Origin of the sequence: Janthinobacterium sp. 17J80-10, assembly GCF_004114795.1 — a bacterium.
GTDB lineage: Bacteria > Pseudomonadota > Gammaproteobacteria > Burkholderiales > Burkholderiaceae_D > Paucimonas.
The window spans coordinates 1,422,882-1,480,141 of record NZ_CP035311.1; the positions used below are offsets into that span (position 1 = coordinate 1,422,882).

Genomic DNA, 57,260 nt, shown 5'->3' on the forward strand with positions numbered 1-57,260 from the left:
GCCGCAGTATCCCGCGCGCCGCCGCGACGATCTGGCTGGACATGGCTTCCATGCGCGGGGACTGGACCTTCCAGGCATGCCAGTAGAGCGCGACATCGGTTGGATGCCGGGGCGCCAGGTCGACCAGGGGATCTTTCTCTGCGCCTGCGGCGGCAAGCAGCCATTCCGGTACCATCGCATAGCCCAGGCCGTGGCGCACGGCAGCGAAATGGGCTTCGATGCCGGGCACATAATGGCAGGGATAGGCGCCTTCGGGCAAGCCCAGGCGCGACAGCAGAAAGCTGGACTGCAGGGTATCCTTGCGCGTATAAGCCACTACCGGCGCGCGCCGCGCAGCGTCGCGCGTCAATCCCTTGGGCAGCCAGCGCTGGCGAAACGATGCGCTCGCCATCAGCCGGTAGCGCATCGTGCCGAGCAGTTCGGCGCCGCAGCCGCGCATCGGCCGCGCCACGGTGCTGACGCACCCGGCCACCATCCCTGTTTCCAGCAATTCATAGGTATGGTCCTGGTCTTCGACGATCAGTTCGAGGATGAGCTGTTCCTTCACCAGCAAGCCTGCCAGCGCCGGAAAAAACCAGGTCCCCAGGCTGTCTGCGTTCAACGCCACCGACACGGTGATTGCGCCGCTTTCCGAATTGAGCAGCTCTGCTTCCAGGTCCGCCTTCAGCAGCATCGCGCGCCGCAAGTATTGCAGCAGGCGCTGGCCAACCGGTGTGGTGCGGCAAGGGCGGGTGCGCAAGATGAGCGCGGCGCCGATGGCCGTCTCCAGGGCGCGCACGCGTTGCGATACCGCCGAAGGTGTCAGATTCAGCTTGACTGCGGCACGCTCAAAATTGCCTGACTCGGCAACCGCCTGAAACGCATCTGTCTGCTTGGGATCGAGGTGCATTTTATAAGATTAAAAAATTTAATCTAAATGAAGAAATGCTTAATCTTATTTCAAAATGGCGGGAAGGCAAGCAAAATCGTGAAGTTCTCCCAAGCCCATATGCGTTGATTCCCGTATGACATCTGTCATATTTGCCGCCCCGAGCAATGAACCTTACCGCTACCAGTCCATCGCGCTTGCGCACCATGCTGAAGCTTGCCGCCGGCCTGCTGATCGGGCTGTCCCTCGGTGCTGCCATTGGCGGCGCCTATGTGATTCGCCAGCTATGGCGTGAACTGCCGGCGGTCGACCATCTGGCCACCTACGAGCCGGTGCTGCCGCTGCGCATTTATGACAGGGATGGCAACCTGCTCGGCGAATATGGCGAAGAGCGTCGCGACTTTGTGCCGCTTGAACGCATTCCCCTCAAGGTGCGCCAGGCGCTGCTGGCCATCGAGGACGCGCGCTACTATGAACACGGGCCGGTCGATTTCATCGGACTGGCCCGCTCGGCCGTCAGCAATTTCAAGGCCGGCGGCCATGCGCAGGGCGCCAGCACCATCACGATGCAGGTGGCCCGCGTCTTTTTCCTGAGCCGGCAAAAGACTTACCACCGCAAGATCATGGAAGTCCTGCTGGCCTACAAGCTCGAATCGGTCTACAGCAAGGATAAGATTCTCGAGCTGTACATGAACCAGGTCTACCTCGGCGAGCGCGCCTACGGCTACGCCGCGGCCGCAGCGGTGTATTTCGACAAGACGCTCGACCAGTTGAGCGCGGCCGAAGCCGCAATGCTCGCAGGTCTGCCAAAGGCGCCCTCGGCCTACAATCCGGTTGCCAATCGCGAGCGGGCCATCATTCGCCAGCAATATATTCTCAAGCGCATGCGCGAGCTGGACTATCTCGACGAGCAGGCATACCGGCAGGCCCTTGCCGAGGAACTGGTCCTGCGGCCGCAGTATCGCTCGGTCGTGCGGGCCGCTGCCTATGCCGTCGAACAGGCCAGGCAAATGGTGGTCGCGCAGTACGGCGAGGATGCCTATTCGCTTGGGCTGGATGTGACCACCACGATCGGCGTGCGCGAACAGCTCGCTGCCACCGACGCCTTGCGGCGCGGCTTGCTGGAGGCCCAGGAAAGCCGGGGTTACACGGGGCCGGAGGGGCGCGTCCAGCCGGTGCCCGCCAGCGACCGGCCAGCCGAGATACGTGCCGCGCTCCGGAATTATCGCGACAGCGGCAACCTGCATGCGGCCCTGGTGCTGGAGGTTGCCGATCCGGCTGGCATCGCCGCCGCGCTGCGCGATGGCACCATCGTCCGGGTTTCCCGCAAGTCGCTCGGACGCGGCGTCCTTGCGGCGCTAGAGCCTGGCGCTCCCGCACGCAAGCGTATCGAGCCCGGCGCCGTGATCCGCATCATGCATGACGGCGCCAAAGGCTGGCGTCTGAAAGACTTGCCGCGGATGGAAGGCGCGCTTGTCTCCATGGATGCGCATTCCGGCGAGATCCTGGCCTTGACCGGCGGCTTCGATTTTGCGCTGAACAAATTCGATCACGCGGTCCAGGCAGTGCGGCAGCCCGGCTCCACTTTCAAGCCTTTCGTCTATTCCGCGGCGCTGGAAAAAGGTTACTTCCCGGGCACCCTGGTCGACGATACGCAGCGCGTGGTCACGCCACAGGCGCGGGGCAGCAAGGCCTGGCGCCCGCGCAATTACGGCAACAACTATGAAGGCTTCATTTCGGCCCGGCGCGGCCTGGCGCGCTCAAAAAACCTGGTCGCCGTCAATCTGATGCAGGCGGCCGGCGTCGAGTACGTGCAGCAATTCGCCACGCGCTTCGGCTTTATCGCAGAACTCAATCCGCCCAGGCTGCCGCTTGCGCTGGGCGCCGGCGCGGTCACGCCGCTGCAACTGACCCAGGCCTACGCGGTTTTCGCCAACGGCGGCGCACTGGTCCAGCCGCGCCTGATTACCGCGGTGCGCGAACGGGATGGCGGTGTGCTCTACCAGGCCGAACAGGCATCGCCGCGCGATCAGGCGATTTCCGCACGCAACGCCTACGTGATGGACAGCATGTTGCGCGACGTGGTGCAGCACGGCACGGGGCGCCGCGCGACCGCGCTCGGGCGCGAGGACATCGCCGGCAAGACCGGCACTTCCAATGATGCCCGGGATGTCTGGTTCGCCGGCTATTCCTCGGGGGTGGCTTCGGTCGTCTGGATGGGATACGACCAGCCGCGCAGCCTTGGCAAATCCACCGGGGGCACCCTGGCATTGCCGGTCTGGACGGAATACATGAAGGTAGCCATCGCCGGGCGGCCCGAGTCGGAACGCGCCATGCCGCCGGATCTGGCGCAACGCGCGGATGACTACGTTTATCAGGAATTCCTGGAGAAGTACCTGGCGGGCCACTGCACCAGTGATGGCAATGCATTTACGCGGAGTCCATTCGAATGCGCCGCTGTGAAAGGCCCCGCCAGCCAGTCCGCTTCGGGAGCGACGGCTGAGGAGATCATCGATTTTCCGAATCTCGAAGCGCAGTCGGATTTAGGACAAGCAATAGGAAAAAGCTGAATGACCTTGCTACATATCATTTATTTGATTGCGATCACCGCCGAAGCCGCAACCGGCGCGCTCATGGGCATGCGCCGGCGATTCGACCTGTTCGGCCTTGCGGTGGTCGGGACCGTGACGGCGCTGGGTGGCGGGTCGATCCGCGACATGATCCTGGGTCACTACCCATTAGGCTGGGTAGCGCATCCGGAGTATCTGCTCTTTACGATCGGTGCGGCGGTCTGTGCCGCCTTGCTCGCACGTCGGCTGCAGAGCCTGAAATCCGCTTTTCTGATTCTGGATGCCATGGGGCTGGTGGCATTTACCGTCATCGGTTGCGATATTGCCGCCACCACCGGCGCGCACGTCGCCGTCGTCGTTTTGATGGGCATGGTGACCGGCGTCTTTGGCGGCCTGCTGCGCGACGTCCTGTGCAACCAGGTGCCGCTGGTATTGCAGCGCGACCTGTATGCCACGGTTTCCCTGGCCACCGGCGTGCTGTATGTGGGCATGCTGCATTTCGATGTCGACCGCGACCTTGCCACCGCCATTGCCATCGGCGCCGGCTTTGCATTTCGCCTGATCGCCATCCGGTATGCGCTCGGGCTGCCGGTGTTCGACGCAGCGACCCATTCCGGCGGCGAGGAAGGCGATCCGGTTTAGGTTGCCGGACATCGAAATCAATGTCCTGGCGGTAATTTTCTACGCCCTGCGATAAACTGAAGTTTTTAACCGGGAGAAAAATATGGCAGCCAAAAAAACCAAGATTCCAGCGATCGATATCGGCATCAAGGCCGGCGACCGCGAAAAAATCGTGCAGGGCCTGTCGTCCTTGCTGGCAGACAGCTATACCCTGTACCTGATGACCCACAATTTCCACTGGAATGTCACCGGCCCGCAATTCAACAGCCTGCACCAGATGTTCATGGTCCAGTACACCGAGCAATGGAATGCCCTGGACCTGATCGCCGAGCGGATTCGCGCCCTGGGCTATCCGGCGCCTGGCACCTACAAGGAATTCGTCAAGCTGGCTTCCATCAAGGAAGTCGAGGGCGTGCCCAAGGCAGAAGAGATGGTCCGTTTGCTGGTCTCTGCGCAGGAAGCAACTGCCCGCACGGCCCGCAAGCTGTTCCCCGTGGTCGATGCCGCCAATGACCAGCCGACTGCGGATTTACTGACGCAGCGCCTGGAAGTGCATGAAAAAACAGCGTGGATGCTGCGCAGCGTGCTGGAAGACTGATACCAGGACGGAAGTTTTCTGCGGACGAAAAAACAAAAACCCCTTGAGTAATCAAGGGGTTTTTGCATTGTTCTGGTGCCCGGGGCCGGACTCGAACCGGCACGCCTTGCGGCGGGGGATTTTGAGTCCCCTACGTCTACCAATTTCATCACCCGGGCATAAGAGCAACATTATCGCCGATTTGCCTTCCCATAGCAACAGGCGGGCGTTTCGCCTTACCTGAAAGAGGGCTATTGCCGCACCAGAAATTCGTCCACTTCGGCGCGACTGGGGATGCCAGCCCGGCCACCCTGGCGCGTGCATTTGAGCGCGGCTACCGCGCTGGCAAAGCGCATGGCTTGCGCCACGCTCTGGCCTTCGCCCATCGCCAGCGCATAGGCGCCATGAAAGACATCGCCGGCGCCGGTCGTATCCACCACGGTCACGGCGAATGACGCCTGTTGATGAAAACCCTCGCCGTCCAGCCACAGGGTGCCCCTGCTGCCGCGCGTAACGGCGGCAACACGGCAGCCGAGCGCGCGTGCCTTTGCCAGCGCGGCGCGGCGATTGGCATCGTTATGCAGGCTGTCTGCACCGGCAAAGGAACGCAGTCCCGGCTCTGAAAAAATCGCATGGTCGGTCCAGGGCAGCACTGCTGCGAATGCCGCTTCGGTGGCAGTTTCGCCATCCAGTACGGTGGGAATGCCGGCGCTGCGGGCTGCTGCAAAGATGGCAGAGGCGCCTTCGACCCAGCGGATGTCGGCGTGGATGGCGGCAGCTTCCATCACGCGTTGCAGCGGCAGCCAGGACGTGTCGTCGGGGATGTTTGCGCCACGGTAGTTGACGATCATGCGCTCGCCATCCTGCGACACGATCACGGCCGAAATCGATGAGCGGGCGCCGGCAATCAGGCGAAATTGCTTCACGTCGACGCCGTAGTCCACTAGTTGCCGCTGCATCGCCAGGCCAGCCTCGTCATCGCCGGCCCGGCCCCAGTAAGCGCAGTCGGCGCCCAGCCTGGCGGCGGCAACGGCGGCGTTGGCTGCCATGCCGCCGCCAACTTCGAGGTAATCGCTGGCGCGATACTTGCCGCCGCCAGCGGGCAAGTCACGCACAGGCCAGACCTTGTCCAAGGTCGTATTACCAAGGCATATAACGCGTATTCCCATGCTTTATCCTTTTCTTCACGCTGCGGCTGGCATGCGACCGGCTTTACCGCATTCTATTCTGCGCGCTGCGCAGATGCCACAGCAGGAAAATCGCCGCCAGCAACACGCTGGCGGTATTGCCCAGCCAAAAGCCGGCAGCACCCGCAGGCAAGAGCGGCGCCAGGCCCGCCAAGTCGAAGCCCAGCAGATAGCCGCCACCCAGGCCGACGCCCCAGAGCATCACCGCATAGATGGCGGTTGGCACCAGGGTGATCTTGTAAGCGCGCAGGACATAGCCGGCGCTGACCTGGAGCGCGTCAAAAAAGTGGTAAAAGCCGACAAAGGCAAAGAGCGGCATGGCGGCGGCGATGATGACAGGATCCGGCGTGTAGGCGCGTACGATCGCACCCTTGGCCAGCCAGACGGCGAAGGCGGCGGCCCCGGCGATGCCTGCCGCCAGCAGGATGCCGGTATTGCCGATGCGCCTGGCAGCCGCAGTATCCCGCGCGCCCAGCGCATGGGCAACCAGCGTGCCGGTGGCGCTGGCAATCGACAGGGGCACCATGTACAGCACGGTGGTGAAGTTGGCGGTGACCTGGTGGCCGGCGACGGCGGTTTCACCCAGGCGGGCGATGAACAATGCCATGAAAGTGAAGGCCGAGACTTCAATCAGGTAGCTCAGGCCCATCGGAATGCCGAGGCGCAGCAGGGTGCGCTGGGCATCCCAGCGCGGCGCGCCGAAGCCGGCGCCAAAGAGGCCGAATGCCCGGTAGGCGGGTGACCAGCGCAGCATGGCGCAGCCCGCCACCAGCGCCATCCAGGCGGTGATTGCGGTGGCCAGCGCACAGCCCGGGCCGCCCATTGCCGGCAAACCCAGCCCGCCGAAAATGAACAGGGCATTGAGCGGCACTTTCAGCGCCAGCGCGGCAACCTGGATCACCATGACCGCGCGCGGGCGGGCAATGGCATTATTGAAGGCGCCGTAGACCCGAAAACCGAGCGAGGCCGGCAGCGCCAGTGCCAGTATCTGGAGGTAGTTGCTGGCCTTGGCATTGAGTTCGGGCGAGGCTTGCGCCAGCCCCAGCAGCGGCTGGGGAAAGGCCAGGATCAGGCAGCCGCCGACAGTCAGAAACAGGGCCAGCCACACGCCCTGGCGGATTTCGGCGCCGATTGCCTCGAAGCGGCCGCCGCCATACAGCTGGCCGACGATCGGCGCCAGCGCGTACAGCACGCCATTGGCGCCGACGAACACGCTGATGTAAATGGAAACGGCAATCGACAGCGCCGCCAGGTCGGTTGCCGAGTAGCGCGATGTCATGGCAGTGTCGAGGACGCCATTGGCGATCACGGCCAGCTGGCCGACCAGGATCGGCCAGGCCAGCGCGGCGATCTGCGTTGCCGGACGCCGCGACACTTGCGTGTTCATTTTTTAGTCGCTACGTCGGTACAGGCGGAAACGTTCGTTGCGGTCGGCGGCGCGGTGGCCTTCCCAGACCAGCCGCCACTTTTGTCCGGCGCGTTCGATCTGCGCTTCGGCATTGCCGCGCACGCTACCAGGGAGCAGGAGGTAAGCACAGGGCGTGCGGTCCAGGCGATCGAAGGGAACCTTGCTGAAGTAGGCAAAGGAGGCGCGCTGGGCGGGCGTCACCGTGCTGGCGATGCAGCTTTGGGTGGGCAGCGCGGCAGCCATTTCGTGGGCGACGCCTGCATAGCTGCGCATATAGTTGCCCCAGGGAAGCCACAGCGTCATCAACAGCAGCCAGCACAGGATCACGCCACCGGAAGAGAGCACGACGGCGCGCCACAATACCGAGGGGCGGCGCGAAATGCGCCAGTGCACCAGCAGGATCCAGCCGATCGTGGCCAGCACCGCGATCAGCATGGCGAGCAGGTTGAATTCCGGCTTGAAGCCCGGCGCCAGCTTGAAGGCATTTTTGGCGAGCTGCGCGGGCCAGCCGGTCTGCTTGGCGATCCAGCCCAGCCAGATGAAGCCGGCGCAGGAAGTGAGGATCATCACCGAGAACCAGTCGACCGCATTGATGGCGCCGCGCTTCATGGTTGGCAGGCCGAAGGCCGCCAGCACTGCAAGCGGCGGCAAGAGCGGCAGCAGGGCGCCTTCGTCCGAACGCGGATACAGCAAGGCCAGGCCTGCCAGCATGATGCAAAAAACCAGCGGCAGGGCGATATGCAGCGGCAGCGATTGCTTGCGCCAGGCATAGACTGCCCATGCGGCATACGGCCATGCCGGCCAGGAAAACCAGATGCCGTTGGACAGCAGGTATTTCAAGGCGGGCCATTGCGGCAGGTTCAGGTGTTCGAGGTTCCAGGCGGTCCAGTCGGCGACGGGCGAGCTATCGAAGGGTTGCAGCCATTGCGCGGCGGCGGCCCAGGAGCCGCCCAGCAGGAGGGCAACAGGCAGGGTCAGGCCGAGCAGCTGCAAGGGTATTTTACGGCTGCGGGCGAGGTCGAGGACGACCAGTCCCAGCCATAGGGCCAGCGGCACCAGCCAGCCGCGTGTCAGCGCCAGCAGGCCCAGCACCGCACCCAGCAAAAGCGCCGCGCGGCTGGAACGGCTGTCGAAGTAACGCGCTGTCGCATACAGCGCCAGCGCCACCATCGCTACCTGCAAGGCATTGGCGCTGGAGGAATGGCTGTGCACCAGCAAGCCCAGGCAGCCGAGGTAGATCAGCAGCGCGCCATCGGCCAGGGTGCGGCCATAATCTTTCGGTTCCGGCTGGCCGCCAAAGGCCAGGCGCAACGGTTGCGCCTCGCTGCGGCGTCCCAGCAGGTAACCGCCATACCAGACTGCGGACGAGCCGAGCAGGAAGAACAGCACGGTGGCGATGCGCGCGGCCAGCGCGTCGCCAAACAGCCAGCCGAACAGTTGTATGCACACGGCGCCAATCCAGTAGGCCAGCGGGCCTTCCTGCGGCATCGGCAGGCCGGCGATGTGCGGCGAAAGCCAGTCTTGCCAGCCGCCATGGGCCATGGTCCACATGATGCCGAAGCCGGCGGCGTCCTCGTTTTTCCAGGGGTCGCGCCCGATCAGGCCGGACAGGATGTACAGCAGGCAAAGCAGGAACAAGCCCCAGCGCGGCAGCGCGTTGGTTGCAGAGGCAGGCAGGCGGACGGGCTTCATGGGGCGTGGGCGATTTACTTGTTGTTATGCAGCGCGCAATCGGCGCAGAATCAGGCGTATTGTGCCGCAAAGTACTGGCGGGTCGCCATGGCGGCATAAAAAAAGGCAGCCGCAGCTGCCTTTTTTGCTGGAAGCGGCTTGATCAGCCAGCGACCTGGGTCTTGGAACCGACCGAACCGAATTTCTTGCGGAACTTGTCGACGCGACCGGCGGTGTCGACGATCTTGTGCTTGCCGGTGTAGAACGGGTGCGATTCTGCCGAGACTTCAATCTTCACCAGGGGATAGTCCTTGCCTTCGAAATTGATGGTTTCGCGGGTGTGGATGGTCGAACGGGTGACGAACTTGAAATCGCAGGAGAGGTCGTGGAAAACGACTTCGCGGTAATCCGGGTGAATGCCTTGTTTCATGGTTTTTCTCTCTGAATGTTTGGTAGCCAATCGCCACTTCGGCGGTCGTACTGCTTCTTGACCCGATTGTCGATCACTTGCCAGTTGGTAAAGCACAAAATTATACAATGAAATCAGCGGCTTGCGCCAGAACCGCAAAAAGCGCAAGCCGAATGCGGGTTTAGCTGCCGCCGCGACGCATCATGTCGAAGAATTCGGCATTGTTCTTGGTCGCCTTCATCTTGTCGAGGATGAATTCCATCGCTTCGATTTCATCCATGCCGTACAGCAACTTGCGCAAAATCCAGATTTTTTGCAGCTGGTCCGGCTTGATGAGCAATTCCTCGCGGCGGGTGCCGGACTTGTTCAGGTTGATGGCCGGATAGACACGCTTTTCGGCCAGGCGACGCTCCAGGTGCACTTCCATGTTGCCGGTGCCCTTGAATTCTTCGTAGATCACGTCATCCATGCGGCTGCCGGTTTCGATCAGGGCAGTGGCGATGATGGTCAGCGAGCCGCCTTCCTCGATATTGCGCGCGGCGCCGAAGAAGCGCTTCGGGCGCTGCAATGCATTGGCGTCGACGCCGCCGGTCAGCACCTTGCCGGAGGCAGGGATCACGGTATTGTAGGCGCGCGCCAGGCGGGTGATCGAGTCCAGCAGGATCACCACGTCTTTTTTCATTTCCACCAGGCGCTTGGCTTTTTCCAGCACCATTTCGGCAACCTGCACGTGGCGCGTGGCGGGCTCGTCAAACGTCGATGCCACGACTTCGCCGCGCACCGAGCGCTGCATTTCAGTGACTTCTTCCGGGCGCTCGTCGATGAGCAGCACGATCAGCGTGGTGTCCGGATGGTTGGTGGTGATGGCATGCGCGATATGCTGCAGCATCACCGATTTGCCGGACTTCGGCGACGCCACCAGCAGGCCGCGCTGGCCGCGGCCGATCGGCGCGATCATGTCGATGATGCGGCCAGTCGTGTTTTCCTCGCCGCGCATGTCGCGTTCGAGATTCATCACCCGGTTCGGGTGCAGCGGCGTCAGGTTTTCAAACAGAATCTTGTGTTTCGAGGCTTCGGGCGATTCGCCGTTGACCTTGTCCACCTTCACCAGGGCGAAGTAGCGTTCGCCATCCTTCGGGGTGCGCACTTCGCCTTCGATCGAGTCGCCGGTGTGCAGGTTGAAGCGGCGGATCTGCGACGGCGAGATGTAGATGTCGTCGGTGGAGGCCATGTAGCTGGCGTCGGGCGAGCGCAGGAAGCCGAAGCCGTCGGGCAAGACTTCAAGTACGCCGTCGCCGAAAATCTGTTCGCCGGTCTTGGCGCGTTTTTTCAGAATGGCGAACATCAGTTCCTGCTTGCGCAGGCGCGCCGCATTGTCGATTTCCAGGCCGATGGCCATATCGAGAAGGGCGGAAACGTGTAACGCCTTGAGTTCAGATAAATGCATAGTGTGTATCCCGGGATGGGAAGGTGATGGGTGGGGGAGGGGACTGCGTGGTGTGATTCGGTTTGTTAAATCAGCAGCGATGCGGGCGCATCGCTGCCGGGTATCACTGGCTATTAAATATTACTATCGAGGAATGCGGTCAACTGGCCTTTGGCCAGGGCGCCAACCTTTTGCGCTGCCGGTTCGCCGTTCTTGAACAGGATCAGCGTCGGGATGCCGCGAATGCCGAACTTGGCAGGCACTGCCTGGTTGGCATCGACGTCCATCTTGGCGATCTGCACCTTGCCGGCGTATTCATTGGCGACTTCCTCCAGGATCGGCGCGATCATCTTGCAGGGACCACACCATTCGGCCCAGAAATCGACCAGCACGGGTTTGTCGGACTTCAGGACGTCCGCTTCGAAGGAGGCATCGGAAATGTATTTGATATTGTCGCTCATGGTTTCCTCGATATGAGGGGAAAAAAGAATTATTTTGCGCCCGGCAACCAGATTTCGCCGGAGTGTGCCTGCAACGCAGCCGGATTACAACAACGAAATGGGGACGTCTTGCGAGAATTCAAACCGTTTGGAGATCCAGCAAGAGGTAATGCGGCGGGAGATTCAATAAATCATAACCTATTTTCATGGGATGTGTGCACTTGCACTGCATTTTTCACAATGTTAAGCATAAAAGACGGGATGCAACAGGAGAAATCCCAAAAAATCGCGCGATAAGCGCTGTTACAGCTCGTTACAGCAAACGCGGAGCGCAGGAATAGAATAAGAATACAATAATAAAAAAACAATCAATTCCACGGGGGAGCCACCTGCCCGACGGTGTCGGCGCGAATGACAAGGCCAGAATCCAGACATGTACGTTCGCAACAACTTTTTTACGATACGTTTTCGCCTGGCGCTGATTATCCTTTTGGCGGCCTTGCCGGCCGCCGGCTTGTTCATTTTTGAAAGCTGGAATGCGTACAAGCGCGGCTATGCCGAAGCAGGCAAGAACCTGCTCGAGCTGGCGCAGCTTGCCGCCGGAAACGAACGCAATATCGTGCAGGGGGTCCAGGATTTGCTGACAGCCATCAGCGAAGCGCCGTTCATCAAGAGTCATGACATGCTCGCGTGTAACAACTACCTGGGAAAAATAGGGCGGCGCTACCCGCATTACCAGGCCTTTTCCATCATCGACATGAAAGGCAATATCGTTTGCACCGGCAAACCTGGCAAGGCGCTGATCAGCGTGGTCGACCGTCCGTATTTTGAGCTGGTAACGCAGGAAAAAAGGTTTGTCGCCGCCGGCTACCTGACCAATCGTGTCACGAATATTCCGTCGGTTGCCTTCATCATGCCGATTCTTGAAGCGGGCGGGGCGCGCGACCGCGTCGTCGGCATGGTGGCGACCGCCGTGCGCATGGAAGCGTTCGCCTCGCTCACGCATGGGCTCGGGGTGCCCATGGGCGCCAGGGTTTCCATCGTCGACCACCAGGGTATCGTGCTGGCGACCGAGTCGGGAAGGCAAGCCGAAATCGGCAAGCAGATTGCATCCGATACCCTGCGTGCCAGCATGTTTTCCGGCAAGCCGCACCTGATCGAAGCCGATGATACGGATGGCGTTGCGCGCCTGTTTGCCATCGCACCGGCAATACATGAAGGGCGCGCCGTATTCTATGCCATCATCGGACTGGACCGGCATAGCCTGGCAGCGCCTGCGCTCAAGTCCCTGTCGCTCAACCTGGGCGCCCTGTTTTCACTGGCGCTGCTCTCGCTGATCGGCACCTGGGTTGCCAGCAAGCGGCTGTTGATCCGGCCGGTCAACCAGCTCATCGATGCGGCGCAGGAAGTCGCCAAGGGCAACCTGCAGGCGCGCACCCGCCTGGAAGACACCTCTGGCGAGATTGGCGAACTGGCGCATCACTTCGATAACATGACCGAGGCGCTGGCACGGCGCGACAGGGAAATGCGCGCCAGCAGCCAATATATCGACTATCTTGCACATCACGATGAGCTAACCAAATTGCCCAACCGGCGATTCTTGCACAAGCGCCTGGCACAATGCCTGGAAGAATCCAGGAAGGCAGGCACGCTCCTTGCCGTCCTGTTCATCGATCTCGACCGCTTTCGCATCATCAACGATTCGCTGGGCCACGCGGCCGGCGACATGCTGCTGATGGATGTGGCGCATCGCCTGAAGGAATGCGTGGAAGTCAAGGACATGGTGGCGCACCTGGGCAGCGATGAATTCGTTTGCGTGCTGACGCGACTGGGTTCTTCCCAGCAGGCGGCCGCAATCGCAGACAATATCCGGGCGCATCTTTGCCAGGAATACATGGTGGCGAACCAGAAGGTGACGCTGGGCGCAAGTATTGGCGCCTGCCTGTGCCCGCCCGACTGCCAGGATGCCCCGACCGCAGTCAAGTATGCGGAAGTGGCGATGCGCAGCGCCAAGGAGACCAGCTGCGGCGTGCAGTTTTTTTCGCGCGAAATCAATGCCGGGGCCATCAATCGCCTGACCCTGGAAAACGAATTGCGCAAGGCAATGCACCTGAAGGAATTCACGCTGTATTACCAGCCGCAAATCGAACTTGCCACCAACCGGGTGATCGGTGCCGAAACCCTGATCCGCTGGCAGCATCCGGAAAAAGGCTTGCTCTCGCCGGTCAGCTTCATCGCTTTAGCGGAAGAAACCCGCCTGATCCTGGAAATCGGCGCCTGGACCCTCGATACCGCCTGCATGCAAAGCCGCGCTTGGCAGGATGCAGGTTTGCAGCCCATACAGGTGGCGGTCAATGTCTCGGCACATCAGTTCCGCCAGCCGGGGTTTGCCGGCCTGGTGGCCCAGGCGCTGCAACACAGCAGCTTACCTGCCAGCATGCTGGAGCTCGAAGTCACGGAAAGCGTCTTGCTCAATGATGTCAACAAGAACCTGGGCTTGCTGCGGGAAATGGGCGTCTGCCTTTCCATCGACGATTTTGGTACGGGCTATTCCAGTCTCAGTTATCTGAAGGATTTGCCGATCGATAAGCTCAAGATCGACCAGTCGTTCATTCGCAATATCATGGAAATTCCGGATAACCAGGCAATTACGCGCGCCATCATCGGGCTGGCGAAAATGCTGGACCTCAAGGTGCTGGCAGAAGGCGTGGATAGTGCGCAAGCCTGCGAATTCCTGCGCGAACTCGGGTGCGACCAGATCCAGGGCTATTATTTCGGCCGGCCGATGCCAGCCGAGCAGTTTGCATTATTGTTGAAAAAAAACGCCCAAGTCCTTGAATCTATTGACGGCAATTCGCTTGCACCACTATAGTGGTGGGATGATTTCCGATTTTCAACAACTTTCTGCAAAAGTCAGCGAACTGGCAGCCCAGGCGCAATCCTTGCGCTTGGAAAATACCGTTTTGCGCCAGGCCGCGGTCGTGCTCGCGGCGGAAAATGCCGAGCTGACCCGCAGAATGGAAGAAGCCCACCAGCGACTGGCGACTTTGCTCGAAAGTATTCCTGCGTTGGTGCAAGACGAGGAATCCGCATGACCCAGCTTGATGTTGTCATCATGGGCCAGACCTACAAGCTGGCCTGCAAGGAAGGCGAGGAGGCGACTTTGCTCCAGGCCGTCGCCTACCTGGATGAAAAAATGTGCGTGATCCGCGATGCCGGCAAGATCAAGGGTAATGACCGTATTGCCGTCATGGCGGCGCTGGGCATTGCCGCGGAATTCCTGTCCACCCGCTCGCCGGATGGCCCCTTGTCTGGCATGAGCCTGGCCGAGGTCAAGGCCCAGATTGTCGCCATGCATACCGTGATCGACAGTGCCCTGACTCCACAGGAAAATCTTTTTTAATCTTCCCCAAAAGTGTTTGACAAGCCGCCCAGTTCAGGTAGACTCAAGTCTCCTGCCGTGTTCGCGATTGTCATATATTCCTTGAACCATTTTTGTGCATAGGCTGCGGAATTTCGTTCGATGGGCGTGATCATCGCTAGTCCGATGAACCCGAAATTGAACTAACTGTGGCCAACTTGAACCTCGTGGTTCAGGATGCCGGCAAAGCGGCACAGGCGGGTCTTTATTCCAGAGCGGTTGCATGCAAATGCAACCGTTTTTTTTTATCCTACAAATTGCGGGAAAGAGTTTGCGAGCCAATCTTGGCGAGTTACTCTGTCCCCAACACCATATATCTAATATCGGTAAATGCAGTACTGGTTGATGAAATCCGAGCCGGACGAAGTGAGCGTCGACGATGCGCTTGCCGCGCCGGAAAAAACGATCGCCTGGACCGGCGTGCGCAATTACCAGGCGCGCAATTTCATGCGCGACGCCATGCGTATCGGCGACGGCATCCTTTTCTACCATTCCAGTTGTGCCGAGCCTGGCATTGCCGGCCTTGCCGAAGTGGCCAGCACGCCTTATCCCGATCCCACCCAGTTCGACCCGGCCAGCAAGTATTACGACGCCAAGGCAACGCCGCAAGCGCCGCGCTGGATGCTGGTGGATGTGCGCGCCATTCAAAAGACGCCGCTGATCCCGCTGGCAACCTTGCGGACCGAGGAGGCGTTGGCCGACATGGTCATCTTGCAGCGCGGCAGCCGCCTGTCGATCACGCCGGTCACCCCGGCGCAGTGGCGTTTCATTACCGGGCACCTCATGCCTTCTAGTTTCTAACCTGAATTACGAGAATAATTAATGGATCTTGGATTGATTGTTGCGCTGCTGGCGCTGGGGGCCTTTGTCGGATTCGCGGCCGGCTTGCTGGGGATCGGCGGGGGCATGCTGCAGGTGCCGTTCATGACTTATATCCTGGCAACGCAGGGTTTCGCGCCTGAATATACGGTCCACGTCGCCATTGCCACTTCGCTGGCGACCATCATGTTTACGTCCTTGTCGTCGGTGCGCGCGCACCACAAGCGCGGCGCCGTGCTCTGGCCGGTGGTGGCGCTCTTGGCACCCGGCATCCTGATCGGCTCCTGGATCGGTCCCTGGCTTGGCGCGCAAATGAATTCTGCGGCGCTGGCGGCTTTCTTTGCCGTTTTCGTCGCGCTATCGGCGACCCAGATGCTGATTGACAAGAAGCCGGCTGCGGCGCGCGAATTGCCCAAGGCGCCGGGCATGTTTGCCGCCGGTGGCGTCATCGGCACGCTGGCCGGCCTGGTGGGGGCCGGCGGCGGCTTCATTTCGGTGCCATTCATGACCTGGTGTAACGTGAAGATCCATAACGCCGTCGCCACCAGCGCCGCGCTGGGCTTTCCAATCGCGCTCGCCGGCACACTGTCGAACGTGTTCCATGGCTGGAATGCCCCCGGCTTGCCGGCCGGCTCGCTGGGGTTCGTGTATCTGCCGGCACTGGTGGTGATTGCGGCCGCCAGCGTGATGACCGCGCCGCTGGGCGCCCTGACGGCGCACAGCCTGCCAGTCAAGACCCTGAAGAAAGTCTTTGCAGTGGTGCTGTACGTCTTGGCCGCCTACATGGCCTACCACGCCTTCCGGTAAGCCTTAACCGTCCTTGAACTGTTCGCGCAAGACGTTTTTCTGTACCTTGCCCATGGTATTGCGCGGCAGGTCGGCGACGAAATGCACGCGCTTGGGCACCTTGAAGTTGGCGATCTTCGACTTCAGCGCGGCGACGACTGCCGACTCCTGCAGCTGCGCGCCAGGACGGGTGACGACCACTGCGGTCACGGCTTCGCCAAAATCCGGGTGCGGCACGCCGATCACGGCGGACTCGACCACGCCGTCGATTTCATCGATGAAGGATTCGATTTCCTTGGGATAGACGTTGTACCCGCCGGAAATAATCAGATCCTTGCTGCGGCCGACGATGGACAGGTAGCCGTGGCTGTCGAGCTTGCCGACGTCGCCGGTCTTGAAATAGCCATCGGCGGTAAATTCTTCCGCGGTTTTTTCCGGCATGCGCCAGTAGCCATGGAAAACATTCGGCCCCTTGACCTGGATATCGCCGATCTCGTCGACCGCGCATGGCGCAAGTTCGCCGGCCGGCGAGCCCTTGACCACGCGGATGTCTACCCCTGGCAGCGGCAGGCCGACGGTGCCGCCGACGCGTTCGCCATCGTAGGGGTTGGACGCCTGCATGGTGGTTTCGCTCATGCCGTAGCGTTCCAGGATGGTGTGGCCGGTGCGTTGCGCAAATTCCCTGAAGGTTTCCATCAATAGCGGCGCCGAGCCGGAGATGAACAGGCGCATGTTGGCGCAGGCTTCGCGGTCAAAGCCAGGTTCGGCCAGCAGGCGCACATAATAGGTCGGCACGCCCATGAAGACCGTCGTGCGCTTCAGGTGCCGCAGGATTTCTGCGGCATCGAACTTCGGCAGGAAAATCATCTTGCTGCCGTTGAGCAGGGCGCCGTGCGAAGCCACGAACAGGCCATGCACATGAAACAGCGGCAGCGCATGCAGCAGCACGTCGCCTTCCTGCCAGTGCCAGTACTCGTGCAGCACCAGTGCGTTGGAGGCCAGGTTGTCGTGGCTGAGCATGGCGCCCTTGCTGCGCCCGGTGGTGCCCGAGGTATACAGGATTGCCGCCATGTCGTCAGGCAGCTTGCGCACGGTGGCGAAGCTGTCAGGGAAGTGGTTGGCGCGTTCCAGCAGGGTGCCGTCGCGCGCCTCGCCAAGGGTAAAGACGTGCTTCGTGCCGGACTGGAAGGCGATCTTGGAAACCCAGCCAAAATTGCCCGGCGCGCACACCACCACGGCTGGCTCGGCATCGTCGATGAAATACTCGATTTCGGCGGCGCGGTAAGCGGTGTTAAGCGGCAGATAGACGTACCCTGCCTGCAGCGTTGCCAGATACAGGATCAGCGCCTCCGCCGATTTTTCGACCTGCACCGCGATGCGCGCATCCGGCGGCAATCCGAGGCTTGCCAGCAGGTTGGCCATCTTGGCGGTGGCGCGCTCGACGTCGCGCCAGGAATAGTACAGTCCGTCGTGGGTTTCAATGGCGCAGGCGGATTTGTCTTGCGGGAAGCGCGATTCGAACAGGGCGTAGAGGTTGGCGTTTTGCATGGCTGATAAAAAACGGTGAGTAACTATTTGGGTTTCCTGGTTGGGCGCTTGGCGGCTGTCGCAGCCGCCGGCGCTGGCGGCGGGGCACCTGCCTCGCTGGCCGGTGGCAGCGGCTCGGGCCTGTGAGCCGCCTGGTACAGCGGCAGGACCTTGGGCAGCAGGGCGCTGATTTCGTCGATGCGGGTAGCCGGCGCCGGATGGGTCGAAAGGAATTGCGGCGGGCTCTTTTCTCCGGATTCCGCCGCCATCTTCTTCCACAGGCCGATCGCCGCGGCTGGGTCGTAGCCTGCGCGTGCGGCCAGCTCCAGGCCGACCGCATCGGCCTCGCTTTCATTCTGCCGCGAGTTGGGCAGCGTATACAGGTAGTGGGCGAACTGGTTGGCCAGCGCAATCTGGTTGCTGTTGTTGGTGGCGGCCAGCGCCACGCCAGTCAGCATGTTTTGCGCATAGGCTTGCGAAATCCGCTCGCGGCCGTGCTCGCGCAGGGCATGGGCGATTTCATGCCCCATGATGGCGGCGATTTCATCGTCGGTCAGCGCCAGCTTGCGCACGATGCCGGTGTAGAAGGTGATCTTGCCGCCGGGTGCGCAGGTAGCGTTGATTACCGGCGCATCGATCAGGGTGAGCTGCCATTTCCAGTCGCGCGTGTCTTCGCGGAAGATCTCGACATGCTGGCGCAGGCGCAAGGCAATGCGCTCCAGGCGCTCGTATTCCGGCCCCGAGGTGATCAGCTGGCCGTCGTCCCTGGCCTTCTGGTTTTGCTGCGCATAACTGACCAGCGCCATTTTTTCGACGGTGGCTGCCGGCACCATCAGGAATTGCTGGCGCGTGATGCCGACAACGCCCGGTTTGGTTGAGGAGGCGCAGGCCAGGAGCAGGCAGGCAAGTGCAGCGGCAGACGCGCGAGATAACGTTTTTTTTATTTGCATCGGGCTTTCCATTTTTTCCCTGATGTAAGCGCGATGGCGCACTTTTCTTATTTTCCGGTGAAGGCCGGCGTGCCCTTGTTCAGGAAAGATTGCACGCCTTCGTGATAATCCTGCGAACCCAGGATGGCGAAGGCCGCGCCATATTCCTGCTCGCTCAAGGGGCTTGCCTGCGCTGTCAGCCTGCGTATCAGTTGCTTGTGCAGCCGTGCAGCCAGAGGCGCGCCGCGGGCAATGCGTTGGGCGCTCGCTTGCGCCTCGTCCGGCACATTATCGACGACACGGTGCAGCAAGCCTTTTTGCTGTGCTTCGGCCGCCGCGAATATCCGCCCTTCCAGCAGGATTTCGAGCGCCGTGGCGCCGCCGACGAGTTGCAGCAGGCGGCGCAACTCGTCCGGCGCCAGCGCAAAACCCAGGCGGTTGATCGGGATGCCGAAGCGCGCATCCGGCGCGGCGATGCGCAAGTCGCAGGCGCACGCAATCTCCAGTCCGCCGCCGACGCAAACGCCCTCGATGGCGGCAATGGTCGGGTGCAGGCAGTCACCGATCGCATCCAGCGCGTGCGCAATGGTGTCGCGATGATAGGCAATGCCCTGTTCCATGGTGCCGCGTTGCGCCGGGAATTCCTCGATGTCGGCGCCGGCGGCGAAGTTGCCCTGCTCGCCGCGCACGATCACGCAGCGCAGTTGCTCCTCCTGCGACAGCTGCGTAAAGAGTTTTGCCAGGGCATCCCACATGGCAATGCTGATGGCGTTGAGCTTGCCGGGATTGGATAGCGTCACCGTGGCAATGGCGCCGCTGGTCACGAGGCGAATTTCTGACATGTCAAGTTCCGGCGGTTCAGCCCGGCATTGCCGCTGCGCTGCGCGGATTGCGGTAGGCAAGCACCAGCAGCAGGATGCCCAGTGCAATCATCGGCAGCGATAGCATCTGGCCGGCGGAGATCGACATGCCGGCGAAACCGACTTCATAATCCGGCGTGCGGAAGTATTCCGTAAAAAAGCGCGCGCAGCCATACAGCAGCGAGAACATGCCGGAAACCGCCATGGTCGGGCGCGGTTTGCGGGCGAACAGCCACAGAATGACAAACAGCAGCACGCCATCGACGGCGGCCTGGTAGAGCGGCGAGGGGTGGCGCGGCAGGTTGTCGACGTTCGGCCAGATCATCGCCCAGGGCAGCGTCGCGTCGGCAACGCGCCCCGGCAATTCCGCATTGATGAAATTGCCGATGCGGCCGAAAGCGTATCCCAGCGGGACCATCGGGGCGATGAAGTCCAGCACCTCCCACCAGTTGCGGTGCACCTTGCGGCACCACAGCCACATGGCCACCAGGACGCCGAGAAAACCGCCATGGAAGGACATGCCGCCTTTCCAGACGGCGAAAATTTCCAGCGGATGGGAAAGGTAATAGGCCGGATGGTAAAACAGCACTTCACCCAGGCGGCCACCCAAGACAACCCCGAGCACGCCAAAGAACAGCATGTCGTCCAGGTCTTCCTTTTTCCAGCCGGCGGCAGCGATGTGCGGCTGACGCATGCGCAGGCGGCCCAGAAGGATGAACTGGGCGAACGCGGCCAGGTACATCAGGCCATACCAGCGGATATCCAGCGGGCCGAGCGAAAAGGCGATCGGGTCGGGTAGCGGGTGAGTCAGCATGGTTTCCACTTTCGTTTTCTGAATTGCCACGAATTGTGGCACAACTCCCGATGCTATTCCAACCATGGCAGTGCCGTCGGCGTGCCGGGCAGCGTAAAAGCAAAAAGGCCGGAACCGGCCTTTTTTACTGCATGCTTGTGGAGGATTAGCGCTTTTTTGTGTCGAACGCTTTCTTGACCCGTTCCTGGCGTTGTTTTTCCAGTTGCTCGTGCGCGTTGCGCTTATCCAGGCCGAAGATCCTTTCGAGAAATTCAAACCAGATGAATGCCACCCCAAACAAGCCAATGATCCACCACCAGGACAGATTTTCGACGAAGCTCACTTCGAAATATTTCAGGGCCGATAGCACAACGATAAGAATGATAATGGGCATGATGTTCTCCTTGCCACAAAGCATATAAGGGAAAACCCCCTGCGGTCAATGTCGGTGTCAACCGAGTTGGATTTGTACCGTTGTTACTCGTTGTTACTACAAAGGATGTATAGTTATCCGCCGTACGGATTACAATGTTTGTGTTCTTTAAATGGAGAGAATCATGAAGGTTTCCCTGTTATTGGGTGGCGTTGCGCTGGCGCTGGCATCCAACATGGCCCTGGCCAATGCTGACCTGGCAAAAGCCAAAAACTGCATGGCGTGCCATGCCGTCGCCAACAAGATCATCGGCCCCGGCTTCAAGGAAGTCGCCGCCAAGTACGCCGGCCAGAAAGATGCCGAAGACAAGCTGGTGAAAAAGGTCCAGAAGGGCGGCAGCGGCGTCTGGGGCACGGCAGTCATGCCGGCCAACCCCCAAGTCACCGAGGCGGAAGCCCGCACGCTGGTCAAGTGGGTCCTGGCGCAGAAGTAATCGTCCAGCATGGTTTTGCCAAAAAAAGCGCTCGATCGAGTGCTTTTTTTATATGTTTTTAAAATGACATAAAGACACTCGGCGACGTGTTCATCTTTCCATTCATAAGCGGGGGATTCCCCTCGACCAGGTTCCTTTTTCTGCGGTAAATTTTTCATGTCCATTGTTTCGGCCGAGAGTACCGGTATTGCCCGTCTGTCTTCAGCATCAGATCAAGACAGGGATGTCTTGCCAGACATTGTCGTTGGGCCAGCACGCGCTGACTTGGTCTGCGACGAGGTTCTTGCCAGCCTCTTCGAGGCGACCGCATCCCGTATCCCCGATAAGGTGGCATTGATTTGCAGCGACCGGCAATTGACTTATCAGGCGCTGAACCAGCAGGCGGACCAGGTCGCCTCGGGGCTGATCAGCGCCGGCGTGCGGCCGGGTCAAATTGTCGGTTTATGGTTGCCACGAGGCATTGATTTGCTGGTGATGCAACTTGGCATCGCCAAGGCTGGCGCGGCGTGGCTGCCATTTGACGCCGACGTGCCCGTTGAGCGTATTGGCGTGTGTCTGGACGATGCCGAGGCAGTCGGCATCGTCACGTGCGCCGCGTTCGCAGCGCACCTGCCACCTGCCGGTCATTGCCTCTGGAGTGCAGAAGAGTTGCTCGTGCCGGCCCTGCCTTTGCGTCGACGCGAAGGGCTGCTGGCATCGCATCCGGCCTACGTCATTTATACCTCCGGATCGACAGGCAAGCCCAAGGGCATCGCGATCAGCCAGGCCAGTATCAGCCACTTTCTCCGCAGCGAGAATGCCATGCTTGGCGTATGTGAAAGCGACCGGGTATATCAGGGCTTTTCAGCTGCGTTCGACATGTCTTTCGAGGAGATCTGGATCAGCTATTTGGTCGGCGCGACGCTGTGGATCGCCCCGAAGGAGGTGGCGACCGATCCTGAAGTCTTGCCGCATGCCCTGGTCGAAAACGACATTACGGTCATTCACACAGTGCCGACCCTGCTGGCCCTGTTCAATCACGACGTGCAATGCCTGCGCCTGATCAACCTGGGCGGCGAGATGTGCCCGGCACCCCTGGTTGCCCGCTGGGCAAGGCCTGGCCGCCAGGTGTTCAATACGTATGGCCCGACCGAGGCGACGGTTTCGGCAAGTCTTGCCGAACTTCATGCGCACCAACCGGTCACCATCGGCCGGCCGTTGCCGAACTATGGCATGCTGGTCATCGATACGTCGACTGAAAACGGCCTTGTGCTCCTGCCGCGCGGGGAGGTCGGAGAGTTATGCATCACGGGGCCGGGGGTCGCTGACGGCTATCTCGGCCGCCCGGAACTGACCGCCGAAAAATTTCTTCCCAATCCCTGGGCAACCCACGCTCACGACCGGCGTCTGTACCGGACTGGCGACCTGGCGCGCATCGGGCCCGATGGCTGCGTGGAGTGCCTTGGCCGCACCGATGACCAGGTCAAGATTCGCGGGTTTCGGGTGGAACTTGGGGAAATTGAAGCCGTGCTGGCCCGGCAGCCGGGAATCGGCACTGTCGCCGTGGTGCTGCGCCAGCAGGACGGCATCGACCAGCTGGTGGCCTTTTTTGTTGCCGAAGGTGGCGCAGCGCCATCCGGCATGGCCTTGCGGGCAGCGCTGGCGGCCTCGCTGCCATCCTACATGGTGCCCGGCTGCTTCGAGCAGCTTGTGGAAATGCCGCGCCTGCTCTCAGGGAAGATCGACCGCAAGGCGCTGCGGGCGCGTCCGCTTGCGATCGTTGCCGAAGCAGGTAATTCCGACGTGCCGCAGACGCCCGCCGAACAAGCCCTGTTTTCCGCGCTGGGGAAGCTGTTTCCCGGCCAGCCCCTTGTTGGCACCGCCGATTTCTTTTTCGATCTCGGCGGCCATTCCTTGCTGGCGGCACGCCTGGTGTCGACGCTGCGCACCGATTCACGCTTTGCCCACATCACGGTTCGCGATGTTTATCAGCAAAGGACTATCGGCGGCATCGCCGAAGTTCTGGGTAACACCGCTGCCCCGGTTTCGGCGGCAGACACCGACTGGCAGCCGCCTTCGGCTTTCCGGCGCTGGCGCTGCGGTATTGCCCAGGCAGCAGCGCTGCCTGGCTTGGTGGCATTGCGCATGGCGCAGTGGCTTACGCCATTCTTCGCTTACCATTTTTTTACCGGTGAGCCTGGTGATTCAATCGCATTTGCCGTGCTGATTTCGGTGGCGGCATTCGTCCTGACCACGCTGCTGGAGTTTGCGATCGCCATTGGCGGCAAATGGCTCATCGCCGGACGACTCAAGCCGGGGAGTTACCCGCTCTGGGGGCTGACATACTATCGATGGTGGCTCGCGGATCGCCTGGTCGAATCTGCGCCGACCTATCTCCTGAACGGGTCGTCGATGTATATCTGGTGGTTGCGCGCACTTGGCGCCAAAATCGGCAGGGAGGTCGTCATCGGCTCGATCACCCTGCGTGCCCCGGACTTGCTCAGTATCGGCGACGGCGCAAGCATCGGCAATGCGGTTAACCTGGAAAACGCCCGCGTCGAGCATGGTGTGCTAAGGATCGGGGCCATCGACATTGGCCGCGAGGCCTGCATAGGATCTTGTGCCGTCCTCGAAGGTAATACGGCGCTCGGCGAGTACGGGCATCTCGAAGGCCAGTCAGCACTCGGTGACGGCGCCGCCCTGCCTGCGCGCAGAATATGGAAAGGCTCGCCTGCGCGCGACATCGGCTCTTTCGATCCTTCGTCACATCCTGCGCGGCCAGTCGTTTCACGCGGGCGGCACCTGGTCGAAGCGGTATATTTCATGGCCGGCGCGACGCTGATTACGACCTTGTTTTTCTTGCCGGTGTTTCCGAGTTTTATGCTGATCGACTGGATCGACAATGTCGATCGTTTCCCTGCATTGCAAAGCACTAACTTCGGATTTCAGCTCGCAAAATATTTTATCCTGGCGTTTCCGGCGACGGCGCTGATGATCGTCTGTACGGCCTTGTTGTCGGCCCTTATCCGCTGGACGGCCCTGCCACGGCTTAAACCAGGTAGCTGGCCAGTTCATAGCAACCGCTACTGCGCCAAGTGGCTGGTCAACCAGATCCAGGAAGCCAGCCTGCAGGTGCTGCATGGCGTGTATGCCACCATATACGCGCCTTTCTGGTACCGGTTGCTCGGCGCCAAAGTGGGGCGCGGCGCAGAGATCTCCACGGCGCTGGGCCTGGTGCCGGACATGCTGACACTGGGCGAGGATACCTTCATTGCCGATGCCGTCATGCTGGGCGACGAGCATATCGATGCGGGCTGGATGTCAGTGCAGCCGACGGTCATTTCGCGCCGCAGTTTCATCGGTAATGGCGCGTATGTTCCCGACGGCACGATCGTGCCGGAAAACGTTCTAATCGGCGTGCATTCCTTTGTGCCAGAGAATGGCCGCATGCAAAGTGGCGATACCTGGCTGGGTACGCCGGCGATCAACTTGCCGGCACGAGAGCAGACCAGCGGGTTTCCCGAGGCGCTGACGTACCGGCCGTCGCACCTGCGCCGCATCGGGCGCGGCCTGATTGAAGCTTTCCGCATCATTGCGCCCCATGCCATTGTCATTGCCGTCGGCTACACGATTGTCCTGAACGTCATGCCGCTTGCCGGCGCCGGGCAATGGGCTGAGGTAATCGCCAGCCTTACCATCGATGGCTTGCTCTACGGCCTCGGCACCTTTGTTTTCATCGTTGCGCTGAAATGGCTGCTCATGCGGCGCTATCGCAAGTGCAGCGTGCCCATGTGGACGCCGTTTGTCTGGTTATCAGAGGCGGTGACCAACATGTATGAAGGCATTGCCGTGCCAAATTTCATGCGCTACCTGCGCGGCACTCCCTGGCTGCCGCTCGCCTTCAACATGCTGGGTAGCCGCATTGGCAAGGGCGTCTACCTGGACACCACCGATGTGACTGAGTTCGATTGCGTGACGATTGGCGAGTACAGCGAAATCAATGCGCTGGCTTGCCCGCAGACGCACCTGTTCGAGGATCGCGTGATGAAAATCGACCACGTCGTCATTGGCCGGCGCGTCTACATGGGGCCGCGCAGTGCCGTTCTCTACAGCGCAACAATTGCAGACGATGTGAGACTGGGAGCGCTCACGCTGGTCATGAAAGGGGAATTCATTCCGGCGGCATCGAGCTGGAACGGCTGCCCGGCGGCGCCTGCGGAAGGGGCGACTGCCAGCGCCCGCGCCGGTTGCATGCAATAAAAAAGCGCCCGCATCCAAAGATGCGGGCGCCCGGGAACAGGAGCGGATTGACTGGCTGTTATTTGACTACGGCGATCTTTTCCTTCTTGCCGGCCTTGTAGGTGAACAAGGTCAGCGCGCCATCCTTCAGGTCGCCCTTGGCATCGAATTCGATCTTGCCGCTGACGCCTTCATGCTTGATCTTGGCGAGCACGGGAAGATACTTGGCGGGGTCGGCCGAGTCGGCCTTTTGCATGGCGGCAGCCATGGTCATGGTGGCGTCATACACGTACGGTGCATACAGTTGCACGTTCTGGTTGAATTTCTTCTGGTAGCGTTCGACGAAGGCATTCATCACTTTTTCCTGTTCGCCCGTCACGCCGCCGGCTTCGGCGCAGATTACCTGGCCATCGCTCATGCCGTCGCCGGCAAGCCTGGCAAGCTCGGCAGTGCAGATGCCGTCGCCGCCCATCATCTTGGCATTGATGCCGAGCTGCTTCATCTGGCGCAGCATCGGGCCAGCCACATTGTCCATGCCGCCAAAGAACACAACGTCGGGCTTCTTGGCCTTGATGGCTGTCAGGATCGCCAGGAAATCGGTGGCCTTGTCTGTCGTATATTGTTGCGAGGCGACCTTGCCGCCGGCCGCCTTGACGGCCTTGGCGAATTCGGTGGCGACGCCTTCGCCATAGGCGGTACGGTCATCGATCACGGCGATGCTCTTGGCCTTCAGGGTGTTGACGGCGTACTTGCCCAGCGAGCCGCCCAGTTGGCCGTCGTTGGCAACCACGCGGAAAGTGGTCTTGTAGCCTTGCTGGGTGTATTTCGGATTGGTGGCCGAGGGGGAGATTTGCGGGATGCCGGCTTCAGCGTAGATTTTCGATGCAGGAATCGTGGTGCCCGAATTCAGGTGGCCGATGACGCCATTGACCTTGGCATCGACCAGCTTTTGCGCGACGGCTGTGCCTTGTTTCGGGTCGGCCGCATCGTCTTCTGCCTGCAACTGGAACTTCACTTTCTTGCCGCCGATGGTAATGCCCTTGGCGTTCAGGTCGTCAATCGCCAGGATGGCGCCATTGGTATTGTCACGGCCAAAGTGCGCCTGGCCGCCCGACATCGGCGAGACATGGCCGATCTTGATGACGGTTTCCTGGGCAAATGCCGAACCGGTAAAAGCGAATGCGATCGCAGCAGACAGCGGGACCAAACCTGATTTGCATTGCATAAAGACTCTCCTGGGGGGTGAATGGGGCCGACGGGCGAAAATACGTGCCCACGTGCAAAAAGGTACAGCATTCAGCCTCTTACGAAAAGATTTTTTGTGGCATTTTTTAACATTTTTTCGCGTTTTATGCCCAGGTTCTGCATGCTCGACAAGGCCGACTGGAAGTTACTGACCCTGCTGCAGAAGGATAACCGGATCGCGCCCGGGGTTTGGGCGGAAAAGCTGCCTGTTTCGCAGCCAACCTGCCTGCGCGGGCGGGCAAGCGATGTCCGGCTTTCAGCTCGCGCCTGACGAAACCTGCGCCGAGACAATCGCTGGCCGCTGGCGCGGCAAGCCGGTGAAGGCAAAATTCACGTCCGGCATCCGTCCCGAAACGATTTCGGCGATGGCCTTGCCCGAGCCGCAGCCCATCGTCCAGCCCAGCGTGCCGTGGCCGGTATTGAGGAACAGGTTGGGGTAGCGGGTCTTGCCGATATAGGGCACGTTGGACGGGGTCAGGGGGCGCAGTCCGGTCCAGTATGCCGGATTGCCGTAATCGCAAGCGGTGGGGAACAGTTCGCGCGTGCGCCGCGTGATGGCTTCGCAGCGGGTCGTGTTCAGTTCCCTTGTATAGCCGTTCAGTTCGCAGGTGCCGGCCACGCGCAAGCGGTCGCCCAGGCGCGAGATCACCAGCTTGTGGCCGTCGTCGGTCAGCGAGACCGAGGGCGCCGACGTCGGATCGGTCACCTGGAAAGTTGCCGAATACCCCTTGCCCGGATAAATCATCAGGTCGACACCGAGCGGCTTCAGGAGCGCTACCGAAAAGCTGCCCATCGCCATGACGAACGCGTCGGCGCGCAAGACGCGGTGGCGGCCGTGGCCATCGATGACTTCCACACCTGAAATGCGCGCCGCGGCGCCCGCACCCTCGGTCAGCAGGCGGGTGACGGTGGTGTTGAACTGGAAATCGACGCCGGCTTCTGCCGATTTGGCCGCCAGGCCGGTGGTGAATTTATAGACATCGCCCGATTCATCGGTGGCGGTGAAGTCGCCGCCGACAATCTTGCCGCGGCTGGCAGCCAGCGCCGGCTCGATGCGGACCACTTCATCGGCGCTGATCGTCTCGCGCGGGCAGCCAAGATCGCGTATAAGCTTTGCCGCCGGCTGCGCTTCCTCGAATTCCTGCTGGTTGGTGTAAAAATGCAGGATGCCCCTGGTCAGGCAATCGTAATCGACGCCGGTCTCGGCGCGCACGGACTGCAGGGTCTGGCGGCTGTATTCGGCGATGGCGACAATCTGGCGGATATTGTCACTGGTGCGGGCCGGCGTGCATTCGCGCAGGAAGTTCAGGCCCCAGCGCCACTGCAGCCATTCCGGGCGGAAGCGATAAAGCAGGGGGGCATCTTCCTGGCCCAGCCATTTGAAGATTTTCAGTGGCGCGCGGGGATTGGCCCAGGGCTCGGCGTGCGAGACGGAAATCTGGCAACCGTTGGCAAAGCTGGTTTCCTGGGCTGCGCCGGGCTGACGCTCCAGCACCGTGACTTCATGCCCGGCTTTTTGCAGGAACCACGCGGAAGCGGTGCCGACGATTCCTGCGCCGAGGACGATGACTTTCATGGCGATCTCCGTGTACTAATACAGAGATTGTAGAAACAGAACGGTTTTTTTGGCATTCAAAACAGCGGTGGAAATATTTAAAAACAAACAAAAAATTTTCAGATTGTTTGAAAATAAAAAAAATTTTCTGAATTATTTATTTTTTTGTCGTCTGCAGTCTTGAAATTTCCTGCGCAACAGCCCGCGCCACGATGTCGGTCAGCGTGTCGTGCAAGCCGCGCTTGATTTCCGCCGCCAGGGTGTCGATCGCGCTATCGACCACATCGGTCAAGGTATTGCGAACCCGATGGTCGAGCACGAAATCGATACGGCCCAGCACCTGGCGCGTGATGCGTTCGCGCAGTTCTTTTTCGAGGTCGCCCAGTTCGCTGTTTTTCCAGGGCGAGGGCGCTTGCGTTTCGCTTGCGCCACCGGCGCTGGCGGCGACAGGCGCAGCGGGCGGGACGTCGTGCCTGACTTCGGCAAGCACCGCTGCGGAAGAGGGCGCAGAGGCTGGCATGGAAAAAGCCGCTCGTGCCGGAACGCCGGCGGGCGGCGCGGTCTGGACCAAGGCCGGCGGAGTGACTGCCGCCTCAGGCGGACTGGCTTTGATGACCGGAAGGACTGGTTCGGGCGCAGCCTGCGGACCGATGACTTCGGTCAGGATCGGGATGCCCTGGTCGGACGGCGGAGTATTCATGCTATGCGGCGACGAAATGATTCAATTGGTAACCCTGACCCAGGTAATACTTGTAACGCACCCGGCCCGCCGCGGCATCGGTATCTGCGGCGGCGACAATCTCGATCAGGCGTTCAAAACGCGCAAAATTGGCTGGCGGTGTGCCGGACAGGTTGATCAGGATCTGGTGATGCGGCAATTCGGCATTGTCGTCAGCCGTCAGGATGACCGGGGTTTGCGCTGCCAGCGCATCGCCGGCTTGCACATGCGGCACGAATTCGTCGGCTGAAAAAGTCCAGAGGGCGGCGTCGAGCGCCGCCAGGTCCTGGCGATCCGCTTTCAGCACGATCTTGCTGTCGGCTGCCCGTGCCTTGCGCACCAGACGGCAGGCAAAGTGAAATTTGTCAGGAACGTTGCTGTGAAAATCGATGCGCGTCATGGCCGAGCGCTTAAAAACGGAATCCCGGCGGGGCATTGCCAACGGCGGGCGGGGCGCTGGTGGCCGGCGTTTCCGCACCATTGGCGCTTGCCTGCCCGCGCTGTGCGGCTTTTTCGATCTTTGCCTTGGGCGCGGCTGCTTCCGCTGCCGGCTGGCGGTAAGTCTTGGGCAACGTGCTGGTCTGGGGGTAGCCGGCGGCTGACAATGTCGCGCCCCAGGCACCGGACTCGAAACCGGTATGCTTGTCGCGGCCGATCGTTACTGCTGGCAGGCGCGACTCGCTGACGGCCTGTTTGAGGCGGGCGATATCGTCGTTGGTTGTGACCGTCTTTTCGGCAAATGGCACGCCGCGCTGCTTGAGATAGCTGCGTGCCTCTTCGCAAGGCTCACACTTGTCGCCGGTATAGAGCGTCACCGGATGGTTGCGCACTGCCTGCGCCAGTTCGTAGGGCAGGCCGGCGGCGCTGGCGCCGCCGGCGGCGCTGGCGATGTCCTTCTGCTCGACCTGCTTGGCGGTTTTTGGCGGCGGCACATCGCTGTAAGTGATCTTGCCGTCAGGACCTACCCACTTGTACAGCTGGGCATGGGCCGCGCCGGCAGCGAGCAGCATTGTCAGGACAAGAACAGATGCGGTGGAATTCATTAAGCCTCCTTGATTCGCCTTGTTTTTTTATTACGCGCTCATGCCATTATGCCGCAACAGCGCATCGATATTCGGTTCCCTGCCGCGGAAAGCCATGAACGATTCCAGGGCAGGGCGCGAGCCGCCCATGGCCAGCACTTCCTGGGAAAACTTCAGGCCGGCTTCGCTCGACAGGATGTTGCCGGTGGCTTCGCTGGCTTCCTCGAACATGCTGTAGGCGTCTGCGGACAGGACTTCGGCCCACTTGTAGCTATAGTAACCTGCCGAATAGCCGCCGGCAAAGATATGGCCGAAGGAGTGTTGGAAACGGTTGAATGCCGGCGGAATGATGACCGCCACGCGCTGGCGCAATTCGGTCAGCATGTCCTGCACGCTTTTGCCGCCATTCGGGTCGTAGTCGTAGTGCAGGTGCATGTCGAACAGCGAAAACTCGACCTGGCGCAGCATCTGCAGGCCGGACTGGAAGTTTTTCGCGGCGACCATCTTGTCGTACAGCGCGCGCGGCAGTGGCGCGCCGGTGTCCATGTGCGCCGTCATGTGCTGCAACACTTCCCATTCCCAGCAAAAGTTTTCCATGAATTGCGATGGCAATTCGACAGCATCCCACTCGACGCCGGCAATGCCGGATACGCTCAGGTCGTCGACTTCGGTCAGCATGTGGTGCAGGCCGTGGCCGAATTCATGGAACAGGGTGATGACTTCGTCATGGGTGAACAGCGCCGGGCGCTCGCGGCCATCGACCGTGACGGGTTCGCTGAAATTGCAGGTCAGGTAAGCCACCGGCGTCTGGATGCGGTCGGCCAGCCTGCGCCGGCCGCGCGCGTCATCCATCCAGGCGCCGCCGCGCTTGCCGTTGCGGGCGTACAGGTCGAGGTAGAACTGGCCCAGCAGCTCGCCATCCCGCTCGATGCGGAAGAACTTCACATCCTTGTGCCAGACCGCGGCGCTGTCGGGCTTGATGTCCACGGCGAACAGGCTTTGCACCACGCGGAACAGGCCTTCGATGACTTTCGGCTCGGGGAAGTATTCCTTCACTTCCTGCTCGGAAAAGGCGTAGCGCTTCTCGCGCAGCTTTTCCGAGGCATAGGCCATGTCCCAGGCTTCGAGCTGGGCCAGGCCGAGTTCATCCCTGGCGAAGCTGCGCAGCTCGGCCAGGTCCTTTTCGGCGAAGGGACGGGCGCGTTGCGCCAGGTCTTCCAGGAAGCCGATCACGTGCTGCGGCGACTCCGCCATTTTCGGCACCAGCGAGACTTCGGCAAAGTTGCCGTACTCCAGCAGGGCGGCTTCCTCGGCGCGCAGCTTCAGGAGGTCGACGATATTTTGCGTATTGTCCCACTCGGGTTTGGCGCCGAGTTCGGAGGCCTTGGTAGCGTTGGCGCGGTAGATGGTTTCGCGCAGGGCACGGTTGTCAGCGTACTGCAGCAGCGGGAAGTAGGACGGGAAGTGCAGGCTGAACTTGTAGCCGGCTTTGCCATCCTTTTCGGCAGCGGTGCGCGCGGCCTGCTTCACGTCATCGGGCAGGCCCGCCAAGTCCGCTTCGCTGTCGACGAAGAGGGCATAGTCATTGGTGGCGTCCAGCACGTTTTCGGAAAAGCGCGTGGAAATGACGGCATGCTTTTCCTGGATTTCGGCAAAACGCGGCTTCTTGTCCTCGGCAAGTTCGGCGCCGCCCAGGCGAAAGTCGCGCACGGCATTTTCAATGATTTTCTGGCGTGCCGGCGACAGGCGGGCAAAACCGGCGCTGGCCTGCAATGCCTTGTATTTTTCGAACAGGGCCAGGTTTTGCGCCAGCGCAGTCCAGAACTCGGTGACCTTCGGCTGGTTTTCATTGTAGGCCGCGCGCAGCTCCGGGGTGTCGACCACGGCGTTGAGGTGGCCGACCACGCCCCAGGCCCGCCCCAGCATTTCCGTGGCGTTTTCCAGGGGTTCGACGAAGTTTTCCCAGCTTACCTCCGCAACCGGTGCTTCCAGTTGCGCCACCACGGCGCGGTTTTGCTCCAGCAAGGCGTCGATGGCAGGGGTGACATGCTCAGGCTGGATTGCTTCGAAGCGGGGCAAGTCGGAAAAATCGAGCAGTGGGTTTGCAGTGGTGGCGCTCATGGTGTGTGCTTTCAATTTCAAAGAGTGTTGGGGACAGAGTAACTCGACGCACTGTGGTACTTGCAGTATGCGTAAAAGCTTGCAAGCTTTTACCGCTACGCCGGCAAGCGGCATGCCGCTTGAAACCCCGGCTCGCTCTCATAAACTCTATCCCCAATTAGTTAAACTCGTTCCGCTGCTTCAATCGTATTTACCAGCAGCATGGTAATCGTCATCGGGCCCACGCCGCGTGGCACCGGGGAAATATAGCCAGCGACGTCCTTTGCGCCGGCGAAATCGACATCGCCGCACAGCTTGCCGTTTTCATCCTGGTTGATGCCGACATCGATGACGATGGCGCCCGGCTTGATCATGTCTGCTTTCAGGGTATTGCGGCGGCCGACGGCGGCCACCACCACGTCGGCCTGGCGGGTGTGGTAGCCCAGGTCCGGCGTTCCGCTATGACAGATGGTGACGGTAGCGTTGGCTTGCAAGAGCAGGAGTGCCATCGGCTTGCCGACGGTATTGCTGCGGCCGATGACCACGGCATGCTTGCCGCGCAAATCGACGCCGGTGCTTTCAATCATTTTCATGCAGCCGTACGGGGTGCAGGGGCGGAAACCCGGCAGGCCGGCCATCAGTTCGCCGGCGGACAGCACCGAATAGCCATCCACATCCTTGGCAGTGGAAATCGCCTCGATGACCTTGTGCGCGCTGATATGGGGCGGCAGCGGCATTTGTACCAGGATGCCATGGATGGCGGGGTCCTTGTTCAGGGCGTCGATGCGTGCGAGCAAGTCGGCTTCGGCCAGGCTGGCTTCGTATTTTTCCAGCACGGAACGCAGGCCGGCGTCTTCGCACGCCTTGACCTTGTTCCTGACATACACGTGGCTGGCAGGATCATCGCCCACCAGGATGACGGCCAATCCGGGCTGTTTGCCTTGCGCGGTAAGCGCTGCCGCACGTTCTGCGACTTCGGCGCGGATTTTTTGGGAAAGCAGGGTGCCGTCAATAATTTGTGCAGTCATGATGAGTGTATCAAGATTAAAAGTGGTCAAAACGAGATTATAGAGCCTGGCTCGCCAGACAAGGCTGCCGTAAAGGTAATCCGTTTGGAGTTAATCTTCATGCAACATGTTCCGTCAGGCGTTGGCAAACGTTGCATTGATTATATCTCGCACTGCACCATATATCTCATAATGTGGAATGCAATCTCGCTATTTGAAAAAATAAAAAGCCGTGCTACACTTTTTGCCAATGCCGCAGTTTTAATTAATGACATGCCGGATTTACATGTGGCGCACTGCATGAGCCGGCCATACAGGAGACAAGAATGTCAGCCCAACTCGACCAATTGATGACGCAGGCAGCCAATGACCCGGATGTCGTGGAGACACGGGAATGGCTGGATGCGCTTGAGGCCGTCATCGAAAACGAGGGAACCGACCGCGCCCATTACCTGATGGAGCGCATGGTGGACCTGGCGCGCCGGCGCGGCGCCCATATCCCGTTTTCCAGCAATACCGCCTACGTCAACACGATTCCCGCCCATCTCGGCGCCCATTCCCCCGGCAACCTGGAATATGAAGAGCGCCTGCGCTCCTGGATGCGCTGGAATGCCATGGCGATGGTGGTCAAGGCCAACCGCGCCGATGGCGACCTCGGCGGCCACATTTCCAGCTTTGCTTCGCTGGCCAACATGCTGGGCACCGGCTTCAACCATTTCTGGCATGCGCCGACCGAAGATCATGGCGGCGACCTGCTGTACATCCAGGGTCATTCCTCGCCCGGCATCTATGCCCGCGCCTTCCTAGAAGGGCGCCTGTCCGAAGACCAGTTGCTGAACTTCCGCCGCGAGGTCGACGGCAAGGGCCTGTCTTCCTACCCGCATCCGAAGCTGATGCCGGATTTCTGGCAATTTCCCACCGTATCGATGGGCCTCGGGCCGTTGATGGCGATCTACCAGGCGCGCTTCCTGAAATACCTGCATGCGCGCGGCATTGCCGACACCGCAAAACGCAAGGTCTGGGCTTTCTGCGGCGATGGCGAGATGGACGAGCCGGAATCGATGGGCGCCATCGGCATGGCAGCACGCGAGCAGCTCGACAATCTCGTCATGGTGGTCAACTGCAACCTGCAGCGCCTGGATGGCCCGGTGCGCGGCAATGGCAAGATCATCCAGGAACTGGAAGCCGATTTCCGCGGCGCCGGCTGGAATGTCATCAAGGTGGTCTGGGGCGGCTACTGGGATGACCTGCTGGCGCGCGACAAGGATGGCATCCTGCAGCGCGTGATGATGGAAACCGTCGATGGCGAATACCAGAACTGCAAGGCCAATGACGGTGCCTACGTGCGCAAGCATTTCTTCGGCAAGCATCCGAAGCTGCTGGAAATGGTCGCCAACATGTCCGACGACGATGTCTGGCGCCTGAATCGCGGCGGCCACGATCCGCACAAGATTTACGCGGCCTTCAAGGCGGCCAGCGAGCACAAAGGCCAGCCGACCGTCCTGCTGGTCAAGACCATCAAGGGTTTTGGCATGGGCAAGTCGGGCGAGGCGCGCAATACTGCCCACCAGACCAAGAAGCTCGATGACGAGGCCGTGCGCGAGATGCGCGACCGCTTCAATATTCCGATTCCCGACGACAAGCTGCACGAAGTGCCGTTCTTTAAGCCGGCTGACGATGCGCCGGAAATCAAGTACCTGCATGAGCGCCGCAAGGCGCTGGGCGGTTACTTGCCGCAGCGCCGCATGCAAGCCGACGAAAAGCTGCCGGTGCCGGAACTTTCGGCATTCAAGGCAGTGCTGGAGCCGACGGCGGAAGGCCGCGAGATTTCGACGACGCAAGCGTATGTGCGCATCTTTACGGCACTGCTGCGCGACCCGAACCTGAGCCAGCGCCTGGTGCCGATCCTGGTCGATGAGTCGCGCACCTTTGGCATGGAAGGCCTGTTCCGCCAGATCGGCATCTTCAGCCAGCAAGGGCAGTTGTACGAACCGGTGGACCGCGACCAGGTGATGTATTACCGCGAAGACAAGGCTGGCCAGATCCTGCAGGAAGGGATCAACGAGGCGGGCGGGATGAGTTCATGGATCGCCGCGGCGACGTCGTATTCGACGAACAACCGCGTCATGATCCCGTTCTACACGTTTTATTCGATGTTCGGCCTGCAGCGCGTCGGCGACCTGGCCTGGGCTGCCGGCGACATGCGTGCCCGCGGCTTCCTGATGGCGGGCACTGCCGGGCGCACCACGCTGAATGGCGAAGGCCTGCAGCATGAGGACGGCCACAGCCACGTGCTGGCATCGACCATCCCGAACTGCATGCCGTACGACCCGACCTATGCCCACGAGCTGGCCGTGATCATCCACGATGGCTTGAAGCGCATGGTGGAAAAGCAGGAGGATGTGTTCTATTACATCACCATCATGAATGAGAACTACAGCCATCCCGGCCTGAAGGAAGGCCAGGAGGAAAACATCCTGAAGGGGTTGTACCTGCTGCAGGAAGGCGACGCAGGACTCAAGCACCGCGTGCAGCTCATGGGCTCCGGCACCATCCTGCGCGAATCCATCTTCGCCGCGGAGTTGTTGAAAAATGACTGGGGCATTGCCGCCGATGTCTGGTCGGCGCCGTCCTTCACCCTGCTGGCCCGCGATGGCGAGGAGGTCGAGCGCTGGAACATGCTGCATCCCGCAGACAAGCCGCGCGCAGCGCACGTGACGCAATCGTTGCAGGGCACCAAGGGGCCGATCGTGGCGACCACCGACTACATGCGCACATTTGCCGAGCAGATCCGCGCGTACATGCCGAAGGGGCGCAGCTACAAGGTGCTTGGCACCGACGGTTTCGGTCGCTCGGATACCCGCGCCAAGCTGCGCGAGTTCTTCGAAGTCAATCGCTACTTCATCACGGTGGCAGCCTTGAAGGGACTGGCGGACGACGGCGCGATTTCGGCATCCGTGGTGGCCCAGGCGATCGCCAAATACGGCATCAACCCGGAAAAGCCCAACCCGATGACGGTCTGAACGATCACCACCTGAATAAAAAAACTGCCTCCCTCAACGGGGAGCGCAACCACCAGTAAGAGGTTCCTTCCCCTGGCAGGGGAGGCGGAGAACGGAGCTATAACCATGAGCATGACAGAAATCAAGGTGCCGGACATTGGTGACTTCAAGGAAGTGGAAGTCATTGAATTGCTGGTCAAGGTGGGGGATACGATCAAGGCGGAGCAGTCGCTGGTCACGGTGGAATCGGACAAGGCGAGCATGGAAATTCCCGCCAGCCACGCCGGCGTGGTCAAGGAACTGAAGGTCAAGATCGGCGACAAGGTGGCCGAAGGGTCGGTGCTGCTGGTGCTGGAAGCACAGGATGGCGCTGCGGCGCCGGCAGCTGCACCGGCTGCAGCCGCGCCGGCGCCGGCGCAATCTGCTGCGCCGGCGCCTGCCGTCGCGGCGCCTGCTGCGCCATTGCCGGCGGTGCAACCGCAGCCAACCATGGCCGTGGTCGAGAGCGCGCCGGCTCCAGGCGGGCGCAAGCCGCACGCGTCGCCCTCGGTGCGCAAGTTCGCGCGTGAGCTTGGCGTTGATCTGGCGCGTGTGCCGGGTTCTGGTCCCAAGGGCCGCATCGTGCAGCCGGATGTCCAGGCTTACGTAAAATCGGTGGTTTCCGGCGCAGCCGCGCCTGCGGCTGCTGCGGGCGGCGGCGCCGGCATGAACCTGCTGCCGTGGCCATCGCTGGACTTCTCGAAGTTTGGCGCCACCGAAGTACAGCCGCTGCCGCGCATCAAGAAAATCAGCGGTCCGAACCTGCACCGCAACTGGGTAATGATCCCCCACGTGACGCAGTTCGACGAGGCCGACATTACCGACCTCGAAGAATTCCGCAAGTCCAGCAATGCTGCGCTGGCCAAGTCCGGCGTCAAGCTGACCATGCTGGCGTTCGTGATCAAGGCCTGCGTGGCCGCGCTCAGGCAATACCCTGCCTTCAATGCGTCGCTCAATGAGAAGGGCGAGAACCTGATCCTCAAGCAGTATTACAACATCGGCTTTGCCGCCGATACGCCAAATGGCCTGGTGGTGCCGGTCATCAAGGATGCAGACAAAAAGGGCATTTCACAGATCGCGGCCGAAATGGGTACGCTGTCAGCGCAGGCCCGCGATGGCAAGTTGAAGCCCGCGGACATGCAGGGCGCCAGCTTTACCATCTCATCGCTTGGCGGCATTGGCGGCACGGCGTTCACGCCGATCATCAATGCGCCGGAAGTGGCGATCCTGGGCCTGTCCAAGTCGGCCATCAAGCCAGTATGGGATGGCAAGCAATTCGCCCCGCGCCTGCTGCTGCCGCTGTCGCTGTCGTATGACCACCGCGTCATCGATGGCGCTATGGCCGCGCGCTTCACGGTATTCCTGGGCGAGGTGCTGGCCGACATGCGCAAGACCCTGCTGTGAGCGGCGCAGCCGACCTTACCGGAGAGCTGGCATGACCACCTGCGTCGTCGTCAAGAAGGATAACCAGATTGCCATCGCCGCCGATTCGCTGGTGACATTTGGCGACACGCGCCTGTCGAGCGCCTATGAAGCCAACCGCAAGATTTTCCAGGTGGGCGAATCCTGGATCACCCTGGCGGGGACGGCGGCACACTTTCCGGTCATGCGCAAGCTGCTGACCGAGATGGGCGAGGATTGCAAGCTGAGCAGCCGCGAGGAAGTCTTCGAGACGTACTCGAAGGTGCACCAGATTTTGAAAGAGAACTACTTCCTGAATACCAAGGAAGACGAAGACGATCCTTACGAATCGTCGCAGATCACTTCGCTGATTGCCAACCCTTACGGGATTTTTGGCGTGTATTCGTATCGCGAAGTGTTCAGCTTCGACCGTTTCTGGGGCATCGGCAGCGGGCGCAATTTTGCCCTGGGAGCGATGTATGCAGTCTACGAGCAGCCCGGCAGCGCCCGCGACATTGCTCTGGCTGGAGTGCAGGCCGGGGTCGAATTCGACAAGAGTTCCGCGGCGCCGTACCAGGTTTACAGTATCGAAATGAAACAAGAATAAGTTGGAGATAACGCTATGTCTACGCTGGAAATGAAGGTACCCAATATCGGCGACTTCAAGGATGTCGAAGTCATCGAACTGCTGGTCAAGCCGGGCGACACGATCAAGGTGGACCAGTCGGTCGCCACGGTCGAGTCGGACAAGGCCAGCATTGAAATTCCCGCCAGCCACGCCGGCGTGGTCAAGGAGCTCAAAGTCAAGCTGGGCGACAAGGTGTCAGAAGGCGCCTTGCTGCTGGTGCTGGATGTGCAGGAGGGCGCTGAGGCGCCTGCCGCAGCAACGGCTGCCGCAGCGCCGGTTGCTGCCCCCGCGGCGGCGCCATCGGCGCCCGCTGCTGCCGTTGCCGCGCCTGCCGCCGCCAGCTTTGCCGGCCAGGCCGACATGGAATGCGATACGCTGGTGCTGGGCGCCGGCCCCGGCGGGTATACCGCCGCCTTCCGCGCCGCCGATCTCGGACAGAAAGTGATCCTGGTCGAGCGCTACCCGAGTCTCGGGGGCGTTTGCCTGAATGTCGGCTGCATTCCCTCCAAGGCCTTGCTGCATGCCGCCAAGGTGATCACCGAGTCCGAGGAAATGGCCCATGCAGGCGTCAAGTTCGGCAAGCCGGAAATCGATATCGACGGCTTGCGCGGCTGGAAGGAAGGCGTCATCAAGAAGCTGACCGGCGGACTGTCCGGCCTCGCCAAGGCGCGCAAGGTACAGGTCGTGCAGGGCAAGGGCGGATTTTCCTCTCCCAACACCCTGACAGTCGAAACGCCGGACGGCAGCAAGACCATCGCCTTCCGCAATGCCATCGTCGCCGCCGGCTCGTCCGTCGCGAAGATTCCCGGATTTCCCTATGACGATCCGCGCCTGATCGATTCCACCGGCGCGCTGGAACTGCGCCAGATCCCCAAGCGCTTGCTGGTGATCGGCGGCGGCATCATCGGCCTGGAAATGGCTTGCGTGTATGACGCCCTGGGCAGCCGCGTGACCGTGGTCGAATTCGCCGACGGCCTGATCCCGGCGGCAGACCGCGATATCGTCAAGCCGCTGCAAAAGCGCATCGAGAAACGCTATGAGGCGATCTACCTGAAGACCAAGGTAACCAGGCTGGAGGCGCGCGCGGAAGGCTTGCTCGCCACATTCGAGGGCGCCGAAGGCAGCAACAATGCGCCGGCGCAGCCGCAACTCTACGACATGGTCCTGCTGGCGGTGGGGCGCCGCCCGAATGGCCGCGAGATCGCTGCCGACAAGGCGGGCGTCGTGGTCAACGAGCGCGGCTTCATTCCCGTCGATGCACAGCAGCGCACCAATGTGCCGCACATTTTCGCCATCGGCGATATCTGTGGCGACCCGATGCTGGCGCACAAGGCGACCAACGAAGCCAAGGTGGCCGCCGAAGTCATCGCCGGCCACAAGGTGGCGTTCGACGCCATGACCATTCCTTCCGTTGCCTACACCGACCCTGAAATCGCCTGGATGGGCGTGACCGAAACCGAAGCCAAGGCCAAGGGCATCCCGTATGAAAAGGCGGCCTTCCCGTGGGCGGCATCTGGCCGCGCGCTGGCAATGGGGCGCGATGACGGCGTCACCAAGCTGCTGTGGGACCCGGAAACCAAGCGCATCATTGGCGCGGGCATTGTTGGCGTGAATGCCGGCGAATTGCTGGCGGAGACGGTGCTGGCGATGGAAATGGGCGCCGACCTGGAAGACCTGGCGCTGACCGTGCATGCCCATCCGACCCTGTCGGAGACGCCCATGTTCGCCGCCGAGATGGGACTGGGCATCATCACCGACCTTTACGTGCCGAAGAAGTAGGCAGCGCTTCCTGCAACTCTCCCTTTTACGCGGCCCGCGGGAAACCCGGCCGCGTTTTTTTGTGTGCGCAGGTAAGTGCAATCCTTTCCCTGCGGGTATCTCCTGTATCTGGCATTATTTCACTTGCAGATATTTCGCAGGATGCCGGCACATGAAACCTTTAGTGATCTTTAAAGTTGGAGAAACATTTAGCGGACTCTCGCGCCAGATCGGTGACTTCGAGCATTGGATCATGAACGGGATCGGATCGGCGGCGATCCCCGTGACCGTCTTGGATCCGCGCACGGCGGGAGCCCTGCCGGACATATCGGATGTCGCGGGAGCCATCATCACCGGATCGCATGGCATGGTCACCGACCAGGCGCCCTGGAGCGAAAGCCTGGCAGCATGGTTGCGCTCGGCGGTGTCGCACAATGTTCCGGTGCTGGGCATTTGCTATGGCCATCAATTGCTGGCGCATGCGCTGGGTGGCGAAGTGAGTTATCACCCTGAGGGAATCGAGCTTGGAACGGTGAGCGTCAGGCTGACTGACGCCGCACGACTCGATTCATTGTTCCAGGGTTTGCCGGACGAGTTTGGAGCACAGGTTGTCCACCGGCAGAGTGTGCGCAAGCTTCCCCCAGGCGCCGTCTTATTGGGCGGCAATGCATTTGAACCGCACCAGGCGTTCCGCGTAGGCGATGCTGCATGGGGCGTGCAGTTTCATCCTGAATTTAGTTCGGTTGCCATGTCCGGCTATATCGACGAGCTGGGAAGACGTTCGGACCTGGAACCGATGGCGTCGAAGTCCTTGTTAAAGAATGTCCTGGCCACTGATGACGCTGCCTCGCTCTTGCCGAAGTTCGCTGAGCTGGCGAGTCGTCACTCGGCATTTAAATCCGGTTCAAGCGAAAACCGTTAGTTAGCTGCAGTCGCGTCCGCCCCAAAGCAGACATTCCCGGACCTGCACGGACCGATCCCATTCTTCAGGCCCGGTAGCGTAATGCCTCGACGAGCAGGGCGAATGCAGGCGAAGGCTGCCGCCGGCTTGGATAATAGAGGTGGTACCCGGAAAAAGTCGGGCTCCAGTCTTCAAGTGCCGGAATCAGCCGGCCTTTGGCGACATCGTCTTTCACGACGTCCTCAAGCATAAAACCCAAACCTAGTCCGGCCACAGATGCTTTGAGCATCTGCGACACGCCGTTGACAACAAGCTGCCCGTCGACGCGCACGTTCAGCTCCCGCCTGCCTTTTTTCATCTCCCAGGCATATAAGCCACCCAGGGTCGGCAAGCGCAGGTTGATGCAACTGTGATGGGTCAAATCCTGCGGTGTCCTGGGTGGCGCGTGCTCCGCAAAGTAGGCTGGGGAGCCAACGACTACCATACGTACGTCCGGACCGATGCGTACGGCCACCATGTCCTTTGCAACCTGCTCCCCAAGCCGCACCCCTGCGTCATACCGCTGCTCGACAATATCGACCAACCTGTTTTCCGAGTTGATTTCAATCTTGATGTCAGGGTATTCAGGCAGAAATTTTGCCAGGGTCGGCATGAGGACCGTATTTGATGCATGTTCGGAGGCGGTAATGCGCACCGTCCCCGCTGGCTTGTCACGCAGCTCGCTCAAGGCTGCCAGTTCCGCCTCAATCTCTTCAAACCGCGGCGCCAAGGTTGCCAGCAGCCTTACTCCCGCATCGGTGGGTGAAACCTTGCGGGTTGTTCTGGCTAGTAAGCGAATCTTCAGCCTCGCCTCCAGTCCGCTGATTGTCTGGCTCAACGCCGACGGTGAGATACCGATTTGCGCTGCTGCGCGGGTAAAGCTTCCTTCACGCGCAACTGCGACGAAGGCTAATAGATCATTGAAGTTTTCTCGCGCCATTTTTTAGTTCACCTTAATAGTTTATGCAGATTATATGGGCTAATCAAAGGGACTCATATTGTCTACAGTACGGATCGACAATGCGACATTTCCGGACTTGACGGTGTTTGAGAGTTTCTTGCCTAAATAAAACAACACGGTGATCGCAACAACGCGTTCTGCATTGCGCCGAATGACACGTTCGATATTTGAATGGAGAGTAAAAAATGAAACAGCGCCAACTTGGAAACACCGGCCTGAGAGTTTCAGCCATCGGCCTCGGCTGTATGGGTTTGAGTTACGGCTATGGTCCGGCAACGGACAAGCAAGCGGCGATCAAGTTGATTCAGTCGGCCGTTGAGCAAGGTGTGACGTTCTTCGATACGGCAGAGGCCTACGGCTTGAATGAGGAACTTGTCGGCGAAGCCTTGAAGCCTTATCGGGACAAGGTTGTAATCGCGACCAAGTTCGGTTTCAGGCATGGTGACGTCACTGCCGGGCTGGACAGCCGCCCCGAACGGATCAGGGAAGTCGCAGAAGCATCATTGAAACGCTTAAAAACCGATCGTATCGATCTGTTCTACCAGCACCGTGTCGATCTCACTGTGCCGATTGAAGATGTCGCCGGCACGGTGAAGGACTTAATTCAGCAAGGCAAGGTCAAGCATTTTGGGTTGTCCGAAGCAGGCGTCGCCACGATCCGTCGCGCCCACGCAGTCCAGCCTTTAGCAGCGCTGCAAAGTGAATATTCGCTCTGGTGGCGCGAGCCTGAGCAGGAAATCTTGCCGGTAATAGAGGAACTGGGCATCGGTTTCGTGCCATTCAGCCCCTTAGGCAAAGGTTTCTTGACGGGCGCTATCAACGAAAACACACAATTCGACAGCAGCGATTTCCGCAATCTCGTGCCGCGCTTCGCAGAAGAATCACGCAGCGCGAACCAGGCCTTGGTCGATCTGCTGGGGGACATTGCCGCAAGCAAGCAGGCCACCCGAGGACAAATTGCATTGGCCTGGCTGCTGGCAAAAAAGCCATGGATCGTGCCAATTCCAGGCACCACCAAATTGCACCGGCTGGAAGAAAACATCGGCGCTGCAAATGTGCAATTGACACCTGGCGAAGTGAGCAATATCGACGCCGCCTTTTCGCGTATCACCGTTCAGGGCGACCGCTATCCGGCGTCTCTTCAGGCGCGCGTAGGACGCTGATCGTTCATCGAGATATGGGATGAAACAACGCAATTCCATATCCCGCAGGGACGTCCAGGTGGAGGCAAACCAAAACCGATGGACTGGACAATAGACATGGCAACCAAACCGGAAACACAGGGCAATCGCCGCAGGTTCCTGCTTGCAGCGGGAAGCCTCGCAGCAGCAGCACCATTCGCTGGCCACGCACAGGAAAAGGCATCTGCCAGGCGTGGAGCCGCATCGGGCCCTGCCTCAGCGGGAGTCGTAGGGCGCCGAAAACTTGGGGCACTGGAAGTCTCCAGCGTGGGTCTCGGTGTGCAGAACATGAGCCGCACCTATCAGACGACGGTACCCAGCCGGCCTGAAATGCACAACATCATCCGCACTGCCTTCGACCGAGGCGTCACCTTTTACGACGCGGCCGAGGCGTACGGTCCGCATGAGGTGGAGCGGATCCTGGGGGAAGGCGTGGCGCCTTTCCGCGACAAGATCGTTATCGCAACCAAGTTCGGCTGGAACATTGATCAGGAAACCGGCAAGCGACTCCCGGGACTGAACAGCCGACCAGAGCATGTGAAGCGGGTCGTCGAAGGAATGCTGAAACGCTTGCGGACCGACCGCATCGATCTGCTGTACCAGCACCGGGTCGACCCGCAAGTTCCCATTGAAGATGTGGCTGGCGCCATCAAGGACCTGATGACGCAAGGCAAAGTCCTGCACTGGGGCCTGTCGGAGATGGGGTTAAATACCCTGCGCCGCGCGCATGCTGCCTTGCCCGTCAGTGCGGTTCAGAACGAATATTCGATGCTGTGGCGTGGCCCTGAAAAAGGCGTCATTCCGCTCTGCCAGGAACTGGGGATCGGCTTTGTACCCTGGAGCCCGCTCGGGGTTGGGTTCCTGACGGGCGCCATCGATGCCAACACGCGATTCGCTGATGGCGATATTCGCAAGATCGAGTCCCGGTTCGCCCCTGAGAACCTGCCCAACAACCTGGCGCTCGTAGAGTTATTAACGAGCTGGGCAGCGCGCAAGCAGGCAACGCCAGCGCAAATCGCGCTAGCCTGGCTGATGGCTCAGAAACCATGGATTGTTCCCATTCCCGGAACCACGCAGATGCCACACATGCTGGAAAACATCGGTGCAAGCACGGTTCGTTTCAGTGCGGATGAACTTGCAGAGCTCGATCGGTCCGTAGCGTCGATCCAAATTCGAGGGGCACGGCTGCCGGACGCAGTGCAGGTGTTCTCTGACGTCGAGGCACCTCCGAAGATCTGATCAAATAATGATTGACCACCGAATACAGGGTTTATGCAGATAGGAGTTTGAAATGAAATCTCGATTTTTGAATGCAACACTCATGGCCGCGGCTATTGGCACTTCATCTGGCGGTGCGATTGCTGCAGATTATAAAAAAAATCCGTTCATGCTGGTATATGACGGCGCGATTGCCGAAAACGTCAAAGGGAAAGTCAATATTCATCCCGTTACTTATCCGCTGAATGGCCTGGATATTGCTGCCAACGTTTATACGCCGCCCAATTACACTCCAGGCAGGAAATACCCTGCTGTGGTGGTGGCCCATCCGAATGGTGGGGTAAAAGAGCAAGTTGCCGGACTCTATGCCCAACGTTTGGCAGAACAAGGCTACATCACCATCACTGCTGATGCAGCGTATCAAGGCGCCAGCGGTGGCATGCCGCGGCAAGTGGATAAGCCGGCAAACCGGATCGAGGATATTCACGGCATGGCTGACTTCATCACGCAATATGCCGGCGTGGATGCTGGCCGTTTAGGCTTGCTCGGACTCTGCGGTGGCGGCGGCTATTCGTTAAAAGCGGCACAATCTGACAAACGATTCAAATCCATCGCCACCTTGAGCATGTTTAACTCTGGTCGGGTTCGACGTAACGGCTACATGGATTCGCAACGTTCATCCATTCAAGAGCGCTTGAAACAAGCTTCCGATGCGCGCGCGCAAGAAGCGGCCGGAGGCCAGATTATCTATGCTGGCGATGCCAATCTGAGCGACGAACAAATCGCCAAGCTGCCATTTGATCTGTATCGCCAGGGCTATGAATACTACTGGAAGACGCATGCGCATCCCAATTCGACCTTCCGCTACACGATGAGCAGCCTTCTCGAATTAATGAATTTCGACGCTGCCAGCAATATGGATTTGATCAATCAGCCATTGCTGATGATTGCAGGCAGCAAAGCCGATTCCCTGTATATGACCCAGAGCGCATTCAAGGATGCGACCAATGCGAAGGATAAAGAGCTTTACTTCATTGACGGGGCAACCCACATTGAAACCTATTGGGTGCCGCAATACGTAAATCAAGCCATGGGTAAATTGACCCAGTTCTTCGGAAAATATCTTTAGGCGTCTACACTCGGATGTCCGCATCCGGCTGAATCCGGATAAGCCAAATCGGGCTAAAATTGGTGTTTCGTATCAAAGGCATTTGATCAATGCACATCCGCCCAGCCATGGAATCTGCCTTTGACGACATAAAATCTGAATGGCCTACATTAAGTGCAGAGCAATATGATGAAATACGATCACCAAAACCCTTTTGCCAGAATATTGCGCGGTGAATTGCCGTCGATTAGGATTTACGAAGATGACGCCACAATCGCGATCATGGACATCATGCCGCAATCCGAAGGGCATGTCCTCATCTTGCCAAAAGAGCCGGCTATTGAGATTTTCGAACTATCGATCGAAAGTGCGGCCGCCTGTATTCGAACTACCCATAAAGTGGCAGCCGCGGTCAAGGCTGCGTTGAACCCGCCAGGTATCATGATTGCGCAACTCAATGGAAGCGCAGCCGGCCAGACCGTACCCCATGTGCATTTCCATGTGATCCCGAAGCATGACGGGGAACCGCTTAAGCTGCATGCGGCTGTTCTTGCAGATCAAGACCTGCTTCGTGAAGTTGCCGATCGGATTATTGCCGCTTTACCTGCGGATACTTTCTGATCAACTTTAGAGCTGCGCAAGACCGCACCGAAGCGGCATTTAATGCCCAATGCGCTCGTTTCAAACAATCGTTCGCCGGGTGAAGGCTTCCAGGAAGTCAATCAACTCGATCAAGGCGGCTCGGGAGTTTGGCATTGACAAGAGCATGAAGGTCGTCGCGATGCACTTGTACATCAATGACGTGCATTCTCTTGGCCTGAATGTGGCGCAGGACCTCTACATGACCGATGGCTGGTACTGGGATCTGAACGACCAGACGCGTGCCTGGTCGAAGAAGTACTTCGCCAGGATGAAAAAGATGCCGTCACTGTTGCAGGCCGCCGACTATTCGGCAGCCATGCACTACCTGAACGCAGTCAAGGCGATCAACAGCGATGATGGCGACAAGGTGATGGCACAGATGAAGGCAACCAGGATCAACGACATGTTCGCCAAGAATGGCTACATTCGCCAGGATGGGCGCATGGTGCATGACATGTACTTCATGCAAGTCAAAAAGCCGTCGGAATCGAAGTATCCCTGGGATTATTACAAGCTGGTTGAAGTCATCCCCGGTGAAAAAGCCGCAGCAACCAAGGCAGAGTCCAAGTGCGCACTCTGGAAGTAAGCTAGTGCACAACCAAGGCCCGGCGTTCTCGCCGGGCTTTTTTGTTTTGGCATGCTTGCTTTGTCTGACAGCGGATATCCCGGAAGGAATGCCGTGAGTCTGGCAAATCCTGTTGGGCTCGGTTTTTTTTGACGTTGCGATTGCATAGAGGATCGTAGTTTGAGCAAGTCGACATTACGAATGTCGATGATCTCCTATGATCAATTCAAGGTACACCAGCCCCGGAGACGATCATGCCCACTACCGCAATTCAGAATGCCGCCAAGCCTGCCAGCGCACGTCGTACGACAACGGCGAAGCCGGCCACTGCGGGTGCCGCCGACGCAATCGCATTATTGAAAGACGACCACAAAAAAGTGAAAAAGCTTTTCAAGGACTTTGAAAAACTGAAAGAAGATGGCGGTGACGAGGAGAAAGCGGCGCTCGTGAGCCAGATCTGCATGGAGCTCACCGTGCATACGCAAATTGAAGAGGAAGTTTTTTATCCTGCGTTCCGCAAAACCAAGGATGCGGAAGATCTGGTCGATGAAGCCGTGGTCGAACATGCCACCGCCAAGGACCTGATACGCCAGTTGCAGTCCATGCAGCCGTCAGATGAGCTTTACGATGCCAAGGTGACCGTTTTAGGCGAGTACATCGATCACCATGTCGAAGAGGAAGAAAAGGAAATGTTCAAGAAAGCGAAGCGAGCCAAGCTTGACATGGCGGCACTTGGTAAAAAGCTTGCCAGCCGCAAGAAAGCCATATTGAAGGAATTGCAGCACTAGGGTGGGCGCCTGAAGGCACTCTTTGCCATATCCAGAAAGGCACCTTCAGGTGCCTTTCTTTCCTATGGGTTGCGCGACTAGCCCTTGATGCGACCAATGATATCCGAGAGCATGGTAATCATCTGGTCGATCTCCGCAGTGGTGACATTCAGCGCCGGCATGAAGCGCAGCAGGTTCGGGCGTGGCGAATTCAGCAGCAGGCCGACCGGGCCCATGTCGCGCGCCACGTCGACGATTTTCGGGCCGATCTCGGCACCGAGATCCAGCGCGCGCAGCAAGCCTTCGCCGCGTTCCGCCCCCAGGCCATGCTTTTCGGAAAGTTTTTTCAGTTCGCCGGAAAGATAGGCGCCCTTGTCGCGCACGGATTGCATGAAGCCGTCCGCCAGCAGGGCCTCGATGACGGCGACGCCGACAGCGGTCATCAACGGGTTGCCATTGTAGGTGCCGCCCTGGTCGCCGGCTTCAAAGCAGGCAATTTCCTCGCGGCAGAGCAGGGCGGCCAGCGGCACGCCGCCGCCAATGCCTTTGCCCAGCGTCATGATGTCCGGCACGACATCGGACAGCTGGTAAGCGAACAGTTCGCCCGTGCGGCCCATGCCGGTCTGCACTTCATCGACGATCAAAAGGATGTTGTGGCGCTGGGTCAGCTCGCGCAAGCCTTGCATGAATTCGCGCGAGGCCGGGATCACGCCGCCTTCGCCCTGCACCGGCTCCAGCATGACCGCGACGGTATGGCTGTTGACCAGTTTTTCCACGCTGGCCAGGTCGTTCAGGTCAGCCTTGGGGAAGCCTGGCACTTGCGGCGCATACAGGGTGTCCCAGCCCGGCTTGCCGCTGGCCGACATGGTCGCCAGGGTACGGCCATGGAAGCTGTGCTTGAAGGTGATGATTTCAAAGCGGCTTTCATCTTTGGCATTCTTGTTCTTTTTGCCCCATTTGCGCGCCAGCTTGATGGCGCCTTCATTGGCTTCGGCGCCGCTGTTGGCAAAGAAGACGCGGTCGAAGCAGGAATTATTGGTCAGCAGCGACGCCAGCGCGACCGACGGTTCATTGTAAAAAGCCGGGGAAGGGTTGATCAGCTTTTTTCCCTGCGCCACCAGCGCATCCTGGATACATTGCGGCGAATGGCCCAGGCAGTTCACCGCCCAGCCTTGCAGATAGTCAAGATATCGCTTGCCCTGATGGTCGGTCAGCCACATGCCTTGTCCTTCGGTAAAGACAAGCTCGGGGCGGTTGGTGACATACATCAGGGCGTTGACATCGTACTGGCTGAATTCCATTTGGGGTTCCTCAACTGGGCTTGGTGAAAATTGTTAGACGGGCTTTAAATGATAAAAAAAAAGCCACAGGATTGTCCTGTGGCTTCAGCAATCGACAAATACTTACGCGCACGGCATCCGGGATCGGGGCATCGGGCTACGGCGTCGCAAGAAATTGGCTTTGGCATTCATAAGTCCAATAGTATGCCGAATTGCACAGTGCGTCAAAAAAATACGTCACTTACGGTTTGGCCAGGTCGGCTTCGGAGGTGAATGAATCGGCGAAGAACTCATCCTCCGGCAGCCCGCATTGCGCCACGAACTCACGCTGCGCCGAATCGACCACGATCGGCGCGCCGCAGGCGTAGACCTGGTAACCCGACAGGTCGGGCAAGTCTTGCATGACGGCCTGGTGGACGAAGCCGGTGCGGCCGTTCCAGCCGTCCTCGGGCAAGGCATCGGAGACGACCGGGACGTACTTGAAATTCGGCAGGGTATGCGTCCACTCCTCGCACAGCGCATGCATGTACAGGTCCTTGGGACGGCGGCCGCCCCAGTACAGGGTCATGGGCCGCGCGGCTTTCTGGCTGGCGGCATGTTCTATGATTGCCTTGATCGGCGCAAAGCCGGTGCCGGACGCCAGCAGCACGATGGGTTTGTCTGATTCTTCGCGCAGGAAGAAGGTGCCAAGCGGCCCTTCGAAGCGCAGGATGTCGCGCTCCTTCATGGCGCCGAACACGTGGTCGGTGAACAGGCCGCCAGGCATGTGGCGCACGTGCACGGTAATCTGTTCATCCAGGTGCGGCGCGTTGGCCATGCTGTAGCTGCGGCGCTTGCCGTCCTTGAGCATGAATTCGATGTATTGGCCGGCGCGGTATTGCAGGCGTTCCGCCGCAGGCAATTGCAGCGCGACCAGCATGACGTCGTCCGCCAGCTTTTCGAGCTTTGCCACGCGGGTGGGCAACTTCTTGATCGGGAAGTCGCCTGCGCCCAGCACTTCGCGCGCTTCGATCACGATGTCCGATTGCGGCGCGGCGCAACAGAACAACGAATGCCCTTGCTGCTCTTCCGCCAGGGGCAGGGCTTTTTCCTGGTGCTTGCCGTGGGTGACGGCGCCTTCCAGCACCTTGCCCTTGCAGCTGCCGCAGGCGCCGTTCTTGCAGCCATACGGCAGGCCGACGCCGGCACGGATGGCTGCCGCCAGCACGGTTTCGCCATCGTCGCAGGTAAATTGCCGACCGCTCGGCTGTACAGTTACTTGGAAAGTCATACAATTCCGCAAATGAATGATAAAAATCTGTTCCGTAAATCCATGCCCATCGGTGCTCCTGGCCGCGCTTTCGGCAAGCCACGCCTGCTCATTATCGGCTGTGGCGATGTCGGCATGCGCCTGTTGCCGCTGGTGCGCGGACATTTCCGGGTCTTCGCCGTCACAAGCCAGCCGGCGCGACGCGAAGAATTGCGTGCCGCCGGCGCGGTACCTATCGTCGCCGACCTCGACCGGCCGGACAGTCTCAAGCGCCTGGCAGGACTGGCGCACTGGGTGGTGCACCTGGCGCCACCGCAGGCAGAGGGCGAAAAAGACCGCCGGACCCGCAATCTCACCGCCATTTTACCCGACAGCGCGGCTCTCGTTTATGTCAGCACCAGCGGCGTCTATGGCGATTGCCAGGGGGCGTGGGTCGATGAGACCCGTCCGGTACGCCCGCAAAACGCCCGCGCGCGACGCCGGGTGGATGCGGAAAGTACGTTGCGGGCCTGGGCCCGGCGCTCAGGTTCGCGCCTGGCCATCCTGCGCGCCCCCGGCATTTATGCCGCAGACCGGCTGCCGGTCGAACGCCTGAAGAAAGGCACGCCGGCGCTCTGCGCGGACGATGACGTCTATACCAACCACGTGCATGCCGACGACCTTGCGCGCATGGTAGCGCTGGCGCTGTTTCGCAGCCGGCCCAATCGCGTCTACCATGCGGTGGATGACACCGACCTGAAAATGGGGGAATACTTCGACGCCGTGGCCGACGCATTCGGCTTGCCGCGCTCGCCCCGGCTGCCGCGTGCCGAGCTGGCAAAGGCGGTGTCTCCCATGCTGCTGTCCTTCATGTCCGAGTCCAGGCGCCTGGCCAACAGCCGCGTCAGGAAGGAATTGCGCGTGCGCCTGCGCTATCCCGATGTGCACGCGCTGCTGCGAGCTCAGGCGTAGCCTGGCTGGCACGGATGGCCTTCAGCGGTGCAGGGATGCCGTTACCGTCAGTATTTCTTCGGCAGTTGTGACGCCCTCGATAATCTTGAGTGCGCCGGCAATGCGCAGCGGTTTCATGCCATCGGCGACGCTTTGCCGGCGCAGTGCGTGGATATCGGTGACTTCCTTGATCATGCTGGTGAAATTCTGGCTCACCGTCAGCAATTCGTACAGGCCGGTACGCCCCTTGAACCCGGTCTGGCGGCATTCCGGGCAGCCGACCGGGCGATAGACGCTGGCGGGCCTCGGCAAATCCCAGCCTTCCGTAAGGTTGTTCCAGATTTCTTCGGTGATTTCGCCGTCGGCCGACTTGCAGTGCGGGCAAAGGGTACGCACCAGGCGTTGCGCCATGATGCCGATCAGCGTGGCTTCCAGCAGGTAGTAGGGGATGCCCAGTTCCAGCAGGCGCATGACCGCCGAGGGGGCGTCATTGGTGTGCAGGGTGGACAGCACCAGGTGGCCGGTCAGGGCTGCCTGGATCGCCATTTCCGCGGTTTCGAGGTCGCGGATTTCGCCGATCATGATGATGTCGGGGTCCTGGCGCATCAGCGCGCGCACGCCGTCGGCAAACGACAGGTCGATACCGTGCTGCACCTGCATCTGGTTGAACGCCGCCTCGACCATTTCGATCGGGTCTTCCACCGTGCAGACATTGACTTCGGCGGTGGCCAAAGATTTCAGGGTGGTGTAAAGCGTGGTGGTCTTGCCCGAGCCTGTCGGCCCGGTCACCAGGATGATGCCGTGCGGCCGCTTGGTCAGGTAGTCCCAGCGCGCGGCTTCTTCCGGCGGAAATCCGAGTTCCGGCAGGGTCTTGACCACCACTTCGGGGTCGAAGATACGCATCACCAGCTTTTCGCCGAAAGCCGTCGGCAAGGTGGACAGGCGCAATTCGATTTCCTGCCCGCCGGGCGTCCTGGTCTTGATGCGGCCATCGAGCGGACGGCGTTTTTCGATCACGTCCATGCGCCCCAGGAGCTTGATGCGCGCAGTCATGGCGATCATCACCACCGGCGGCACCTGGTAGACCTGGTGCAGCACGCCGTCGATGCGGAAACGGATTACGGCAAAATCGCGCTTTGGCTCCAGGTGGATGTCGGATGCCCGCTGGTCGAAGGCGTATTGCCAGAGCCAGTCGACGATATTGATGATGTGCAGGTCATTGGCGTCCATGTGCTTGTTGGCAGCGCCCATTTCGACCAGTTGCTCGAAATTGTTGCGCAGCGCCACATCCTGCCCGGTGGACTTGTGTGCTCCCTTGATCGACTTTGCCAGCGCGAAGAACTGCGAAATGTACTGGGAAATGTCGAGCGGATTGGCGATCACCAGGCGCACTTTGCGCCGTGTCAGCTTTTCGATTTCTGCCTGCCATTCCGCCATGGAGGGAATGGCGCTGGCGATGGTCAGTTCGGTTGCGCTCAATTCAACCGGCAGGATATTGAAACGCGATGCATAGTGGGCCGACATGACATCGGCGACCTTGGTGAAATCAATTTTCAGCGGGTCGATGCGCAGGAATGGCAGATTAAGCTTGCCGGCCATCCATTCGGCCAGCATGTCCAGGGTCAGCTGCCGGTGCGGCGGCTGCGCCGATTTCAGCTTGCTTTGCGCCAGTGCCGTCAGCGGATGCATGCCGGCAGGGGAGTTGTTGAGGATGGCCAGCGCATGCGTATAGCTGGCCCTGGCGTCGGCCTTCTCGACGATGCCGTCCTCCATCAGCCAGTTGAAGATTTGTTTCAGGTCCAGCGGTTTATGCGTTTCTTTGATCATCTTGCCCAGGTCGGTCGGTGGCGATGCCCATCCGGAGAGGCGGGCTTTTCATGCAGCAAGCGTAACAGCTGCGCAGGCGCTTGGCAAAGCGCCCACGCCGCCACTGTCGTCAGGCGGCCGCAGCACGCAAGCCGTTGACCCAGGACTTGGCCGGCAGCTTCGTCAATTCCTTGATTTCGGCGGCGCGTTCGTGCAGCCAGGCGAAATCCAGCTGGGGCGCGCGCTTGAATGCCAGCGCGACGACATTGCCTTCATGGACCTCCGGCAGGCACAGGACGCAGTCGAAGGCAAAGCGCATGGCCTTGAGATTCTTGGCATAACTCGGATGGTCGCCGAACAGGTTCACCGTCATGATGCCATCCTCGGCCAGGGCCGCGGCGCAGGCCAGGTAAAACTCGGGGGTATCGAGCACCGGGCCGCGCGCGGTGGCGTCGTACAGGTCGACCTGCAGGGCATCGATGCTGCCGGCGATGGCCGGGTCGGTGATGTAATCCAGCGCATCCATTTCAATGACGGACAAACGCTCGTCATTGGGCGGCAGCTTGAACATCGACTGGCAAATAGCCATCACCGACGGATTCAGTTCGACTGCAGTGACTTGCGCCTCCGGAAACTGGCGGTAACTGAATTTGGTGAGGGCGCCCGTGCCGAGTCCAAGCTGGACGATATGCCGGGGCTGGTCGATGAACAGCATCCAGGACATCATCTGCTGGGCATATTCCAGCTCGATCCAGTCGGGTTTGCGGATGCGCATGGCGCCTTGCACCCACTCTGTGCCGAAGTGCAGGAAGCGCACGCCATCCTGTTCGGACAGTGTCACCGGGGCGAATTTGGGCTTGCGTCGGGCGGCCTGCCTGGCGGGAGTGGCGCTGTCTTTGCTTCCGGGCCCCTCCCTGCGGTTGGCCTGGGCTTCAATGGATTTACGTCGGATTAACATATCGATAATGCAGAAGGGGTGCTGCGCCGTCTGCCTGTGCCGGCGCTTGTCGCGGCATTATAGCGCCCGTGGGCGAGGCGGTTGGCGCAATTCAGGCGGCAGACGCGACTGTTTGCCCACATTTGGCGCTACACTGAAGGATTGCCGCCTTCATTGCCATTCCAGTTGTCGTGTAATAAAGCCAAATCCTCATGCCAGTCCAATTCCTGCGCCGCCTGACCGGCCGGACCCGCACCCGACGCGCCAACCGCCAGCTTGGCACCGTGCTCGCCTTTGTCGCCGGCGCGGTCAACGCCGGGGGCTTCCTCGCCATCAAGCAGTACACTTCGCACATGACCGGGATCGTTTCATCGGTGGCCGATAATATCGTGCTGGGCAACGGGCTGCTGGCGCTTGCAGGCATTTGTGCGCTGGCCGCTTTCGTTTGCGGCGCGGCCACCACGGCGGTCATGATCAACTGGGCGCGACACCGCAAAATGCATAGCGAATACGCGCTCTCGCTGGCGCTGGAAGCTGCACTTTTGCTGGTGTTCGGCCTGCTGGGCGCGAACCTCGAAGCTTTGGTGGCCGTGTTCATTCCGGCCACCGTCCTGCTGCTGTGTTACATCATGGGCTTGCAAAATGCCGTCGTCACCAAGATCTCGCATGCGGAAATCCGCACGACCCACCTGACCGGGGTGGTCACCGACCTGGGGATCGAACTGGGCAAGATGCTGTACTGGAATCGCCGCCATGACGCCAGGTCGGAAGAGTATGTGGCGTCTGACCGCGACCGCGTGCTGATACACGGCACGATCCTGTCGATGTTTTTTCTTGGCGCGGTGGCTGGCGCCTATGGGTTCAAGGCGATCGGCTTTGCCGCCACGATACCGCTGGCGCTGATGCTGTTGCTGTTTGCGATGATTCCCATCCTGGATGACATCTCTCTGATCTCGTCGCTGTATCGTCGCCAGCGCCGCCCGTAATGCCGGGGCGTGGCAAGACGGTAGTCAATGCAAGTCCTTGAAGGGCGCATCCTTTTCCTGCGACGGAATGCGGTTGATCTGTGACCAGTAGCCGCTCAGCATCAGATCCTCGAATTGTTTTGCCGATACGGGCGGGCTGAAAATGAAGCCCTGCGCGCTGGTGCAATCCCGCGACTTCAGGTACGCAAGCTGTTCGGCGGTTTCGACGCCGCCCGCGGTCACGCCTATGCCCAGGTCATGCGCCAGGCTGATGATGGCAGAAGCAATGGCGGAATCCTGGCGGCGATGCGGCAGATGCTGGACAAAAGCCTTGTCGATTTTTAATCCATCGACCGCGAATTCCTTCAGGTCGATCAGGGCTGTCGTGCCGATGCCGTAATTGTCGATGGTAATGCGCACCCCTTTGCTGCGCAGGCCGGTCAACTGCGCCTTGATTTCGGGGTGACTTGCCAGCATCGATTCAGGAATTTCCAGTTCCAGGCAGGATGGCGCAAGTCCCGTTTCCTCCAGGATGGATGGCAGCAAGCGAACGAATTCCGGATCGCCAAATTGCCGTGCCGAGCAATTGAGCGAGATGCGCAGGCTGGCCATGCCCTCGCCATGCCATTTTTTCAGCTGCGCACATGCCTGCCGCAACGCCCATTCGCCGATTTTCACGATCAGATCGGATTCTTCGGCAATTTCGATGAATTCGCCCGGCAAGATCATTTCCAGGTCGCTGGTTTGCCAGCGCAGCAAGGCTTCGACGCTGGTGATTTTCCAGCTCGCCAGGTCAATTTGCGGCTGGTAATACAATGAAAAGCGATTCTGCTCCAGGGCTTCGCGCAATGCCAGCTCCCGGTTCTTTTTCCAGTGTTTTACCTCGGTTAGGGCCGGTGTGTAAAACTGGTAGTTGCCACGCCCCGCATTCTTGGCCTGGTAGAGTGCCAGATCGGATCGCTTGAGCAGATCAACCGGATTTTTCGCGTCCAGCGGAAAAGAACTGATGCCGACGCTGGTGCCGCTCAGGATTTCGTGGCCTTCCAGCTGGTAGGGCCGCCCCAGTTCCTGAATCAGTTTTTTTGCCAGCGTGACAGCGGCGCCCGGTTGCGCGGCATGCGCCTGGATCACCACAAACTCGTCGCCGCCCAGGCGGGCGACCGTATCCGTTTCGCGTACCGATGAGAGGATGCGGGAGGCAACTTCTTTCAGCATCAGGTCGCCGGTATGATGACCGAACGTGTCGTTGACGTACTTGAACCGATCCAGGTCGAGCAACAGGACCGCCAGGGGAATCTGGCTGCGCTCCGATTGCGCAATCGCCAGGTGCAGCTGGTTGCTGAAATGGACACGGTTCGGCAATCCGGTCAGCATGTCATGCAAGGCCAGAAATTGCGTCTGCTCCTCGGCGAGCCGCTCCGCCGTCTGGTCGCGCATGACCTTGACGAAGCCGCGCAAGCTGTCATCCTTGTTCCGCAGGGGCATGGTTACGCCATTTGCCCAGACCCGTGTGCCATCCTTGCGCAGATGCCAGCGGATGTCGTCGGCGCGCCCCAGATTCCTGGCCGTTTCCAGTTCCATTTCAGCCCGTCCGGACTTGCGGTCTTCCGGCGTAAACAATTCGGCGATCGGGTGGCCCACCGCTTCCTGCTGGCTTAGCCCGATGATCTTTTCCGCGCCCGGGTTCCAGCTGGTAATGATGCCAACGGGGTCAGTCATGATAATGGCGAAATCGGTTGTGGTTTCTACCAGAAGACGGTAATTTTCACTCGATTCATGCAGGGCTTGTGCCGTCTGCACTTGCTGGGTAATGTCCGTATGGGTTTGCAGGTACAGCCAGGGAAAGCCGTCCCGGCGTTCCAGTGCCCACTGGCCGAAAGCGATGATTTTCCGCCCGTCCCGGGCGTGCAGCGTTATTTCGCCTTGCCATTGTCCGGTTTCATGCACGCTGGCCTTGATGTCTGCAAGTGCCACGGGAAAGTGCGCATTCAGCAAGGCATGGCAGTTTTGCCCAATGGCCTCGGCGCGGCTGAAGCCGTACAGGCGTTCGGCACTGCGGTTCCAGAACGTGACTGCATCGTTCATGTCGCTGGTGAGGATGGCGTCATGCGACAAGTCGAGCAGGCTGGCACGTTTGTTCAGCACATGCGCCTGTTGAGACAATTCCTTTTCCCGCTTGCGCAACTCCGAGATGTCGTGAAATACCAGGACGCCGCCAGTAACTTTGCCTTCCTGGTCCCGCAGGGGCCTGGCATTGATCTGTACGCAGGCATCGCCATCCAGATTCTCATGCCGGACCATTGCGATGAACCCGCGTATCTCTTCCCCTCGCAAGGCCCGCGCCATCGGCCGTTCATTTTCAGGAAAGAGTGTCTTGCCATCTGGCATTATCAGCTGATAATCATGGTAAGTCTGCTCGGGAAACGCGTCGGAGGGCCGCAGGTTCAGCAGCCGCTGCGCCGCGGGGTTGACCAGAGTCAGCCGGCCAGTCGCATCTGCCACCGTTACCGCATCTGGCATCACCTCGAGGACGGATCTGGTAAAACTTGCCTGATGCTGAATTTGTTGTTCAAGTTCTTTGCTATGTGAAATGTCGTGCAGCGAGGCGGAAAAAACAAGGCGGCCCGCCAGTTTTAGGGGCGTAATGGCCAATTCCACGGGAAATTCGCTGCCATCCTTGCGGCAAGCAAAAGTTTCCACGCGGCGCCCCAGCAAGTGGTGTTCGCCAGAATCCAGGTAATGTTTTAAGCCAGCCAGATGCGCCGCTTTGTATCTTTGCGGGATTATCGTTTCGGTCAATGCTTTCCCGAGCGCTTCCTCCCGGCTCCAGCCAAAAATTT

The 57,260-nt window shown here is 60.1% G+C and carries 48 protein-coding genes, 1 tRNA gene, 1 other RNA gene and 1 pseudogene (2 of these 51 cut by a window edge); 25 read left to right on the top strand and 26 right to left on the bottom strand.

The annotated features are described in order from the left end of the window. A protein-coding gene (locus EKL02_RS06450; RefSeq protein ID WP_128901281.1) for an HTH-type transcriptional regulator ArgP crosses the window boundary here: on the bottom strand, positions 1–889 show its 5' portion. It extends 5 nt beyond the left edge of the window; only the first 889 of its 894 coding nucleotides appear in the window; the start codon lies at positions 887–889; the stop codon falls past the left edge of the window. 146 nt (positions 890–1,035) lie between these two features. Here EKL02_RS06450 and EKL02_RS06455 point away from each other — a divergent pair, with 146 nt between their 5' ends. From EKL02_RS06455 to EKL02_RS06465, 3 genes are all read left to right on the top strand, one after another. Further along, complete coding sequence (locus EKL02_RS06455; RefSeq protein ID WP_128901282.1) at positions 1,036–3,438, top strand: PBP1A family penicillin-binding protein; 2,403 nt, start codon at positions 1,036–1,038, stop codon at positions 3,436–3,438. Then, the gene (locus EKL02_RS06460) at positions 3,439–4,080 is read left to right on the top strand and encodes a trimeric intracellular cation channel family protein (RefSeq protein ID WP_128901283.1); all 642 of its coding nucleotides are present in this window, start codon (positions 3,439–3,441) and stop codon (positions 4,078–4,080) included. An 82-nt stretch (positions 4,081–4,162) separates the two neighbouring features. Then, positions 4,163–4,657 carry a Dps family protein gene (locus EKL02_RS06465; RefSeq protein WP_128901284.1) on the top strand — a complete coding sequence of 165 codons (495 nt, stop codon included), beginning with the start codon at positions 4,163–4,165 and terminating at the stop codon, positions 4,655–4,657. Between the two features lie 73 nt (positions 4,658–4,730). On the opposite strand, the gene EKL02_RS06470 is transcribed toward EKL02_RS06465, so the two are convergent. The 7 genes from EKL02_RS06470 to trxA all read right to left on the bottom strand — a co-directional run bounded on the left by EKL02_RS06470 (position 4,731) and on the right by trxA (position 11,198). Next, a tRNA-Leu gene (locus EKL02_RS06470) sits at positions 4,731–4,815 on the bottom strand. Between the two features lie 72 nt (positions 4,816–4,887). Further along, on the bottom strand, positions 4,888–5,769 hold the full coding sequence (locus tag EKL02_RS06475) for a PfkB family carbohydrate kinase (RefSeq protein WP_241687807.1): 882 nt from the start codon (positions 5,767–5,769) through the stop codon (positions 4,888–4,890). Between the two features lie 79 nt (positions 5,770–5,848). Next, entirely contained in the window at positions 5,849–7,210 is a 1,362-nt protein-coding gene (locus EKL02_RS06480; RefSeq protein WP_128901286.1) for an MATE family efflux transporter, read from the bottom strand. A 3-nt stretch (positions 7,211–7,213) separates the two neighbouring features. After that, positions 7,214–8,923 (bottom strand): glycosyltransferase, encoded by a 1,710-nt coding sequence (locus EKL02_RS06485; RefSeq protein ID WP_128901287.1) that lies wholly within the window; start codon positions 8,921–8,923, stop codon positions 7,214–7,216. Between the two features lie 142 nt (positions 8,924–9,065). Next, entirely contained in the window at positions 9,066–9,332 is a 267-nt protein-coding gene (locus tag EKL02_RS06490; RefSeq protein ID WP_128901288.1) for a type B 50S ribosomal protein L31, read from the bottom strand. A gap of 160 nt (positions 9,333–9,492) precedes the next feature. Then, a complete protein-coding gene (gene rho, locus EKL02_RS06495) occupies positions 9,493–10,758 on the bottom strand; it encodes a transcription termination factor Rho (RefSeq protein WP_128901289.1) in 1,266 nt (421 codons plus the stop codon). A gap of 113 nt (positions 10,759–10,871) precedes the next feature. Continuing rightward, entirely contained in the window at positions 10,872–11,198 is a 327-nt protein-coding gene (gene trxA, locus EKL02_RS06500; protein ID WP_128901290.1) for a thioredoxin TrxA, read from the bottom strand. A gap of 412 nt (positions 11,199–11,610) precedes the next feature. Between trxA and EKL02_RS06505 the strand changes: the two genes are divergently transcribed. From EKL02_RS06505 to EKL02_RS06530, 6 genes are all read left to right on the top strand, one after another. Beyond that, positions 11,611–14,049, top strand: coding sequence for an EAL domain-containing protein (locus EKL02_RS06505; protein ID WP_128901291.1), 2,439 nt, complete (start codon positions 11,611–11,613; stop codon positions 14,047–14,049). Positions 14,050–14,056: 7 nt separating this feature from the next. Then, complete coding sequence (locus EKL02_RS06510; protein ID WP_128901292.1) at positions 14,057–14,272, top strand: DUF904 domain-containing protein; 216 nt, start codon at positions 14,057–14,059, stop codon at positions 14,270–14,272. Next, positions 14,269–14,580, top strand: coding sequence for a cell division protein ZapA (locus tag EKL02_RS06515; protein ID WP_128901293.1), 312 nt, complete (start codon positions 14,269–14,271; stop codon positions 14,578–14,580). Before EKL02_RS06510 ends, EKL02_RS06515 begins: the two co-directional genes overlap by 4 nt. 46 nt (positions 14,581–14,626) lie before the next feature. Then, positions 14,627–14,806, top strand: a non-coding RNA gene (gene ssrS, locus EKL02_RS06520) — 6S RNA. 122 nt (positions 14,807–14,928) lie between these two features. Further along, positions 14,929–15,399, top strand: a complete 471-nt coding sequence (locus EKL02_RS06525; protein ID WP_128901294.1) for an EVE domain-containing protein — start codon at positions 14,929–14,931, stop codon at positions 15,397–15,399. 21 nt (positions 15,400–15,420) lie between these two features. Further along, the gene (locus tag EKL02_RS06530) at positions 15,421–16,224 is read left to right on the top strand and encodes a sulfite exporter TauE/SafE family protein (RefSeq protein WP_128901295.1); all 804 of its coding nucleotides are present in this window, start codon (positions 15,421–15,423) and stop codon (positions 16,222–16,224) included. 3 nt (positions 16,225–16,227) lie between these two features. Here the strand turns inward: EKL02_RS06530 and EKL02_RS06535 are convergent, their stop codons facing one another. The 5 genes from EKL02_RS06535 to EKL02_RS06555 all read right to left on the bottom strand — a co-directional run bounded on the left by EKL02_RS06535 (position 16,228) and on the right by EKL02_RS06555 (position 20,706). Further along, the gene (locus EKL02_RS06535; protein WP_128901296.1) at positions 16,228–17,751 is read right to left on the bottom strand and encodes a malonyl-CoA synthase; all 1,524 of its coding nucleotides are present in this window, start codon (positions 17,749–17,751) and stop codon (positions 16,228–16,230) included. Positions 17,752–17,774: 23 nt separating this feature from the next. Next, entirely contained in the window at positions 17,775–18,680 is a 906-nt protein-coding gene (locus EKL02_RS06540) for a M48 family metallopeptidase (protein WP_128901297.1), read from the bottom strand. A gap of 47 nt (positions 18,681–18,727) precedes the next feature. Next, positions 18,728–19,501, bottom strand: a complete 774-nt coding sequence (locus EKL02_RS06545; protein ID WP_128901298.1) for an enoyl-CoA hydratase-related protein — start codon at positions 19,499–19,501, stop codon at positions 18,728–18,730. A 16-nt stretch (positions 19,502–19,517) separates the two neighbouring features. Further along, the gene (gene lgt / locus EKL02_RS06550) at positions 19,518–20,333 is read right to left on the bottom strand and encodes a prolipoprotein diacylglyceryl transferase (RefSeq protein ID WP_128901299.1); all 816 of its coding nucleotides are present in this window, start codon (positions 20,331–20,333) and stop codon (positions 19,518–19,520) included. Positions 20,334–20,478: 145 nt separating this feature from the next. After that, positions 20,479–20,706 carry a TIGR04438 family Trp-rich protein gene (locus EKL02_RS06555; RefSeq protein WP_128901300.1) on the bottom strand — a complete coding sequence of 76 codons (228 nt, stop codon included), beginning with the start codon at positions 20,704–20,706 and terminating at the stop codon, positions 20,479–20,481. Positions 20,707–20,869: 163 nt separating this feature from the next. On the opposite strand from EKL02_RS06555, the gene EKL02_RS06560 reads away from it, so the two are divergent. Then, positions 20,870–21,178: a c-type cytochrome gene (locus EKL02_RS06560; RefSeq protein ID WP_128901301.1), complete on the top strand. Its 309-nt coding sequence runs from the start codon at positions 20,870–20,872 to the stop codon at positions 21,176–21,178. Positions 21,179–21,334: 156 nt separating this feature from the next. Further along, the gene (locus EKL02_RS06565) at positions 21,335–25,417 is read left to right on the top strand and encodes a Pls/PosA family non-ribosomal peptide synthetase (protein ID WP_128901302.1); all 4,083 of its coding nucleotides are present in this window, start codon (positions 21,335–21,337) and stop codon (positions 25,415–25,417) included. 58 nt (positions 25,418–25,475) lie between these two features. Here the strand turns inward: EKL02_RS06565 and EKL02_RS06570 are convergent, their stop codons facing one another. Further along, positions 25,476–26,621 (bottom strand): branched-chain amino acid ABC transporter substrate-binding protein, encoded by a 1,146-nt coding sequence (locus EKL02_RS06570; RefSeq protein ID WP_128901303.1) that lies wholly within the window; start codon positions 26,619–26,621, stop codon positions 25,476–25,478. 141 nt (positions 26,622–26,762) lie between these two features. Between EKL02_RS06570 and EKL02_RS06575 the strand changes: the two genes are divergently transcribed. Next, the gene (locus EKL02_RS06575) at positions 26,763–26,912 is read left to right on the top strand and encodes an Lrp/AsnC family transcriptional regulator (RefSeq protein WP_128901304.1); all 150 of its coding nucleotides are present in this window, start codon (positions 26,763–26,765) and stop codon (positions 26,910–26,912) included. On the opposite strand, the gene EKL02_RS06580 is transcribed toward EKL02_RS06575, so the two are convergent. The 6 genes from EKL02_RS06580 to folD all read right to left on the bottom strand — a co-directional run bounded on the left by EKL02_RS06580 (position 26,898) and on the right by folD (position 33,064). Beyond that, positions 26,898–28,217 (bottom strand): D-amino acid dehydrogenase, encoded by a 1,320-nt coding sequence (locus EKL02_RS06580; RefSeq protein ID WP_128901305.1) that lies wholly within the window; start codon positions 28,215–28,217, stop codon positions 26,898–26,900. The two genes, EKL02_RS06575 and EKL02_RS06580, sit on opposite strands and share 15 nt — an antisense overlap. 136 nt (positions 28,218–28,353) lie before the next feature. Further along, a complete protein-coding gene (locus tag EKL02_RS06585; protein ID WP_128901306.1) occupies positions 28,354–28,896 on the bottom strand; it encodes a hypothetical protein in 543 nt (180 codons plus the stop codon). Position 28,897: 1 nt separating this feature from the next. Further along, positions 28,898–29,314, bottom strand: coding sequence for a DNA polymerase III subunit chi (locus EKL02_RS06590; protein WP_128901307.1), 417 nt, complete (start codon positions 29,312–29,314; stop codon positions 28,898–28,900). A gap of 10 nt (positions 29,315–29,324) precedes the next feature. After that, entirely contained in the window at positions 29,325–29,957 is a 633-nt protein-coding gene (locus EKL02_RS06595; protein WP_128901308.1) for a glutaredoxin family protein, read from the bottom strand. 30 nt (positions 29,958–29,987) lie between these two features. Then, positions 29,988–32,057, bottom strand: coding sequence for a M3 family metallopeptidase (locus tag EKL02_RS06600; RefSeq protein WP_128901309.1), 2,070 nt, complete (start codon positions 32,055–32,057; stop codon positions 29,988–29,990). A 161-nt stretch (positions 32,058–32,218) separates the two neighbouring features. Further along, positions 32,219–33,064, bottom strand: coding sequence for a bifunctional methylenetetrahydrofolate dehydrogenase/methenyltetrahydrofolate cyclohydrolase FolD (folD, locus tag EKL02_RS06605; protein ID WP_128901310.1), 846 nt, complete (start codon positions 33,062–33,064; stop codon positions 32,219–32,221). Positions 33,065–33,369: 305 nt separating this feature from the next. Between folD and aceE the strand changes: the two genes are divergently transcribed. From aceE to EKL02_RS06630, 5 genes are all read left to right on the top strand, one after another. After that, on the top strand, positions 33,370–36,066 hold the full coding sequence (aceE, locus tag EKL02_RS06610) for a pyruvate dehydrogenase (acetyl-transferring), homodimeric type (protein ID WP_128901311.1): 2,697 nt from the start codon (positions 33,370–33,372) through the stop codon (positions 36,064–36,066). 105 nt (positions 36,067–36,171) lie between these two features. Continuing rightward, positions 36,172–37,488, top strand: coding sequence for a dihydrolipoyllysine-residue acetyltransferase (aceF, locus tag EKL02_RS06615; RefSeq protein WP_128901312.1), 1,317 nt, complete (start codon positions 36,172–36,174; stop codon positions 37,486–37,488). 31 nt (positions 37,489–37,519) lie between these two features. Next, complete coding sequence (locus EKL02_RS06620; protein ID WP_128901313.1) at positions 37,520–38,092, top strand: MFS transporter; 573 nt, start codon at positions 37,520–37,522, stop codon at positions 38,090–38,092. Between the two features lie 15 nt (positions 38,093–38,107). Continuing rightward, entirely contained in the window at positions 38,108–39,892 is a 1,785-nt protein-coding gene (gene lpdA, locus EKL02_RS06625) for a dihydrolipoyl dehydrogenase (RefSeq protein WP_128901314.1), read from the top strand. A gap of 151 nt (positions 39,893–40,043) precedes the next feature. Continuing rightward, a complete protein-coding gene (locus EKL02_RS06630) occupies positions 40,044–40,793 on the top strand; it encodes a glutamine amidotransferase (protein ID WP_128901315.1) in 750 nt (249 codons plus the stop codon). Positions 40,794–40,857: 64 nt separating this feature from the next. Here EKL02_RS06630 and EKL02_RS06635 read toward each other — a convergent pair whose 3' ends face one another. Continuing rightward, positions 40,858–41,751, bottom strand: coding sequence for a LysR family transcriptional regulator (locus tag EKL02_RS06635; protein ID WP_128901316.1), 894 nt, complete (start codon positions 41,749–41,751; stop codon positions 40,858–40,860). A 206-nt stretch (positions 41,752–41,957) separates the two neighbouring features. Here EKL02_RS06635 and EKL02_RS06640 point away from each other — a divergent pair, with 206 nt between their 5' ends. The 6 genes and pseudogenes from EKL02_RS06640 (at position 41,958) to EKL02_RS06665 (ending at position 47,274) form a co-directional block, all read left to right on the top strand. Then, the gene (locus tag EKL02_RS06640) at positions 41,958–42,935 is read left to right on the top strand and encodes an aldo/keto reductase (protein WP_128901317.1); all 978 of its coding nucleotides are present in this window, start codon (positions 41,958–41,960) and stop codon (positions 42,933–42,935) included. Positions 42,936–43,241: 306 nt separating this feature from the next. Further along, the gene (locus EKL02_RS06645; protein WP_241687808.1) at positions 43,242–44,192 is read left to right on the top strand and encodes an aldo/keto reductase; all 951 of its coding nucleotides are present in this window, start codon (positions 43,242–43,244) and stop codon (positions 44,190–44,192) included. Between the two features lie 82 nt (positions 44,193–44,274). Beyond that, the gene (locus EKL02_RS06650) at positions 44,275–45,300 is read left to right on the top strand and encodes an alpha/beta hydrolase (protein WP_241687852.1); all 1,026 of its coding nucleotides are present in this window, start codon (positions 44,275–44,277) and stop codon (positions 45,298–45,300) included. A gap of 168 nt (positions 45,301–45,468) precedes the next feature. Beyond that, a complete protein-coding gene (locus EKL02_RS06655; RefSeq protein WP_128901320.1) occupies positions 45,469–45,900 on the top strand; it encodes an HIT domain-containing protein in 432 nt (143 codons plus the stop codon). Between the two features lie 97 nt (positions 45,901–45,997). Beyond that, positions 45,998–46,507 (top strand): annotated as a pseudogene (locus tag EKL02_RS06660) (ABC transporter substrate-binding protein); the annotation flags it as partial. A 233-nt stretch (positions 46,508–46,740) separates the two neighbouring features. Further along, the gene (locus tag EKL02_RS06665) at positions 46,741–47,274 is read left to right on the top strand and encodes a hemerythrin domain-containing protein (protein ID WP_128901322.1); all 534 of its coding nucleotides are present in this window, start codon (positions 46,741–46,743) and stop codon (positions 47,272–47,274) included. Between the two features lie 77 nt (positions 47,275–47,351). On the opposite strand, the gene EKL02_RS06670 is transcribed toward EKL02_RS06665, so the two are convergent. Together EKL02_RS06670 and EKL02_RS06675 are read right to left on the bottom strand one after the other, a co-directional pair. Next, complete coding sequence (locus tag EKL02_RS06670; protein ID WP_128901323.1) at positions 47,352–48,554, bottom strand: acetylornithine transaminase; 1,203 nt, start codon at positions 48,552–48,554, stop codon at positions 47,352–47,354. Between the two features lie 220 nt (positions 48,555–48,774). Then, on the bottom strand, positions 48,775–49,803 hold the full coding sequence (locus tag EKL02_RS06675) for a CDP-6-deoxy-delta-3,4-glucoseen reductase (protein ID WP_241687809.1): 1,029 nt from the start codon (positions 49,801–49,803) through the stop codon (positions 48,775–48,777). A 12-nt stretch (positions 49,804–49,815) separates the two neighbouring features. On the opposite strand from EKL02_RS06675, the gene EKL02_RS06680 reads away from it, so the two are divergent. Beyond that, complete coding sequence (locus EKL02_RS06680; RefSeq protein WP_241687810.1) at positions 49,816–50,733, top strand: SDR family oxidoreductase; 918 nt, start codon at positions 49,816–49,818, stop codon at positions 50,731–50,733. Positions 50,734–50,754: 21 nt separating this feature from the next. Here the strand turns inward: EKL02_RS06680 and EKL02_RS06685 are convergent, their stop codons facing one another. Both EKL02_RS06685 and EKL02_RS06690 read right to left on the bottom strand, forming a co-directional pair. Then, entirely contained in the window at positions 50,755–52,539 is a 1,785-nt protein-coding gene (locus tag EKL02_RS06685) for a GspE/PulE family protein (protein WP_128901326.1), read from the bottom strand. Positions 52,540–52,648: 109 nt separating this feature from the next. After that, complete coding sequence (locus tag EKL02_RS06690; RefSeq protein ID WP_128901327.1) at positions 52,649–53,476, bottom strand: spermidine synthase; 828 nt, start codon at positions 53,474–53,476, stop codon at positions 52,649–52,651. Positions 53,477–53,667: 191 nt separating this feature from the next. Between EKL02_RS06690 and EKL02_RS06695 the strand changes: the two genes are divergently transcribed. After that, on the top strand, positions 53,668–54,441 hold the full coding sequence (locus EKL02_RS06695; RefSeq protein ID WP_128901328.1) for a YoaK family protein: 774 nt from the start codon (positions 53,668–53,670) through the stop codon (positions 54,439–54,441). Between the two features lie 24 nt (positions 54,442–54,465). On the opposite strand, the gene EKL02_RS06700 is transcribed toward EKL02_RS06695, so the two are convergent. Further along, positions 54,466–57,260, bottom strand: the 3' portion of a protein-coding gene (locus tag EKL02_RS06700; protein WP_164931968.1) for an EAL domain-containing protein. 79 nt of this gene lie beyond the right edge of the window; the window shows 2,795 of its 2,874 coding nt (coding positions 80–2,874); the start codon falls outside the window, past its right edge; its stop codon occupies positions 54,466–54,468.

What these genes read in the sequence shown, in the direction of transcription:
- EKL02_RS06590 (WP_128901307.1), bottom strand. Translation starts at nt 29,314, where the DNA reads ATGACGCGCATCGATTTTCACAGCAACGTTCCTGACAAATTTCACTTT.
- trxA (WP_128901290.1), bottom strand. Translation starts at nt 11,198, where the DNA reads ATGAGCGACAATATCAAATACATTTCCGATGCCTCCTTCGAAGCGGAC.
- EKL02_RS06555 (WP_128901300.1), bottom strand. Translation starts at nt 20,706, where the DNA reads ATGCCCATTATCATTCTTATCGTTGTGCTATCGGCCCTGAAATATTTC.
- EKL02_RS06670 (WP_128901323.1), bottom strand. Translation starts at nt 48,554, where the DNA reads ATGGAATTCAGCCAGTACGATGTCAACGCCCTGATGTATGTCACCAAC.
- EKL02_RS06515 (WP_128901293.1), top strand. Translation starts at nt 14,269, where the DNA reads ATGACCCAGCTTGATGTTGTCATCATGGGCCAGACCTACAAGCTGGCC.
- EKL02_RS06535 (WP_128901296.1), bottom strand. Translation starts at nt 17,751, where the DNA reads ATGCAAAACGCCAACCTCTACGCCCTGTTCGAATCGCGCTTCCCGCAA.
- EKL02_RS06585 (WP_128901306.1), bottom strand. Translation starts at nt 28,896, where the DNA reads ATGAATACTCCGCCGTCCGACCAGGGCATCCCGATCCTGACCGAAGTC.
- EKL02_RS06565 (WP_128901302.1), top strand. Translation starts at nt 21,335, where the DNA reads ATGTCCATTGTTTCGGCCGAGAGTACCGGTATTGCCCGTCTGTCTTCA.
- EKL02_RS06530 (WP_128901295.1), top strand. Translation starts at nt 15,421, where the DNA reads ATGGATCTTGGATTGATTGTTGCGCTGCTGGCGCTGGGGGCCTTTGTC.
- EKL02_RS06525 (WP_128901294.1), top strand. Translation starts at nt 14,929, where the DNA reads ATGCAGTACTGGTTGATGAAATCCGAGCCGGACGAAGTGAGCGTCGAC.
- EKL02_RS06480 (WP_128901286.1), bottom strand. Translation starts at nt 7,210, where the DNA reads ATGAACACGCAAGTGTCGCGGCGTCCGGCAACGCAGATCGCCGCGCTG.
- EKL02_RS06690 (WP_128901327.1), bottom strand. Translation starts at nt 53,476, where the DNA reads ATGTTAATCCGACGTAAATCCATTGAAGCCCAGGCCAACCGCAGGGAG.
- EKL02_RS06560 (WP_128901301.1), top strand. Translation starts at nt 20,870, where the DNA reads ATGAAGGTTTCCCTGTTATTGGGTGGCGTTGCGCTGGCGCTGGCATCC.
- EKL02_RS06665 (WP_128901322.1), top strand. Translation starts at nt 46,741, where the DNA reads ATGCCCACTACCGCAATTCAGAATGCCGCCAAGCCTGCCAGCGCACGT.
- lgt (WP_128901299.1), bottom strand. Translation starts at nt 20,333, where the DNA reads ATGCTGACTCACCCGCTACCCGACCCGATCGCCTTTTCGCTCGGCCCG.
- EKL02_RS06595 (WP_128901308.1), bottom strand. Translation starts at nt 29,957, where the DNA reads ATGAATTCCACCGCATCTGTTCTTGTCCTGACAATGCTGCTCGCTGCC.
- EKL02_RS06645 (WP_241687808.1), top strand. Translation starts at nt 43,242, where the DNA reads ATGAGCCGCACCTATCAGACGACGGTACCCAGCCGGCCTGAAATGCAC.
- aceF (WP_128901312.1), top strand. Translation starts at nt 36,172, where the DNA reads ATGAGCATGACAGAAATCAAGGTGCCGGACATTGGTGACTTCAAGGAA.
- EKL02_RS06600 (WP_128901309.1), bottom strand. Translation starts at nt 32,057, where the DNA reads ATGAGCGCCACCACTGCAAACCCACTGCTCGATTTTTCCGACTTGCCC.
- EKL02_RS06650 (WP_241687852.1), top strand. Translation starts at nt 44,275, where the DNA reads ATGGCCGCGGCTATTGGCACTTCATCTGGCGGTGCGATTGCTGCAGAT.
- EKL02_RS06580 (WP_128901305.1), bottom strand. Translation starts at nt 28,217, where the DNA reads ATGAAAGTCATCGTCCTCGGCGCAGGAATCGTCGGCACCGCTTCCGCG.
- EKL02_RS06675 (WP_241687809.1), bottom strand. Translation starts at nt 49,803, where the DNA reads ATGACTTTCCAAGTAACTGTACAGCCGAGCGGTCGGCAATTTACCTGC.
- rho (WP_128901289.1), bottom strand. Translation starts at nt 10,758, where the DNA reads ATGCATTTATCTGAACTCAAGGCGTTACACGTTTCCGCCCTTCTCGAT.
- EKL02_RS06465 (WP_128901284.1), top strand. Translation starts at nt 4,163, where the DNA reads ATGGCAGCCAAAAAAACCAAGATTCCAGCGATCGATATCGGCATCAAG.
- lpdA (WP_128901314.1), top strand. Translation starts at nt 38,108, where the DNA reads ATGTCTACGCTGGAAATGAAGGTACCCAATATCGGCGACTTCAAGGAT.
- EKL02_RS06545 (WP_128901298.1), bottom strand. Translation starts at nt 19,501, where the DNA reads ATGTCAGAAATTCGCCTCGTGACCAGCGGCGCCATTGCCACGGTGACG.
- EKL02_RS06575 (WP_128901304.1), top strand. Translation starts at nt 26,763, where the DNA reads ATGCTCGACAAGGCCGACTGGAAGTTACTGACCCTGCTGCAGAAGGAT.
- EKL02_RS06455 (WP_128901282.1), top strand. Translation starts at nt 1,036, where the DNA reads ATGAACCTTACCGCTACCAGTCCATCGCGCTTGCGCACCATGCTGAAG.
- EKL02_RS06655 (WP_128901320.1), top strand. Translation starts at nt 45,469, where the DNA reads ATGAAATACGATCACCAAAACCCTTTTGCCAGAATATTGCGCGGTGAA.
- EKL02_RS06570 (WP_128901303.1), bottom strand. Translation starts at nt 26,621, where the DNA reads ATGCAATGCAAATCAGGTTTGGTCCCGCTGTCTGCTGCGATCGCATTC.
- aceE (WP_128901311.1), top strand. Translation starts at nt 33,370, where the DNA reads ATGTCAGCCCAACTCGACCAATTGATGACGCAGGCAGCCAATGACCCG.
- EKL02_RS06620 (WP_128901313.1), top strand. Translation starts at nt 37,520, where the DNA reads ATGACCACCTGCGTCGTCGTCAAGAAGGATAACCAGATTGCCATCGCC.
- EKL02_RS06505 (WP_128901291.1), top strand. Translation starts at nt 11,611, where the DNA reads ATGTACGTTCGCAACAACTTTTTTACGATACGTTTTCGCCTGGCGCTG.
- EKL02_RS06510 (WP_128901292.1), top strand. Translation starts at nt 14,057, where the DNA reads ATGATTTCCGATTTTCAACAACTTTCTGCAAAAGTCAGCGAACTGGCA.
- EKL02_RS06485 (WP_128901287.1), bottom strand. Translation starts at nt 8,923, where the DNA reads ATGAAGCCCGTCCGCCTGCCTGCCTCTGCAACCAACGCGCTGCCGCGC.
- EKL02_RS06630 (WP_128901315.1), top strand. Translation starts at nt 40,044, where the DNA reads ATGAAACCTTTAGTGATCTTTAAAGTTGGAGAAACATTTAGCGGACTC.
- folD (WP_128901310.1), bottom strand. Translation starts at nt 33,064, where the DNA reads ATGACTGCACAAATTATTGACGGCACCCTGCTTTCCCAAAAAATCCGC.
- EKL02_RS06695 (WP_128901328.1), top strand. Translation starts at nt 53,668, where the DNA reads ATGCCAGTCCAATTCCTGCGCCGCCTGACCGGCCGGACCCGCACCCGA.
- EKL02_RS06680 (WP_241687810.1), top strand. Translation starts at nt 49,816, where the DNA reads ATGAATGATAAAAATCTGTTCCGTAAATCCATGCCCATCGGTGCTCCT.
- EKL02_RS06490 (WP_128901288.1), bottom strand. Translation starts at nt 9,332, where the DNA reads ATGAAACAAGGCATTCACCCGGATTACCGCGAAGTCGTTTTCCACGAC.
- EKL02_RS06685 (WP_128901326.1), bottom strand. Translation starts at nt 52,539, where the DNA reads ATGATCAAAGAAACGCATAAACCGCTGGACCTGAAACAAATCTTCAAC.
- EKL02_RS06540 (WP_128901297.1), bottom strand. Translation starts at nt 18,680, where the DNA reads ATGCAAATAAAAAAAACGTTATCTCGCGCGTCTGCCGCTGCACTTGCC.
- EKL02_RS06640 (WP_128901317.1), top strand. Translation starts at nt 41,958, where the DNA reads ATGAAACAGCGCCAACTTGGAAACACCGGCCTGAGAGTTTCAGCCATC.
- EKL02_RS06460 (WP_128901283.1), top strand. Translation starts at nt 3,439, where the DNA reads ATGACCTTGCTACATATCATTTATTTGATTGCGATCACCGCCGAAGCC.
- EKL02_RS06635 (WP_128901316.1), bottom strand. Translation starts at nt 41,751, where the DNA reads ATGGCGCGAGAAAACTTCAATGATCTATTAGCCTTCGTCGCAGTTGCG.